Genomic DNA, 55,712 nt, shown 5'->3' with positions numbered 1-55,712 from the left:
CTCGTTCCTCTTTAAAATGTGTACGACAGCTCTTTTCGTCTGTGAAATGAACTCCAAAATCAAATATATTCATAATCAACTGTTTTAATATCAAGTGAATATACGATAATTATTTCATTTTAGGGCTGTTTGCGGATATACAATTTAAATAATTTACCAAATATTGATATTCTAAAATATTATCCACTCATATTGCTTTGTAAAGGTTAAAAATCTTTTTGACTATTGTTCAAATAAGTCTTTAAAAAACGAGTACCTCTTATTATCTTAAAACAGCATATTTTTAGAAAATAATGCTTTTCTCCAATAACATTCTCTTTTATTATTTAATAAAACTTTAAAGAAATTAATTAAAACGTGCCCTAACAAAGACGTGTATAATTAATTGCTTTGGCAAGTGCTTATTTGGAAAATTCCTTCGGAATTTTCTCGGGTTCGTATTTGTTTACTAAATTAGTTGCTTAACCACGCAACTTTTCATAGTGTGCCAAGAATCAACCACGGCAATAAAGGGTTGAATGCTGTAGATAAGATGATGGTAGGTCCATTAGAGTCGTTGTATAATCGATGGCTCTAAACCACCTAAAGGTGCTTTGATTAGTAGTCCTGGTATTGAGCGTTTAGGAGAATCTAGTCCTTGAGATTAGCAGGTACGAATAAACCTGCCTGCCGGCAGGCAGGGGAGTTGATCCGCCTGAGGCGGAGAACCATTGATGAGGTGTCGAGAAGTTGCTGCCTCCAGTCAAAAGCTACAGGGCGGAGCGTAAAGAAAATGTCCTGCGGACATTTTTAGCGAACGAGCCAGCTGGCGTGGGGCAGTACGGAGTTAAAAGTAATAGTAGCGATACTATTAATTACAGAGATAACCTATTTATTTTCTGTAAGGCTGGCGTCATTCAGGTGGCAAGAATTTTATTTGGGCTTATTTACGGAACTTGGGAAGCTGCATACGAATGTTAAGGGAAATGTACAATAGGCACAACCTAAAGGCAGAATACCAATGCTGTATGCAGTGGCAGACTCATTCGTAGTAGTGATGAAGTTTCTGTAATGGAAGTGGAGCGAAGGGATGGGCTAATTATATTTACGTTTTGCCAACTTGCAAAAGGATGAGCTTATATTTGTAAATTAAATTAGAAGAGCCGTGTGAGGGGAGACTTTCAAGCACGGTTCTGTGAGAGGCTTGGGGTGAAACTCCCCTTGTCTACTCGATTACCAAACGTTGTGCTTCATTATAATCAACCGCTAACCAATGATTAAATTCTTTAGAAAAATACGCTACGACCTTATGGAAAAAAATAAAACTGGAAAGTATTTAAAGTATGCTATTGGAGAAATTGTTCTAGTCGTTATTGGAATTTTGATTGCGTTGAGTTTAAATAATTGGAATGAATCAAGGAAAAATGAGATAGTTAAACAACAGTTAATTGAAGACTTAATTATAGAATTACAATCATCGAAGGTAATAATAATTGATGCTATTGCCCTTGGTGATTCTCTAATTGCAGACGGTCAATTGTATTTAAAACACATTGGATCTAAAGAATTAACAATTCAAATAGATTCACTGAAAAAACTCGGAGGTTTTATAACAAATGGTATTCCTTATGATCTCAATTTACCAATTTATGAAGATTCAAAATCGTCAGGCAAGCTTAGTATGATTAATAATAAGAAAGTACTAATACTTTACGCTGAGATAATGTCTGCCGACATTGGTGGAACCATTCACCGTAAAATTAGTAATGATATGTATTATAATGGTTCTGGATGGGAACTAAGAAAAGAAATAGGATTAAGCGAAGTTTTATCTACGCCTAATGAAATGCTACCTGAAAGATTTAGATTATCTGAAAAAGAATTTTGGGAAATCCTTTCACGCCCTTACACGTTTGCCACGTTAGATAATTCTTTACAGATGAAAGTTAATAGGATTAATTATATGAATAGAATAAGCAATGGAATGACAGAAGTTATTGCATTACTTAAAGATGAAAAAAATTAATCTTAAGTTATTAAAAATAACGAAGTCATACACAACACGTTGTGTGTAATGCGAAAATTCGTCTTCAAATAAAATTGTTTCCTAAATAAGAAACATTTATCTTTGTCAAAATAATAGAGTTGAATGAATCCGAAATTTAAGGTCGAATTACTGGAAGAAGTGAACGAATTTTTAAACGGACTCAACGAAAAGGCACGTGAGAAAATCATATACAATATGCTAAAAGCTCAAGTTGTCAGTGACAATGAACTTTTCAAAAAACTGAATAACAACGTTTGGGAATTCCGAACTCTTCACAACAAAACTAAATACCGCCTTTTTGCCTTTTGGGACAAGACAGATAAAACCGAAACTGTCGTCATATCAACTCACGGAATTGAAAAGAAAACAGCAAAGACACCTAAAAAGGAAATTGAAAAAACCGAACGGATAATGAAACAATATTTTGAGGCTAAAAAATAACGATATGGAAAAGAAAGGAATGAAAACTTACAGTTTAGACGAAGTGACCGACAAATACATCGGAAAAAAAGGAACGCCAAAAAGAGACGAATTCGAGAACGAACTTCGGCTCGACCTAATCGGAAACGCAATCAAACAAGCTCGAAAAGAACGAAACTTGACACAAGCCCAACTTGGAGAGTTGGTCGGTGTCCAGAAAGCACAGATTTCGAAACTCGAAAACCATTTGACTGACGCTCGATTTGAAACAATTTTGAAGGTTTTTAAGGCATTAAACGCAAAAATTAATTTTAATGTCGAATTACTAAACCAAAATCTGAACTTATCATAAAGTAGGAAAATCACTACACACTTAAGCCGTATATAAGCCATGGCTGGGTCTGTGATTATTTGGAAAATTTATGGACTTCCCAAAGTCAGTTTATATTTGGAGAGGTTCGTGCTAAAAAACGCCACAGCTCATTTACAATCACGTAGGCATTAATATAACAAAACCGAGGATCAGACTGAAAAACTATTGTTTTAGCTAATTTTGAAGGAAACTGATTTAAAACTAATAAAACTTATGCTAAAAAGCTAAAATCATTTTGAAAAAATTATGTATTTATATAACCTAAAAATATGAACACCAAAGAAAATCCTTTTCAGAAAATTTCTGATGACAGAATATTTATAATTAATTGCTATACCGAGATGTTATCTCGGATTGACGAACTAGAAATCATTTCACTATTAAATAATACTTCACAAGAGTTTACATTAGACGAAAATGACATTTCTACTGAAAAAATATTTCAGTCTTTTAGTATTTATTTTCAACTGATGACTTTGGTTGAAGAAAATGCAGCTACACAATACCGAAGAAAAATGGTAAACCAAAAAGATTTTACCTCAATTAGAGGGTCTTGGGCAGAAGCATTTAAAATATGGAAGGATGATTCTGTAAATGAAGATGATATGCTGAAAACTATTTCCAAAACCACCGTAATTCCAGTGCTTACAGCACATCCTACAGAAGCAAAAAGAGTAACCGTTATTGAAATTCATCGCGAATTGTATTTGCTTTTGGTGCAAAGGGAAAATACTTCTTTTAGCAAGCTGGAACAAAATGTTATTAAGGAAAAAATTATTAATCTGCTGGAAAGATGGTGGAGAACCGGAGAAATTTATTTAGAAAAACCAGACATTAGAGACGAAAGAGCCAATGCCATTCATTATTTGGGCAAAGTTTTTCCTACTGTATTAGAGAAAAGCGATCAGCAATTAAAAAGCTCTTGGGTAGAATTTGGATTAAATCCTGCCAAAATCAAAAATCCTGATTTATTCCCAAAAATCAATTTCGGAAGTTGGGTGGGTGGTGATAGAGACGGGCATCCATTTGTAACACCAACAGTTACACATGAAACTTTACTACTTCACCGAAAAACAGCACTTTCCCTCATTAAAGATCAGTTATTGCAATTGATAATCAAACTTTCGGTTTCAGCTATTACCAATCCTGTCCCCTTTTTACTGTCAGATGCTATTGAAAAAAAATCTAAGGCATTGGGAGAACCAGGACTAAAAGCAGTTCATAGAAATCCTTACGAACCTTGGAGACAATATGTAAGTTTACTATTGGTGCAACTAGAAAACACTAGATCTGAAAAATTTGCGGATTCTAACTCCTATTATAAATCGAGTACTATTTTAGAAGAAGATTTAAAATTATTGAGAGAAATCTTATTACAAAACGGTTTAAAAGGTCTTGCAGAAGATTTGCTTTTTCCAGTTGAAAGAACAGTAAAATGTTTCGGGTTTCATTTGGCAAAATTGGATATCAGACAAAATAGTGCTTTTCATGATAAAGCAATTTCTCAGATTTTGAAGACCATTGGTGAAAAAGAGTATGATTTTGAAAACTGGGACGAAGATAAGCGCGTAATTTTTTTGAATAAATTATTAGCTAGCAATTCACTAATCACAGATGTTACCGTTTCTTATGGCACAGAAGCGGATAATGTCTTGGATTGTTTCAGAGTAGTTCGTCAGCATATTAATCAATATGGTTCAGATGGAATAGGTTCATTCATTATTAGTATGACCAGAAATCTAAGTGATTTACTTGTAGTTTATCTGCTGATGAGAGAAACACGGTTGTTAAATACCAATATAAGAGTTGTACCACTATTAGAAACCATTCAAGACCTGCATAATGGTCCTGAAATTTTAAAAAAATTCTTGCAGCACCCTGTTACGAAAGAAAGAGCTGGAAAATTATCTCACAAGCAAGAAGTAATGTTAGGTTACAGCGATAGCAATAAAGACGGAGGAACTATCGCAAGTAAATGGAATGTGTATAAAGCAGAAAAAGAACTTACGGCTGTGGGAGAACAAAATAACACAGAAATCTACTTTTTCCACGGAACCGGTGGCACCATCAGCAGAGGTGGTGGTAAATATCACCGCTTTTTAGAAAGTATGCCAGAAAATACCGTCAGCGGAATCATTAAAATTACGGTGCAAGGAGAGTCTGTAGCACAGCTATTTGGAAATCCACTTACTGCTACTTATAATCTTAATGCACTTTCTTCGGGCGTTGCCAGGCAAACGATTAAAAAAACAGCAAATGCTCAAGAAACAGTTTTTCCCTTAGACACTATGGAGTTTTTAGCTCAAAAATCTTATGAGCATTACAAAAACTTTATAGAGACACCCGGTTTTATAAATTTTTACAGTAAAGCAACTTGTATTGATGTTTTAGAGAAAAGCAAAATAGGCTCAAGACCTTCAAGAAGAACCGGTGCCAGAACATTGAATGACTTAAGGGCTATACCTTGGGTGTTTAGTTGGAATCTTTCCAGAATAGCGATAACAGGATGGTATGGCCTTGGTGAAGCACTGAAAGCGTTAAAAACAGAAAGACCAGAAGAATACGAGAATTTAAAGAAATCAATACAGAATTGGAGTTTCTTAAAATTTTTAATAATACAAGTCGAAACCAACCTTATACTTTCTAATGTAGAGATTATGAAACACTATGTCGCTTTGGATGAGGACACAGAAGAAAGGGATATGTTTTTGAATAAAATACTTAGAGATCACCAAAATAGCTTTGTATTGATTGAAGGTCTTTTTGATGAACCGAAAACCGAAAGAAGAAATGGGCAATATGACAATCTAAAATGGCGTAATGATAAACTGAAAATCCTACATCAATTACACATCAATTATCTGAAACAGTGGAGAAGTATTAAAGATGAAAACAGTAGTGAAAAAGACAAGTTATTAACTAAGTTACTTGGATTAATAAACGCGTTATCAAGCGGGCTTAAAAGTACAGGATAAGCTATATTCTACTACTGCGTTAATTATTAAAATATCGTAGAAAACAAACGATTATCGGGCATAAAAATCGCTAATTAAAAATGACCAATAAAAAACACATCGTGCAACAGCACCTAAAATAAATTGGCGATTCAGTGGTTAAACCTGCCTGTCCGGCAGGTGAAGCTTTGTACTTCGTATCAAGTTTGATGCTGGCAGACAGTTTAGTGCTTCGAAATCGCCAACTTCTTTTAGCTGCAAACCATTGTGCTCCATTATCAGAACCCGCTAACCAATGATAAAATTCTTTAGAAAAATTAGACAAAAATTGCTGACTGAAAACAAGTTCAGTAAATATCTTCTTTATGCGATTGGAGAAATTGTACTTGTGGTTATTGGGATATTAATTGCCTTACAAATTGACAATAACCACAATTACAATGAACAACGAAGAGTAGAACAGGAATATCTCTTGTCGCTGTAAGCGGAATTTGAAACGAACTTGAATAAAATAAATGCCTCTATTCAAGAAAATGAGCAACGTATACAGGCACTTGATTATCTATTGACCTTATTTGATAGAAATGTACTTGACACGGTAAGTAATCAGAGAATTTCTCAAATGTTCACCGCTATTTTTGGCAGTGGATTAAGCTATTTGCCTTCAACAGGAGTTTTAAATGACATCATTAGCTCAGGTAAGCTCAATATTATTTTGAATAAAAGCTTGAGGCAAAACCTAGCCTCTTTCGAAAGTTCTTTAAATCTCTAAGACATTCAGTTAACAAACGCAGAATTCACCGATGAAAAATTACGCACACTTTTTTATAAGACGGGAAGCATACGAAATATTGTAATTGATATGGGAATTGTTGATTTTAAACACAAATCTATTTCCGAAAAGATAGATAACAAGATGGTATTCGAATCAGTTGAATTAGAAAATCATCTATTGGCTTGCAGCCTGTCTAAAGCAACGAATGGACCGCGCTTATATGGAGGAATAGGGACGGAAATAAAAACCATATTAAAGGGAATTGAGCAAGAACTGGATAAATAACGAAAGCACAACGTGTATAAAACATAGCTAATAAGTGCTAAAACAAAGGTTTGTGCTTACTTGCAAAGACCGCCATATTTTTTAATTTGGCTTTTTGAAAAAGTTAAGATAAAAAGAAAATTAAAAAATTCGGCTCTGTGTATAATCCGAAAGTTCAGCGCCTTTTTACACGCTACGTTTCATACACAAACCGTTGCCACACATTCCACACAAGAAAAACCTGTTAATTTCTTGAGATAACGAGGAAAATTTTTGGGTAGGAAAATTATAGTAAATTTGACGTTAGTCAGAATTTAAAACCAATAATATCATGACAAAATTATTTACCCAAATTTTTTTACTAATTCTATTTTCATTACAAATTAATGCTCAAACTGTTTTTACAGACTCGTTTGGTGGGGAACTTCCGAACTCAATTGAAATTGTAGGGAATAATATGTTCGTCTCTACATTCTCAACACAAAAATTATATAAGTTAAACCTTGATAATATAGATGATATTGAAACCGTGACCAATTTCAATGGTCCTTTATGGAAAATTAGGTTTGATTCTACAAACAATGACTATTACTGTATTGTACTTGATAATCCCAATTCTTTGTCTGTTGTTGATTTGGATTCAAACATTCCAATTACATCCAACATACTTGAAAATGTGACCAATTCAAACGGTATTACAATTAATAATGGAGTAGTATATGTTTCAGACAATAACAATCTTTACGGCTATGTCATTAATAGTGGCAATTATTCTTTAGTTTATCAAGAGTCTGATGGTAATATTCGTAATCCAACTGTTTATAATAATGAAATCTACTTTCAAGTTTATGATACGGATAGTAATGATATATATAAAATAGATATCTCTTCCCAAAATCCAACTAAAACATTGGTAAGCACAGATAATAATTTTGGCATTCTTCAAGCATCTTTAGTAGTAAACAACTACATTTATCTTGGTTTTGAAAGTCCAAATAAAATTGTAAGGATTAATTTGTCTGAACTTAATCTTCCAATTGAACCTACTACAATCTTTGAAAATCTTGGTGGTGGTGTCATCGGATTAACCAATAAAGAAGACCAAATATATTATACTACCGGACAACAAATAATATATGAATTCAGCGACCAAGTTTTAAATAATCAAGAGTTCGTCCTATCCCAAGAAAAATTATATCCAAATCCAGCAGAAAACTATATCACATATCAAAGCAACGTAAATTATGATTTATATGAGATTTACTCAATTACAGGAAGTTTGGTTGGAAATGGGAAATTCAATAACTCAATAAATATAGAAAAGCTGGTTGGAGGTTTATATTTTATCATCTTTAAAAATGAGCAAAAAACAAAAACCTTTAAATTCATTAAAGACTGAACAAAACGTGTTACAAGTCGCGTATAATTAATTGCTTGACCTGTTCTTCTTCCGAAAATCCTTGTGGATGCCCAAGTTCGTTTTTATTTGCTAATTTCGTGGCTTGAGACACGCAACTAATTATACTCAAACACGTTGTAAAACATTTGACAAAACTAATGAATACTGAATTAGAGAAAATAATACGATACGATTCCGAAGGTCCTAACTTAGATTATAAACAAGAAGAATATCCTTTAGGCAGAAATATCAAAAAAAACGAAATATTAAAGGATATATCTGCTTTTGCAAATCACCACTCTGATTCCGATAAATTTATTATAATTGGAGTTAAAGAAAAAAATGGAGTTGGAAAGGAGTTTTTCGAAATTGAGAACCTAACAGACGAAGCATCTTATTGAGTTAGGACTTGGTAAACATCTGAATATTGAAATAGCCTAAAATACAAAGTACTGTGGACAACTCCGGTAACCATTGCACAACCCCATAAATTCATAGAAACCGAACTCATTTAAGCCCTTTTTAAGGGCTTTTTGGTTTTTTAGTTAGGTGGTTTAACTGTATTCTGGATGGCTTAAATACAAGTTTATCAAGTTCTGGAACCCCCTTATTTTATTAAATAAAAAGGCTAGTGCCTTGGCACCACTTTTTGTCAGTTTCTGTCTGAACTTCAGGTACTCCTGCCTGTCCGGTAGGCCGGTTTTGAGATTGTAGGCCATGGCGGACAAGTGCATGACGATGTTTGCCTGAGCTATGCCGATCGTGTTTATCTTTCTCAGTCCCATGAATTTAGTGGGCGTGCCAAAAACTGGTTCAACAGTGCTTTGCCGCTGTCCTTTCATATTCCTGCCTTGAAGACTGTTGACCCGTTCAATATTGAGATCATACTCTGCTCTGAAGTAGGTCACCGAGAACTTCTTCTCCTTGGCGGTCTTGCCCAAACAACTCGCTTTCATAGCACAGTCCCTGCATTGGTATGTAGAACCGCGGTACTCCTTCTTTAGGGTTTCCGTTTGGGTGTCGCTGAATACTTTTTTGAAGGGGATGATCTCTCCCTTGGGACAGATATAATGGTCATGTGCTTCATTGTATTCAAAACCGTCCGGTCCACCTTTATAGGTGCCGCGGGGCGGAATAAAACTCTCCAAACCGAACTGTTCCAGAAACGCATAGTTCTCACCCTGCTATCAAATTATAAAATTATTCTACTGATAATACTTTATTCCATTAACTTTATCAACAGAGTTGTGCAACAGGGACAATGTATGAAAATAATCGGTTTTGGTGAGGGGTTCAATGTAAGTACCTTTAACAAAAGTCATTGCTCAACCGAAAATTTCAGCGTATAAATCCGCAATTATTCTTATACTAACCGCTAGCGACAAGGTAAGAACTCGAATACAAAGACAAATATGGAACAATGAAAGAAAGATTTTTAATCAAGAATACAACTATCGTAAATGAGGGAGAATCATTTATCGCAGACGTACTTTTGGCAGATGGACATATTCAGCAAATAGGGACTATTGATGTTGAACCAAATTATAAGGTAATTGACGGAACATGTAAACACCTGCTTCCAGGAATAATTGACGCACAAGTACATTTTAGAGACCCAGGACTTACTCATAAAGGGGATTTATATACCGAAAGTAGAGCTGCTATAGCAGGTGGAGTAACTTCCTTTATTGATATGCCGAATACGGTTCCGAATATCTTAACTGTTGAAAGCTTAAAAGAAAAATATGAAATTGCTTCAAAAAAATCTTTAGCCAACTATGCGTTCTTCCTTGGTGTAAATGGAGATAATATTGATGCCGTAATAAAAATGGATACAAGCCAATTTATAGGTGTTTCAGATGACGGTTTATATTTTACAAAAAAAGGAAATCTGTTGGCTGATAATCCTGAAACAATGGAGAAATTATTTGCAAATTGCAAATCCATTATCGCTATCCATTCAGAAAAAGAACAGATTGTAGAGGAAAACGAAAGGATTTTTCGAGAAAAATATGGAGAAGATATTCCTGCAAAGTTTCATCCAATTATAAGAAACACTGAAGGTTGCTATGAAGCTACAAAGCGTGCGATTAATTTAGCTAAGAAACATAACGCGCGACTGCATATTCTGCACTTAACAACAGAAGCAGAAACCCACTTATTTCAAAACGACATTCCCCTGCAAGAGAAAAAAATAACGACAGAAGTTTCTGTACACCATCTTTGGTTCTCAGATAAAGACTATGAACAATTAGGGATGCTTATTAAATGGAATCCAGCTATAAAAACACAACAAGACAAAGAAGGCTTGCTAGCCGCACTGCTTAATGATAGAATAGATATTATAACTACCGACCACGCACCACACACTTTAGAGGAAAAACAAAAAACCTATTTTCAATCCATGTCAGGAGCACCAATGGTACAGCACTCGCTTAATTGTATGTTGGAGTTTTATAAAGAAGACCGAATTTCCTTGGAAAAAATAGTGGAAAAAATGTGTCACAACCCAGCAATTCTATATGGTATGACAAAAAGAGGATTTATACGAGAAGGGTATTACGCTGACTTGACCTTGGTGGACCTGAATAGCAAATGGACAGTGGAGAAAGACAATCTGTTATACAAATGTGGTTGGTCTCCATTGGAAGGAACAACATTTCAAACGGAGATCAAGCAAACATTTGTGAACGGAAATCTAATTTATGACAATGGTGTATTTCAAGAAAATATATTTGGGATGCCGATAGTTTTTAATAACAAACAGTACTAACAATGACCATTATTTCGACCGACATTTCAAAAGCTATTGAACTCTTAAATAACGAGGATGTAGTAGCGATACCAACTGAAACCGTATATGGATTGGCAGGAAACATTTACAGCGAAAAAGCAATTCGCAAAATCTTTCAAGTAAAACAAAGACCATTCTTTAATCCTTTAATAGTTCATATTGACTCTATAGAAAAAATAGACGGAATTGTTAGCGAATTTCCTGAGCAAGCAAAAATGCTGGCTGCGGCTTTTTGGCCAGGTGCTTTAACTTTAGTACTAAAGAAAAAACCCAATATCCCAGATTTAATTACAGCAGGAAAAAATACCGTTGCCGTAAGAGTACCGAATCATCCTACAACCTTAAGCTTATTACAAAAATTATCCTTCCCATTGGCAGCACCTAGTGCTAATCCATTTGGAAGTATAAGCCCAACAAGTTCAGTACACGTTAACAATTATTTCAAGAATACCATACCAATGGTGCTTGAGGGAGGAGCATGTAAAAATGGAATAGAATCTACAATTATTGGATTTGAAAATAATGAAGCCGTACTCTATCGGCTAGGCTCTATTTCAATTGAAGAAATTGAAAATGTTATTGGCAAATTAAAAGTTAAAAACAAGAAAGAAATAGCACCAAATGCACCCGGTATGTTAGCGAGACACTATGCGCCCAAAACGGGAACATATCTAGTAAAGGATGCCGAAAAGTTCATAAAGGATTACACTGATAAAAAAATTGGAGTGCTTCGATTCTCTAATGAGATGAATTCTTTGAATTGTATGCATTTAGAAGTATTGTCAAGAAAAGGGGATTTAAAGGAGGCCGCATCAAATTTATATGCTGCCCTGCACAGATTGGATAATTTGAATTTGGATATGATAGTGGCGGAACTATTTCCAAATATAGGATTGGGAAAATCCATTAATGATAGATTAGTAAGGGCAACTAAAAACGAATAATTACCCATTAATTACAAACTAGATGCGTACAGAATTATTTAGAGACAGAAAGCTAGTTATAGCCACCAAGCACAGTAAAGAAAAAGTGATTGCACCGCTATTAGAGCAAGCTTTAGGTGTGTTTTGCTTTGTACAGGATGGTTTTGATACAGATACTCTTGGCACTTTTACAGGAGAGATTGAAAGAGAACTTGACCCAATATCTACGGCAAGACAAAAATGTTTGATGGCAATGGAAGCAAGTAACTGTGATTTAGGAATAGCAAGTGAAGGTTCTTTCGGCGCTCATCCTTCAATGTTCTTCGTAAGTGCTGATGATGAGTTTTTAATATTTATAGATAAGAAAAATAATTTAGAAATTATCGCCAGAGAACTTAGTGTGGAGACCAATTTTAACGGAAGTGAAATTAATAATGAACAAGAGCTTATGGACTTTGCCGACTTAATAAAGTTTCCATCTCACGGGTTAATACTTCGGAAATCAAAAACGGACAATAGCGACATAATCAAAGACATTACCAACTTACAAGACCTAAAAAAAGCATTTCATTTACTCATTGAAAAGTTTAGTCCTGTTTATGCAGAAACAGATATGCGGGCAATGTACAACCCAAGTCGAATGAATGTAATTGAAAATGCAACCAGGAAATTAGTTGACAAGATAAATTCTTGCTGTCCGCAATGTGATATTCCAGGTTTTGGAGTTACAGATGTAAAAAAAGGATTAGAATGTAATTTGTGTGGTTCGCCAACAAATTCCACTTTAAGTTATAGTTATGTTTGCCAGCATTGTCAATTCATAAAAGAGGACATGTATCCACATAAAAAAACAACCGAAGACCCTATGTATTGCGATTACTGTAATCCTTAAGTATTTTGTTGAAACTATAAAAAATACAGGTAAGAGAAAGAAACAAAGCCGCTAACAATTTATATAAAAATTAGGCGAAACAATAGTAAATCCAAGGCTTTAGACTCGTAGCACTCCCGATAGGAGCTATCGGGAGTGAGCAACCGAAAATTTAGTGCTCCGTAATCTCCTACTTTTTATGTACGAAACGTTGGTAACAATTAATGAACTGCGAACTGCTGGAAAAAAACCGATACAAAATTCAGTTGTGGTCGAACAAAAATAGAACAGGATTTATCAAGAATGGCTCGGGGATTCTAATCCAACTGGATCTTACAACGCAATCGATTAATTGACTACATTCGAAAAGGAAAAACATAGGATTTTGGAAAATTTTCGAATAGCCTTAAATTCTAAAAATATGAAACGAAAAGGATTCCTTACAGCACTTTTTGCTTTCGCGACAATGCCGTTGTGGGCGTTTACACCAATTCAAAAAATGATAAAAAGAAAAGACAAGGGATTTAAAATTAGTGCGGGAGAAGGTCGGTTTCACGGGCATTTAAATTTAAAAGGCGTGAATTCCAATGTTCTGGATGTCAAAATATCGGGTAAGGACACCAATGGGGACTTGGCGATATTTGAGCAGACCTCTCTTTCCCAAGGACGTGGAACACCACTACATATCCATAATTCACAGGGCGAAATATATTCTACATCATTGAAGGAGCATACTATTTTCAAGTTGGAGACGAAAAATATGAAATGAACGTTGGAGATAGCATATTTTTACCTCGCAAGATTCCACACGCTTGGACTCAAAAATCCGAAAAGGGTAAAATGACTGTGGTTCTGCAACCGGCAGGAAAACTCGAAGATTTTTTTGTAACAATGGCAGCATTAAACCACGAACCCACTCCAAAAGAAATCGAAAAAATTTTTACGGATAATGAAATGCAAGTGGTCGGACCAGCTTTGAAACTGGAATAATCCCAATTCAAAGACTTGTTTCCCAAATTGAACTGAAGAACTATGGATAAAATTAGAATATGTTAGGTAAAGAAAAACCTGTTGATTTCTTGAAATAACGAGTAATATGTTTGTGTAGGAAAATTATAGTAAATTTGACCTAAGCAGAATTTGAAGAAATGTAATGAGAGGATTTATAAATCTCATTTATTTTAAAGAATATCTATCTGAAGAGTAAAGGGTGCAGAAATTGAAAAACTAAGTGGTCAGGCATTCTGGAAAAGATTTATTAAAAATATGGATATTAAGAAAATAATTCTAGTCACTTTATCAATACTCTTTTTCATCATTGGTTTTATGATGAGCTCTGTGCCATCAAAACAGTTTGTGGAAACTGGATCCATTATTGCCGTTGGTATAATTTCCATGCCGGCATTTTACGGCATGTGGAAAATATATGGGAGACGAGGAATTGCTGCAATCATGGCCTTGGGTGTATTTGCCTTAATTATTGAATCCATTGGGATTCATACAGGATTCCCTTATTCACCTTTTGAATATACGATGCCGTTTGGTTATAAGCTACTGGGAACAACACCCTGGACCGTATTTATTGCTTGGAGTCCGCTAGTTTTTGGTGCCTGGTTATTGGCACAAACATGGTTTGAGCACCATTGGGCAAGATATCTGGCTTACCTTGGGATTCTTGTTGGTACAGATATGATCTTAGATCCTGGAGCCGTTGCACGCGGACTATGGGAATACACCAATGGTGGATTATGGTTTGACGTACCTCTACAAAATTTTATTGGCTGGATGATTTCAGGAACGATTGCATATCTTATTTTGAAATTGGTCTTGAAACCTGTCATTGTGAAAGGGAGCGTGGCGCTTTCAAAGCACCTCTGGATTGGCACTCTGTCCCTTCTAGTATCAATCTTCCTATGGACCGGAGTTGACGCAGGCTATGGATTATGGGCACCTATGATTGTCGGAATAATCATTGGGACTATCATAATAAAGGCATTATTTAAAACTTACGCTACAACTTCAAAAAACACCTAAATAGATTGAAGATTAACGATTAACGATTTTTGATTTCTGAAGTTTCGATTCTGCCTCGGTTTCAGATTCGATCTCGAGTTCAATTTCAAGTTCAAGTTCAAATTCAATTTCAGGTTCAAGGAGATAGGAGGAGATTGAAAATTAACGATTAACGATTTTTGATTTCTGAAGTTTTGATACTGCTTCGGTGTTTCAGATTCGATCTTGAGTTCAATTTTAAGTTCAAGTTCAAGTTCAAATTCAAGTTCAAGTTCAATTTCAGGTTCAAGTAGATAGGAGGAGATTGACGATTAACGATTAACTAGTTTTGATTTCTGAAGTTTTGATTCTGCTTCGGTGTTTCAGATTCGATCTTGAGTTCAAGTTCAATTTCAAGTTAAAATTCAAGTTCAAGTTCAATTTCAGGTTCAAGTAGATAGGAGGAGATTGAAAATTAACGATTAACGATTTTTGATTTCTGAAGTTTTGATACTGCTTCGGTGTTTCAGATTCGATCTTGAGTTCAAATTCAATTTCAAGTTCAAATTCAAATTCAAATTCAAATTCAATTTCAAATTCAAATTCAAATTCAATTTCAAATTCAAGTTCAAGTAGGTTTCAGATTCGATCTCGAGTTCAATTTCAATTTCAAGTTCAAATAGATAGGAGGAGATTGAAAATTAACGATCAACGATTTTTGATTTCTGAAGTTTTGATGCTGCTTCGGTGTTTCAGATTCGATCTTGAGTTCAAATTCAATTTCAAGTTCAAATTCAATTTCAAATTCAAGTTCAAGTAGGAGGAGATTGAAGATTAACGATTAACGATTTTTGATTTCTGAAGTTTTGATGCTGCCTCGGTTTCAGATTCGATCTTGAGTTCAATTTCAAGTTCAATTTCAAGTTCAAATTCAAGTAGATAGGAGGAGATTGAAAATTAACGATCAACGATTTTTGATTTCTGAAGTTTTGGTTCTGCCTCGGTTTCAAATTCAATTTCAAATTCAAGTTCAAGTTCAATTTCAAGTTCAATTTCAATTTCAATTTCAAGTACTAAACACAGCACCCTATATGATTAATTGCTGGTGATTTTTAACTTCCGAAAATCCTCCCATGCCAAATACGTGGCAAGTTAGATGTCCCAGTTCATTTTTATTTGCTAAATTCAAGGCTTAAACCTGCGATTCATAGACTTTGCGTTGGACGTACAAGAGAAGAGTCGAAAAATCGAGCACTAGCCTTAACCAAACCGCTTTGGCAAACAAATATTATATCATTAAAATAGAATCAAATACTTATGAAAACAAACTATACAATAGCAACAATTATCTTATCAATCACTATCAGCCTTTTGGCTTTCAATACTACCATCGAAGAAAAGCAAGCTTCTGCAGATCTTGTTATTTATGGAGGGACATCTGCAGGTATTTCAGCAGCAATCCAAACTGCCAGACTAGGTAAGTCTGTGATATTGATTGAACCAACTAATCGTCTGGGAGGTCTAACTACCGGTGGCCTTGGGCAGACTGATATAGGCAATAAACAGGTAATTGGGGGTATTTCACGTGAATTTTATCAAAATATAAAGAAATATTATGAAGTAGATGCAAATTGGGATTGGCAGAAAAGATCTGAATACAAAGACGGGGGACAAACTCAAACCAACAAAAACGAAGATGCCATGTGGACTTTTGAACCTTCAGCCGCACTCCAAGTGTACACTGATATGATGAAGGATTTGGACATTGAAATAGTTTACAACCAACGGCTCAACAGATCAACCGGCGTTGTGAAAAGCGATAATGCCATTACCGCCATCACTATGGAATCGGGTAATACGTACACCGGTAAAATATTTATTGACGCTACCTATGAAGGTGATCTGTTGGCCGCTGCCGGAGTTAGTTACACCGTTGGAAGAGAGTCCAATGCCCAATATGGGGAATCATTGAATGGCGTGCAGGCCAACGTAACAAGTCAAATGCTCAATGGGGGCTTGTCGTCAAATGCAAGGCACCACAACTTTGTGAAGGGGGTAGATCCATATAGAGTGTCAGGGGATGTCTCGTCGGGCTTGATTCCGGGAATTAATCCAACCATTGCAAAAGATGGAACAGGGGATAAGCATATTCAAGCTTACTGTTTTCGCATGTGCCTGACAGATCATCCTGAGAATCGGATTCCATTTGAAAAACCCAAAGATTACGATGAATCAGATTACGAACTGTTGTTTAGGAATTATGAAGCGGGTTATAACAGGGTACCATGGATAAACAGTCAGATGCCTAATAGAAAAACCGATTCAAACAACAGAGATGGTTTTTCTACTGATTTTATCGGACAAAATTATGATTATCCTGAAGCAAGCTATGCAGAAAGAGAACGGATAGTTCAAAGGCATCGCATACGGCAGCAAGGGCTAATGTGGACATTGGCAAACCATCCAAGGATTCCTGAAAAAATAAGGGAAGAGGTTTCCAGATGGGGGACTTCCAAAGATGAATTTGAGCGTGCCGATGGTTGGCAGCAACAACTCTACATAAGAGAGGCCAGAAGAATGATTAGTGATTTTGTGATGACCCAGAAACATTGTGAAAGCATTGAAGTAGTGCCCGATGGCATTGGAATGGCCGCTTATGGCATGGATTCCCACCATACGCAGCGTTACGTAAATTCTGAGGGTCATGTATCCAATGAGGGAAATGTGGAAGCCTATGTTCAAGGTCCGTACCCTATAAGCTATCGTTCCATTGTGCCCAAAAAAGAAGAATGTTCTAATTTGCTTGCGCCTATTTGCCTAAGCGCAACCCACATCGCTTTTGGATCTATCCGCATGGAACCTGTATTCATGGTTCTCGGACAAAGCGCATCTGTAATAGCCTGTATGGCCATAGAAAAAGACAAAGCAGTTCAGGACATACCTTATGCTGAACTGAAAACACAGCTGCTTGAGCTTGGACAGATTGTAGAATGAGACATAAATAGGCGCAAATCTGGTAGCTGATTTTGACTTTGGGGACAAACTGCCAAACCCTCTTTTTTTTTAAAAATCCAACATTAAATAAGTCTATTTGAAGGTGTTTTAATTGCACCTCCCAGAATAGTTGTAATCTAAAGCGCTTACTGGCGTTTGAGAAGGCTGTTTCCAATATGTAAAAGGCAACCAAAGCATCTCTGGCAGTTTTGGCATTTCCCATTAAACCCACAGCGGCATGATCATGGGATTTTTGCTGCTAATGCCTTGAGCAGCGGGAAGGCGATTTATATCGCGGCCCATTTTACCGCTGTGCCGATAGGAAAATTTAGCTTTATCGAGCCTTTTCGTCGAGATTCCTTTTTTGAAAAGTAAGGCTATTTTGGTGGGAGAGCTAACTAAAGTATTAACTGAAACCTATAAAATATAAAGCAATGCCTTTTCTGAAACATTTGTCCATACATCTAAAAGGAGGGTTTAAGCCACAAAGTAATCGGGATTCATCGTATTTACAGGGATTTTAGCAGCAGGCGGAAGATAAAATAAAACAATTTAGTGCTACTTAAAAGAAATGTTTTTACTTAATTGCACTATAACTTTTCGAATCTTTCAATTAAAAACCTATGTCATTCAAAACCAAACTTAAACCTAATCTCTTAGTCTATTTTTTAACTTTTACATGTATAATAAACGCTCAAACCCAATATGAAAAGGGATACTTTATAGACAATAATCAAAATAAGGTAGAATGTTTAATTGAAAATGTAGACTGGAAAAATAATCCAGAGGATATCACTTATAAATTTTCAGAAACAAGCGAGCAGAAAGTTGCTGACTTAAGCTCAATAAGCAAGTTTGAAATTTACGACATCGCAATATATACTAGAGAAGAAGTCGATTTGGATATAAATTCAACTAAGGCCAATAAATTAGATTATTCAGAAAAGTTGGATTTAAAAAAGCAGACTGTCTTTCTGAAATTTTTAGTTGGTGGAAAAGCAAATTTATACGTATATCAAGACGCCAATTTAAAACGCTTTTATTATCAAATCGATGATGGAGAGATTGCCATATTAATACAAAAAGAATACATTACTAGTTCTAATAAAGTTGCCGAAAACGAAAATTACAAAGGTCAACTATATTACGATTTAAAATGCAATTCATTGGATATGAGCACTATAAGAAGCACTGATTATGTGCAATCTGACTTAATGGCTCTTTTTGAAGCCTACAATTCATGTAAAAACCAAAGCTTATATACATTCAAAGAAAAAACACGAAAAAATCCGTTTCATCTAAAAATTCGTCCAGGCATAAATTTCGCATATGTGAAATATGATGCTCCTGGAGATAATTTTGTGATCCTAACAGATTTTGAATTCAACCAAGAAATGTCTTTTAGATTGGGAATTGAACTTGAATACATTTTACCGTTTAACAACGATAAATGGGCGATACTATTTGAACCTACCTATCAGTACTATAATACCGAAAAGACCTTTGACATCAGCCCAGATTCGCCCGTCGCACGTATTAAAACTGCAACCGTTGAATATTCATCTATAGAATTTCCCATTGGGTTTAGACATTATAGCCATCTTAACGATAATTCCAGACTGTTCTTTAATGTTTCATTTCTATTTGACAGGCCATTTAAGTCTAATATCAACTATTTTGATGAGGATTATGAAATTAATAGCGTGAGTAATTTAGCCTTTGGAGCAGGGTATAGCTATAAAAATACATACAGTATAGAAGCTCGACTATTTTCAACAAGAGAAATATTAAACACTGACGTAACAAATGCAGGATATAAAAACGTGTCTGTGATTTTTGGCTACACCATTTTACAAACCTGAACTTAGTTCAGCTCTCATCATATAAATACTGAAATTATCATGTTGAGCGAGTTAAAGGATCTCAAACGGGTAACAAGCGTTTTTCCTTGGGTTCATCACATTACTTACACAAAAACCTTAGCAGATTTTTGATGATCTACAACGTCCTTCATCAAGGAAATTATATGACAATTATGAGTTTGTATAAAAAGCCAACAGCAAAGCCGGATAAAATCAATTGCTAGATCGATTCTAATTTGGTATCCCAAACCTTTAGGACTTCCAGATTTTCTTTCCCTTTTCTATTCGCGAAATAAAATCCATCAGTTCACAACAACCAAAAAAAGGATTGTGAATTTGATGTAAACGAAAGTCAAATATCATTTTAGCCTAGCTTTTTAGCATAAGGTCAAATTTTCGAAACGGAAAAGCGCAAACGCGAATTGGAAAAAAAAATCATCTTCTGAAAAAAAAAAGTGATGTTTTATAAGGTTTGGAAACTGCTTGGGATCGTTTTTATTTTTTGCGCTAAGTTCAAAATCAATACGTGATCTGTGCTTCTTTTCTGCTCCTTTTAGCTTAGGAAAGGAGGGAAGCCAAAAAGGCTCAATAAATTTAGGGATTGTTGTTGTTGTTTTAGGAATTGCTAAGATCTAAAGATGTTTTTGATGAATGCTACAATTGCTACAAATTTGACGCAAATGAAGTTGCTATCAATCACAGCGCTGTCTTTTTTTGGCTGCGAAGTCTCGCGTGTTATTTAGATAATAAAGGATTTGAATTTGATTTCTTCAAAACCGCCAGTAGATCCACCAACGGCAGTTGAATGGAGTAAGTGCCTGTATAAGACGGACACATCACACAATCGCAAAATAAAATTCAAGGTAGGTATCGTTGAGCACGAAATTGTTCTTGCTTTCAAAAAAATCAGAGCTCGAGAGTTCCCAACAATCATAATAGAGCTCACCGGTTGCCATTTTTTTATTGATTTTACCATTTATGATATTCAATAATTCATCTTCCGAGCCTTGTGCAAAAAAGCTTTCATAGGTCATAAAAACACCGCTATTCAAATCAAAATTAAAGCAATCAAAGGAATAGCTGGGATGCATGGCTCCCGAATAAAAATTCTCCTTGTAAAAAAGTACACTTACCAATTGATCATTGAGACCGTAGATTTTATAATCTATAAACCGCTCTTCCCTAAACGTTTTTGCAGTGATGCTATCACAAAGTAATTTATTTTGTTCTATGTCTGATATGGTTTTGCTTACATTGACATAATAATCATTCATGAAGTTGTTGAAATTGACGTGAGTAGGCTTAAGGCTTTCATTTAAAAGCGGGTATTTGAAATTGATCGTGTAGTCTTTTTGATCTTTAAGGTAGCTTTTATCAAGAATCAAATTTTGAAATTGATCCCGCTCATCCTTTTTATCAATCAGTTTTTTCTGCTTGATTTCTATGGAAATCGACTTGTCCAAATCTGTATCAGTTCTCTCTAATACGGGAACAGTATCGGTTGCAAGTGACTTGGTTTGTTCGGTTTTTTCGTTCTCTTGAACATTATCTTGGCGCTTGTCATTTTTGCAATTGAAAAGCAAGAGTAGAAGCAGGGCTATATATGGGTATTTCATTTCATTTATTTTAAATAGATTATTTTTTATGTCACATCGATTGCTTCGGTTTTCAAAATAGGAACAGCTGCGATGTCAATACTGTGTGGCTGTGTTCTAAAACGCTAACCTGCTATAGACACAATTTATGCCGTATGCCATTTAGAAAACGTGCAAACATACAATTTGGGAAAGGTAAATGAAATGATAATTGTCATAAAGAATGAGATCAGAGTTGTTTTCTCACTAGCTTTTGTTCACATCCACCTTCAAATCTGGTATTTTAATGAGCTCAACCGTTGTAGATCCTAAAACCACCTTACCTTTGGTTTGTTCAAAAGCCTTAAGGATGCTCTCGTTTAACATGTTTTTTGTGGACCTTCGCCTTTTGTAATCTACGATATATCGCAAATTGAATTGGACCCAATTTTCCGTCAAAGTCACAGCGAGTGTTGGCTCAACTTCAGCAGCTTCAATATAATATTTGGCAACAATGCTTTCCCATTGCACCTTTGAGGCCCTGGTGTATTCAGAAAGTGTTTCTGAGGCAATGTTTATCACTATGGATTTAGCCAATTCCATATCAGATCCGTATCTAATTGGTAAGCTGAATTGATCCCAGATAAACGGAAAATCCTTTGAATAGTTGTAGATAGGCCCCTTAAACACAAAGGAATTGCTCAACTTGACAATGCGACCACTGTAATTGTCACTTTCCACCCATTGACCAATCTCCATCATGGTAGTGTAAATGCTATCCACGTCTATCACATCGCCCTTGATGCCATGGAGCTCTATACGGTCTCCTGGTGCATAAACCTTAACAATAAAAATGTACAAGGATCCAGCAACGCTCAATATCAACTCTTGCAAGGTAAACGCAACGCCTGCCGAAAATAGGCCTATGGCTATGGTAAAATCCTTGATATTCCCAGTAAAATAAGAGACAGATAAGATGATGATTATAAAATATCCCAAAATTTCAATCCCCTTTTGAGATTTGTACCTTACTGAAGTGTTTGGGATATTCCGCTTAAGCACTTTTCTTATAAAATGAATGCAAATAAGTACTGCAGCAACAATTAACAAGTACTTGATGATGCTGTATATCACAGGATTTTCGTTGAGCCAATCTTGAGCGCTTTTCATTTTTAATCAAAATTAATTGTACAATTAAATCGTTGTTCCCTCGCTTGCAGCTGTGAGGTTGATTTTAGGTTTTGATTGTTCAACGGCCAAATTTGGTCATTATCAGTTTTAAATTTAGAGACTTTGCCGTTCATTTTAAATGATATTTATCATATCAACATGCAGCTCCAAATTCACGGTGCAAAGATTTGATTGCGGCACAGCAGGGTTGTAATTTTAAATTTACCCGAATTCAGATTGAGAATTCTACCATTCACTAAATAGTTAGTAACTTCACGTTTCGTTTAACCCAACATGACCAATGATTCAAACCAAGGAGGATTTTTTACAAGTCTTGTCAAGTGCCATTTCTGAAGGGGTTGTGGTTGTGGATGAGCTTCAAATCGTCGTTTCAACAAATACCGCGGCCGATGCCATGTTTGGGTATGCTACTGGAGAATTGGTTGGCAAGCCCTTGAGCACTTTGATTCCTACCCGATACCATGAAAAGCATGACGCTTACTTTGAATCGTTTTACAAGAACAGTGAAACGCGAAGCATGGGGCATGGGCGTGAATTGTATGGTTTGCATAAAAACAACACGCAATTTCCGGTTGAGGTAGGATTGAATCCGTTTGAAATCTACGGAAAAGCATACGTGATGGCACTTGTTATTGACATTACTGAACGAAGGCACATTGAAAGAGATCTTATCCTAAAAAGTGAAGCCATACAAGCTACTGGTAATGGCATCGTGATAAGTGATGCCTTGCAAAAGGACCAACCGATCATTTTCTGTAATCCTGCATTTAAAGCTTTGACGGGATATTCTTCCGAAGAAATTTTGGGTAGAAATTGCAGATTCCTGCAAGCCAATGATAGAGCTCAAGACGGGATCGATAAGTTGCGTGACGCGATACATGCCGGTAAAAGCTACCAAACTGTTTTAAGAAACTATAAAAAAGACGGCACTTTATTTTGGAATGACCTGTATGTGAATCCCATAAAAAATAGTGAAGGCGTGGTAACCCATTATATTGGGATTCAAAATGACATTACCAAACGAAAAAATGCCGAGGAAGAACGCAGCTACCTAACCAAAATATTTGATAACTCACTCAATGAGATTTACGTTTTTGATTTCTATACCCTAAAGTTTTTGAATGTTAATTATGGCGCCCAAAAAAATCTGGGTTATACACTGGAAGAGCTCAAAGCACTTAGCGCTGTTGACCTAAAACCAGATTATTCTGAAAATGATTTTATAAAACTAACAGCGCCATTAGTCAATAAAAGCGAATCTAAAATAGAGTTTGAAGCCTTTCATGAGCGTAAGGATGGTACTCGCTATCCTGTGTTTGTTAATTTGGAACTATCAAAGTTGGGCGATAGAAAAGTGTATGTAGCTATTATTCTCGACATGACAGAACAAAAAAATTATACGCAAAAGCTCGAGAGAACGGTTGCCAAAAGAACCGAGGAACTTAATAGTGCGCTTGAGAAGGAAAAGGAACTCAATGAGTTGAAAACTAAATTTTTATCTTTGGTTTCACATGAGTTCAAAACACCTTTAAGTGGCATCCTTACCTCCTCAGTGCTCTTGGGCAAATATAAATTGGAGGATCAACAAGATAAAAGAGATAAACATATTAGAACCATAACCGATAAGGTACATTATCTCAACAGCATCGTGAATGATTTCCTTTCTATCGAAAAATTGGAAACCGGGCAAGTAAACTACAAATTCACCACCTTTAGATTGAGTAAAGTGGTTAATGAAATAGTTTATAATGCCAATATGTTATTGAAAGAAGGGCAGCAAATCATTTACCCAGAGCACATTGACGATATCTTTTTAACACAGGACGAAAAAACCATAGAGTTGGCCTTGTCCAACTTGGTGCATAATGCCATAAAATATTCATCAGAAAACACAGACGTTACCATAAGCATAACCCAAGACGATGCCGTGACCACTTTTAAAATTTCAGATTCAGGCATTGGCATCCCGGCAAAAGACCTCAAGAACATATTCAACCGCTATTTTAGGGCCGAGAACGTTTTAACGACCCAAGGCACCGGGATTGGACTTCATATTGCAAAATCACATATTGAGTATGTAGGTGGCACCATACACTGTAAGAGTAAAGAAAACGTGGGTTCAACCTTCATCATGACCATTCCAAACAAAGCACCATGACAAAAAAAGTATTATTGATAGAAGATGACGCTGTCTTGCGTGAAAACACGGCAGAATTACTCGAACTTTCCAATTATGAAGTCCTTGTTGCCGCAAACGGTAGGCTGGGTCTTGAAAAAGCAAGGCAACAAAAGCCCGATATCATTATATGCGATATCATGATGCCAGAGTTAGATGGCTACGCGGTCTTGGAGCTGCTGTCCAAAGAGGAGCATACCAAGTTCATCCCTTTTATCTTTTTATCGGCAAAAACAGAACGGAATGATGTGCGAAAAGGCATGGAGCTGGGGGCAGATGATTACATCACCAAACCATTCAGTGAAGCTGAGTTGATCAATGCCATCGAAAGTAGATTGGCAAAAATGGCAATTCTCAGAGAAGGCCTAACGCAATTTGAGACACCTAATGCTGAAACTGGTAGCGAAATAAGGACAATCAATGATTTGAAGAATTTTTTCATTCAAAATGGTGAGGCATTCAACCATAGGCAAGGCCAAATCATTTATCGCGAAGGCCAAAATTCAAATTATATTTATTTACTGAATAAAGGCGTTGTGAAATGCCATAAATTAGACGAGCAAGGTAAAGAATTGACCACTGCGTTGCACAAGGAGCAAGAGTTGTTTGGCTACACCTCATTTATTCAGAATATTCCCTACCAAGAGACATCAACCGCTATTGAAGCTGCGCAATTGGTTGGCATTTCAAAAGACCAACTCAAATTTGTTTTGGACCATAACCCAAAAATAACTCTGGAGTTAGTGCAGATGTTAACCGAAGATCTGCAAGGGGTTAAAAATCAATTGCTTCAAATGGCCTACAGTTCAGTGAAAAGAAAGACAGCTACCACCCTGTTGAAATTTGCTGAAAAGCTCAATCGTAAGCCCGAAGATCCCATCATTATTTCGCGCAATGATTTGGCCAGTGTGGCAGGGATTGCAACGGAAACACTGATTAGAACCATGTCTAACTTCAAAAAAGAGGGGCTTATTGAAATCGAAGGAAGAAACGTTAGAATCTTAGATCTTAAAAAACTGCAGGAAATCTATTGATTGGCAGCAAAACGTTTAAATATGACCAATATCATTTATTGAAGTGATCCATCCCCATACATTTGTATCACACTGCTGATGCATTAAATGGATTATAATGAAAACGATATTGTTACCTACAGATTTTTCTGAAAATTCTTGGAATGCGATTGTTTATGCTCTTGATTTTTTCAAGCAATCAACCTGCACCTTTTACTTATTGCACGTTAATTCCTTGAACTATTTAGATGCTAACGATTTACCGTATGACGATTCTAAGGACTTTGTTGAAAACACGTTTACAAAGCCTTCCAAAAAAAAATTAAGAACGCTCCTAAAACGCATTCTTACAGAATTCCCAGATCATAAAAACCACCATTTTTTCACACTTACAGATTATAATTTCTTCGTGGAATCTGTTCGCAATCACGTCGATGAAAAGAAAATCGATATGATTGTGATGGGCACAAAAGGCGCTACCGGCTTGCAAAAAGTGATCATTGGCACTAATGCTGCAGATGTTATCAAGAAAGTAAAGTGCACCACCTTGGTTGTGCCAGAGCATGCCACCTTTAGTGATTTGGATGAGATTGTATTTCCAACAGATTATTATTTGACTTACGGTGTTGATCTTCTCAAGCCTGTGTACACCATATTGCAAAACCACAAGGCGAGCTTGCAGGTACTGCATATCACAAATCAACCGGAAGCGTTGAACATGAGTCAGCAGGACAATAAGGACTTACTCATGGATTATTTTAGCAACTTTGAAACTAAATTCCATAATCTCACACATAGAAAGGTTGAAGATGCCATTGAGTTTTTTGTGAAGAGCAGAGACATCAAAATGGTTGCGATGGTTGCAAAAAACCTAAATTATTTTCAACGGGTTTTATTTCATTCCAAGGTTGAGGAAATTACCTATCACACCCGCGTTCCGTTTTTGGTTTTACATGATAAATAGGATTGGTGGTTTTGAAAAGAGTTGTGCGTCAGCAAAAAGCGTTTCTTCTGAATTAAAGAAATTAATAAATAATCTGTCATGAAATATTTAATAATTGCAATAATTCTAATTTTATCGATCAACGTCTCTGGTCAAAATGAAGTAGTAGATGCCAATATTTTTATTCGAATTTATAACTTACAAGGTAAAAAAATAGAAAAGGGTAAGATTAAGTCAATATCGAATACATCAATAGAATTATATTCAAAAGGAAAAACGATTGAAGTTCCTTTAAGTAAAATAGGAATAATAAAAACCAAACGTTCTGCTGGTAATAATGTTGCAAAAGGAGCTTTAATTGGAGGGGTTTCGCTTGCTGTATTGGGATATTCAGATGGAGATGACAATTCTGGACTAGCTTTATTTTCAGCAACTGATAAAGCAGCGTTCGGTTTAGTTGGTGGTGGTATTTTAGGTGCTGCTATTGGAGGTGTTACGAGTATTTTCAAAAAATCGAAACTTTACATCATTGACGGAAATGAAATGAAATTGAAAGATTTTAAAGAAGCGATGTTGTTAGAAAGGATGACAAAAGCTAAAAAGAACACGGAAATCTGAAATATAAGCCGGAAGCACAACACCGTATAAATTAATATATTCATTCTAACAGCACATTCATTGCGATACTTTCTGAAAGTCTGATTTTTATAATAAATGTAAAGATGTTGCGTGGCTCATGTTGTGGGAAGTAAAAAAGGGGGTTGTAGATCGAAAGTATGTATAACAAAAGCCTTTTAAAGACCAGTTTTAAGAGCCATCACTTAAACTTCAAACTCAAACTTCACGGAAACGAATGGTATAAAATTCCAAAGTCCACATATTCCCAATGCTGCGGGAATGATAAAATAATCAATATTGTCCGACAAAGACTTAAGATCGCTGCGCTGGAAGGCATAAGCCTTGATTCGTAAACATTTGAGAATTAAGCCCATCTGATTTTCATTTTTAACTTCAAAGCTTAAAATGTCTTTTAGAGCTTAAGCATGCGAAATTTGCCAAGGAACTCCGTGAAAATCAAGCTACTAGAGGCGTAAGGATCAAGGGCGTCAAAAACACAGATAGCATGACCGATAACCAAGTTAAAGCTTGGGTAAGGTATTTCTTTGATGCGGAAAAATAATTATTGGCAGCACAGCATTCAGTAAATACCCTAGAAACGGGTTTTGCCACTCATACTTCCACCCACAGGACCTAATCCCATGAAGTAAAGCGTAAGGCATTATTGGCGATTGGTTTGATTTGTATTGCTTTCATATAACTACAAAACCTCATTTTTACAATTGTAAAAATGAGGTTTGTAACTAATCAATCTCAAAAATAACATCGGGTATAAGAGTTATTTTTTTGAAGGATCTTTATCATTGCATTTCAGCTCGTATTGAGTTGATTCGTATGTTTTACACTTATCTACTAAGGCTTTAGGCGAGATGTTTCTAAAGTCATGAGTGTCTTTCGGGATTAGGTCAACCATCACATCAATCATTTCCTTAGGATCAAATTGATTGTCCAATAGCCCTTTGGAAGCCTTAATGATCTCTTTCCTTTTTGTGAAATATTGATCATCATTGTGCCACTGACTAAAACTCTCATACATTCTATCGTTAAATCCAGTTTTATAAGGACCAGGATTAATGGTGGCTACACTCACGTTATGCGGTACCAATTCATCCCTTAAAGATTGAACAATCGCCTCAAGGGCGTATTTGGAGGCGTTGTAAGCACCTAAGTAAGGCGAAGTCGTAAGACCAGCCAATGAAGACACAAACACGACTTTACCAGCCTTGCGATCTACCATTTGCTTTATAAAAGGTTGGGCAAACTCCAAAGCTGAAAACACATTGGTCTCCATCACTTCACGAATTAGTCCTACAGGCATTTCAGACACAGGTCCCGATTGCCCTATTCCTGCATTAGACACTAAGATATCGATGTCATACTCCCAGGCGTTGATGCAATCCATGACATCCAGGATGTCCAATTTAATGATTTCAATATTGTCGCTATACTCGTAGTCCTTTAATTCCTCTAAAAACCTTGACTTCTGTTCCCACTTGTGAACTCCAGCGATCACGGTATGCCCCGCCTTAGCCAAGCCTAAAGCTGCTCCTTTGCCCAGTCCTGATCCTGCACCTGTAATTAAAATTGTTTAATTTTTCATATGTTGTTTAATTTTTTGGTTTGTTGGTATATTACCCATTCTTAATCTAGCGCTTAAATGGGCTAGATATTACCTCAATACAAGTCCTTTTTAGCTCAAAGCCTATTTTTGATGTGTGAGTTTTTCATTAGCAGGCACCTCAGTGATCATCTAAATTTGGGGTAGTTCATTAATTTGTGTATCGGCGTTAATCCTAAGCATTAAAATTTCTTCAGGCAATCCCGGTTTTTGTTTGCCTTCGCCATAAACGGAACCAAAATATTCGAGGCTATAGTTGCGGAAGAAAAGCTTTTTTGGTCATTAATTGAATAATAACAGAGCGTCATGAGTGATTATTGACATTCGATACATCCAACAATTAGTACACATAGGGAATAATTATGACCTGCTTTTTTTAATCCCATGATCTAGACTCCAGTTCACGTCGTTCAAAAGTAGAGCGTGATGCGTTTGGGTTGAAGGCACTTTCTGAAATATGGATTTGAGTAGTCTTCAAATTTCGGCTGCTAAATGTTTTGAGCTAATATTTAAATGGTTTAAGAGCAATTTGAAAGGTTTCGATTCTTATATTTTGAGCAATATAAAAACCAAAACATTTAACATCATGAATAAATTCAGTAAAGTCTTAGCCTTTGTTGCTGTTAGTGCCGGCATAGCGTATTTAACAAGAAAATGGATGAGTAGATCGTATTCAAAATTAAAAGATTCCTCAGATGCGTCTGATGCAGGATATTCGGTAGAAACCAATCATCAGAATCTAAGGGATATCAATCACTCCAATAGGTCTTCAGATCCGACCGATAACTACGGTAGTAATGCCAGTGCACGAACTTCAGATTATTCTAATTCAAGAACCCAAAGAATGTATAAGGACTTGGGAATGACAAAGGCTCAAAGAAGACGTTATGAAGCCGACTATAGCGCCATTATGGATGGTTGGGAAAAAGACAATCCAGAACGGAAAATGGACGGCAAAACGAAAGTTGATCAACACAACGCCACTTTAAACGCGGTATTGAATGAGGCGCAGTATTCGATCTATAGGGAATGGTCTGAGAAAAACCCAAATTGAGGGAATAGTGTTTAGTAGAACAATAGAATGAACTTTAAGCGAATCAAGTAGGTTTTGCAGTAGGTGCGTACTGGGATTAGGCCGTGAAACAGAGATTGTTTTTAAAGTCAAAAAACAAATTTTTAGATCCAATTGGATGTGATCCAATCCACTAACTTTATAATCAATAGGTTCAAAAAAGAATAAAATCTCAAACAAGGCAAGAGATAACAATATGAAGAAGGCAGTTTACTAATGACAGCGAATAAGTCTAAAAGCTCATTTTTAAAGTCCACTAGTGCGCCTTCAAAATCTAAATAAAATTTGAGTGTTGGTTGAAAGAGACTTCAGAAAATCTTATGGATTTGATGAGGTCTTTTTAACACCAATTGCAATTTTACAACACAAACTGTTCACTAACAGTAAACCACTAAAATCAAGAAATCATGGCTGACGAAAAAAAAATTAAAAATAAAGACTTTGATCCCGGCAAGGATACTGATCTTGAAAAAGGACCTTTAAAATCTAAACATGAAAATGCTTTCGGTACTCGCGGTAAGGGCTCGGAAAAAAGAGATCTGTCCCAAGACATTCCTAAAAAGCCTGGCAAATCAGATACAGATGCCAAATCCTAAATGTTTCAGCAATCCTACTTTTTAGGTTTTAGCGTATATCTTTCGTAATAGTCAGTCCATCTAAGAATTATACTTATAATGAAGCATGTTAATTTTGCTTTTCCGATACATAAACGCAACTCAATCGATAATACCAATACGTTTAGAATGAGCAATGGCGCTTTTACTTTCAGTAAAATAAAGGGTTTCAGGCTTTAAGCTAGATATGTTTTGGAGTATCCCTGTAACGGCCTCCTTTTGATGCTTCCCGGTCTGCCTTATATAAACCGCTTTTATGTTTTCTGGAAACAGCTTGCAAATCTGCTCATACAAATAAGGATCTTTCTGAGAATCATCGCCTAGTAGAATGTATTGTGACAATGGGTAAAAGCTAATGATGTCCTTGATTTTATTGAATTTATGGTCATGATTTCCTCTGCCGGTAAACAGAAAATCGCCAATGCCTGTTTTTATTTTTTTTAATTTGATTACGGCTTTTGGTAACTGGTACTTGTTCGCAATGGCGATTATAAAGGGATAAAGATTCCACTCGCTGCTCGATACATAAAAAAAGGAATTCGACAATTGATGCCCATCTTGACCGGCGAGGCTCAAAGCTTGGTAATGTTCGGAAACATCTTCAAACACTTGACGTTTGTCGATATTCTGCATGAGCATGACATATAATTTTTTAAAAAAATTGGAGCTGTGCGATATCAAAAATGTATCATCAATGTCTGAAATTATACCATACATACCATCAAAAGGCTTCAATATTTCACCAGTGGTCACAATGTTGTACGTATTGGCTTTACAAATCACAGAACAGTTATGCCAGCCACTTTCCAACTTTTGGGTAAACGGGATTCGAAAACTAAAATACCCATCATCCAAGGATTTTGTTGTTGTTTTAATTCCTTGAAACTCCAAGCTTACCGGTATGTTCTTAAGCGGTTTGATGCTAAACATTTTGAAGATTGCAAAGGCATGTTTAAAGGCTCGCTTTTGAATGCTGTATTGACTTGGCGCCCAAGACTTAAACACATGACCTGAAAGCACTAGTTCTTTTTCGTTTACATAACCGCGATACACGCTAATGTCTATCTTCATATTTACATTTTGATTATCACAAGATTCTTTTAAAATTAACTAATTTTATTAACAAACTAAAGTTGAAATGTCAGCAAAATCAAATATTTTACTAGTTGTGAATCCGAAGGCTGGGAGTATGGATGTTGATTTGGTGCGCTCTAAAATGAGCGAGATTACTTCAAAACAAAAACTAAGCTTCGAGACTTTCGAAACCACAGGGAATAACGACAAGGAACAACTAAGCAAAAAGGTGGAGCATTCTCAGTTTTCTAGAGTGATAGCAGCTGGTGGCGATGGTACCATAAACTTGGTGGCATCGGTAATTGTGAATACTGAGGTCAGTCTAGGTATTTTGGCCTGCGGCTCTGCAAATGGCCTGGCTAGAAATTTAGACATTCCAAATGATTTGGAGCAGCAAATTCACAAGGCCATTGCGATCAACACCACAAAAATGGACGTACTAATGGTTAACGGCGTACTGTGCATGCACATTGCAGGTTTGGGTTTAAATGCTGAATTGATTCGAAATTACAGCAATTCTAAAATTCGAGGAAAACTTGGATATGCTCTTGGGTCGATTCCCACCCTATTGAAATCAGATTATCCTTATAATTTCGAAATCGTCATAAATGGAAAAAGTGAAAACCATCAAGGCGTTTTATTGGCAATTGCCAATGCAGCTGATTACGGGACAGGTGCCACTATCAATGCGAATGCCATATTGAACGACGGAAAATTTGAAGTGGTCCTATTCAAAGCATTCAATCTTTATCAAATTTTCAAAACCTTCAGCAGTAACCCCAAAATCGAATCGGAACATGCTGAAACTTATAGCGTAACCACAGTACAGATCAATTGTTCAAAAGCCATGGCCTTACAGGTGGATGGCGAATTTATAGGAGAAACCACAACGGTCAAAGCTCACATCCTGCATAGGGCTTTAAAATTGGCCTCCATGGATACGGCCTGATAATTTTTGCTAGGTCAGGGGATGGGCAAGGAAAAATCAGCTCTTACTGCCAATACCAGAAATTCAAGTCAAAAAGGAGGAAATGGCTGGACTATAGAATTAAAAGGAAAGTAATATATGAATCTTAGCTTTTGAGGTCTTCCTCAATTGGTGCTTTCAAACACACAAATAGTATGTATAAAGCACCTGTGAATGAAGTCTAAGCATTATTTTTAGAGCTTCAGTGTCGCTTAAAATAACCACATAAAAATAAATGAAATTATGGCGGAAATAAAAATTGAAAAGAAGAAACCTACATGGCCGTGGGTAGTATTAGTCCTCTTTATCTTGGCACTGATCGCATTTTTCGCTTTTAAAGATGAAATTAGCGACGAAATGACCGATGATTATAACGATGACCCCAAAACGGCACAATACGGCGATAGCGCTGGCACCTCCATGGGCAATGGCGCAACTCATGCGGATTATGATCTTGATAGTACCGCTACTGCTGAGGTCTCGGCTTATGATAGATCCATCGCAAACAGTCCTCGCAGTGCAAGCGACTCCACTTACTCCAACACCGCATTTGTGAACTTATCTCAGGCTGTGGCAAGAAAAGCAAAGACCCATGATTTACAAAGTTCAGAGGCACTCGAGCGTCTTGAAAGGTATGGGAACCAAACTAATGATTCTTCCGTAGCCACTAATTCAGTTGAAAAAGGAATTTTAAAGAATTTCAAATCCATTAGCGAAGATGTGACGGAAGTGTTGGAGGCCATTCAAACGAAAGCATATCCGTCTCTAAAAACGGAAATTTCAACATTGAAACAACACGCCTCCAAATTGGATACAAACAATGCATGGTCCAAACAGCCTAAACAGTTGCAATCCTTTTTGGAAAAGGCGAGAGCGATATTGAATAATATGAACCCATAAATTGAATACCATGACAAAAGAAGAAAAACATCTCTATAACATGAATGAGCTTTCCGATTATAAAATTTCGGATGGCTTCCCAGATGTGAGAGGCTGGGACGTAAAGGATAATGACAATCGAATCATTGGTAAAGTGGACCAGCTCTTGGTTAGTAAAGAGGCTGAACGCGTAGTGTATTTGGATGTCGAAGTAGATCAATCCATTATTGACGCCAAGCACGATCCCTACATGCGTTCAAGCAAAGGCAGTGTGCGTGAATTTTTGAACAAGGAGGGCGAAAACCACATCATAATCCCAATTGGTTTGGTGGATTTGGATTCAGATTCAAAATTTGTCCATACCAGCAGTATTGATCACAAAACCTTTGCGGAAACCAAACGTCATCGCCAAGGCGAGAATGTGGATCGAAATTACGAAACTCAGGTCCTGGAGTCTTACGTGAGAAAGAACGATAGGATAGAGGATCAACAGGAAGGCAGCTCAAAAAATGAATTGCTTGGTGACATGACCGAAGACAGATTAAGAAAAATTGTTAGGGACGAAATAAAGAAATACCATGAGAACCTTTCAAAAGAAGATAAGGTTATTCCGCAACGGCATTTTTCAGATGATGTGGATGATGTGGTCATGATGACCGATGAGGAAATGAGAGTAAATAAAAGCGAGCATCACAGCGATTGGGATGACGACGGGTTTTACGAGCGCCGGGAGTTTGATGATGATCGTTTTAGAAAGCGAAACTATAATTCTTGAACCCGTTCTTAGCGTTTAAAAAAGGAATGTACCAGTGTGGTAGGTTCCTTTTTTTTATTCACTAAGGTTATGGATTATAGTTTGACACATTACGGATTGCCTTATTTTGAGGCCTCATGTTTTTCCATTTAATTCTTAAGATTGAGCCACACTTTAGGTTTAGGGAAAAGCTTGTGCAGCCATGTTTTAAATGATATCCATTAGCTATGATTGGTTACAGAAATTCGCATTAAGAAGATATCCAAACAAATCTGCCATACAAAAAAATCATGTAATTTTGGGCTTTTCAATACGAGTTGATCTAAACTTATAAAAAGCTTATGAAAATCTGCAAGGTAAATTCCTTACCCTTAAAAGAAGTAATAGAAAGCTTAGCGGTCTATTTTGAGACCGAAGCTCAAGAAAAATGTGGTGAATACATCTTCAATATTCCCTCAGGTTTCGGCGAAGGCCAAATACGAGGTCTCAATTTTGACAACGGATTGGGCGTAATCATTTACAGCTGTAGATTTCACAATGATGTGAGAATCGATTTCACGGTAGATGATGTACATCCCGTCAAATATATCTATTCTGTTCAAGGCACAATAGAACATAGCTTTGCGAATGAAGATGAAATGCATCTTATTGAACAGTACCAATGCGCCATTATTGCCAGCAAAAGCAAAAGTGGTCACATCCTTTTTTTTAAAAAAGACACCAATATTGAAGTGGTTAGCCTTGAGATTGACCGAAAGACATTTTTAGTTCATACTGAATGTGAAGTTGAGGACCTAGCTGCTGAGCTTCAGGAATTGTATCAAGACACCACGGCTAAAAAAGAGTTTTATCATAAAGGCTTTTTTGGATTGGATTTCAAAAACCTTCTGGACAATATGTCTAAGTATAGCGACAAAATGTTGATTCGCAAATATTATTTGGAAAGCGTCGCTCTACAAATTTTTGTGAATCAATTGTTGCAATTTGAGGATGATCTTTTAAAGGATTCTGAAAGTTCCATTTTGAGAATAAATGAGTTGAAGCGTATTGAGGACATTTCCCAGTATATCAAAGACAATCTCACGGGGGACCTCTCAATAAATAGCATCTCTAAAAAAACAGGGTTGAACCCTAATAAATTGCAATTGGGTTTTAAGTACATTCATGGGTCTACAGTCAATGAATTTGTGACTGGAGCAAAGTTGGATAAAGCACTCCAGCTGTTGCAAGATCCTAATTTGAATGTTTCAGATGTGGTGCATCAGGTTGGTTTTGACAGTAAAAGCTATTTTTCCAAAATATTCAAAAAGAAATTTGAGTTGACCCCAAGTGTTTATCAGCAAATATGCTTAACGAAATAATGCCGATATGATTAAATCTAATTGCTATCGGGCTAAACGGTTCTAAGATTTTGAAGCACCTTTGGAGAGGATAGGCAACTGCACCAAATTGAGATTTGCTTTTTAAACCCATTTCTTAATGAACTACTTTCATACTGTAAACACCATATACTATGCTTGCTGAAGACTTAATTGGTATATTGGCCGGAGTATTTACTACACTAGCGGTGCTGCCGCAAATCATAAAAGCCCTGCAAACACGCAAAGTGGAAGATGTGAGTCCTTACATGTTCTTCATCCTATGCTTAGGCGTAGGCCTCTGGACGGTTTACGGTATATTTAAAATGGATTGGCCTATAATTTTAACCAATGGGATCTCCTTTATTCTTAATTCGTTGATGTTAGGGATTATCATCACTCAAAAACAACACGGAATTTGAGACCCTAATAGACGGTTTTATCAATGCTACGCTTCCTTTTTCATCTTCTCTTGTTCTTCAGCACTATTTTCGCTTGTGTCTTGGGTGGATATCAATTCGTGTTCTTTCCCAAGGCCTACGATGGCAATGATATTGGTAACGGCGTTGTATAATAAGAGGATGACGGTGATCATCATACCGCTAATTAATGAGCTGGCACCAAGGGTAATCCAATAGATGCTTACATACCAGGATGTTGGCACTTCATTGGACTCCATGATTGGAATATTGAAAAATTGAAATAAGATCAAGGCTGAAATAAAAAGGATGACATCAAACTTCGCAATATGCAACACTTGAAAATAATGTCTTTTTTTGAGAGAATTAGTAGAGCCAATGCTCACACTCAACAAAGTAAGCAATAGCGCCAAAATCGTAGCCGATGCCAACACAATTGTATTGCACAACATATTTAAACCAGATAAGCTTACCTCGAGTAGATTTTTTGCCTCATAACCCGAAACATTACCAACAAGAAATACGCCCAGACCCGTAAAACAAGTCGCTGCGATACCACCGTAAATAGCATTTCTATTATTTTTTATAAATCCCATGTGTTTAATTTTAAGTGGCGACATCTTTCAATAAGTCTGGAGAAATGCTTCTGTTTTCAGCATTATGAATCACAGATACATCGCCAGTGCTCTCAAAAATAACCGCCTTAACATCTTTGAAATCATGCACATTGGCCTCGCGTAACTTCGCGATCAAGTCATCCTCGCCAACATTGCAGGCCTTAAGTTTGTCATGAAGAATCTTACCTTGCCACATGATGATTTGTGGTTTGTTGGTAAATAGCTTTTTGAAACTGGGCACCTTGCGAACCAAAAATGAAAAAAGTGTTTGAAACGCAATAATTGTTGCCAAGGCCAATGTGCCTTTAAATAAGGAGTAGTCTTTGTTTAAAATAATCGAAGCCAGAATAGAGCCTATGGCAATTGTGGAGGCAAAGTCAAAACTAGACATTTTCGCAAATGTTCTCAATCCGAAAACTCTCGTGATCACGATGATGATGGTAAAAATCCCTATAACGGATAGAATTAAATACAATGCGTCCAAAAATGTCATGAGCTGTATGTTTTGAATTGTCAAAATTATCTCAAAGCCGTGATAAAATACTGCTCTAATCAATGAATTACTAGCTTTTTCAACACTGTCTTTTAGAGTAAGACCAGTTTCAGCACCGCTCCCGATTATTTTTTTTGAATCAGTTTCTCATGCAAAAGCGCTACAAACTTAGGCGAGCATTTGATAAGTTTGTATTTGAATCTAGTCTCATAAAAAAGTTGAAATAATGCCCGTTTATTCAGTTGTGCTTTGCATCCTTTTTCCGCCACTCGCGGTATATTTGAATAAGGGTTCGGGCCGGGCTCTTGTTTTCAGTATTGTTTTGACATTATTGCTCTGGTTTCCGGGCATGATACACGCGCTTATCACAACCGACAATTGAACAATCGATAGACCTCTCTGTGGTAAGTAGCGATTTAGATCAGCACTTTTTAGATCAGCCTCATAAAGCTGGGTTAGATCGTTCAGCTTCTTTGGAAACAGTTATGAAAAATGGCGATTGTTATCCTAAAATCTGCAAATATTCCTTAATTTTTACTCGTGATTGGCCTGGCTTCAGTTGAAAAGGATGAAACCAGTTGCTCCGCATTCAGAAACAAAAATTTTAAAAACCAATATCTTATGAAATCAGTATGGAACGGTAGTATCAGTTTTGGCCTTATCTCAATTCCCATTAAAATGTATTCGGCTACGGAAAGCAGGCGTTTGGATCTGGACATGCTAGATAAACACGACCATGCGAGGATTAGGTACAAAAGAGTGAACGAAGACACGGGAAAGGAAGTGGAGTGGAAGGATATCGTGAAAGGTTTCAAAAAGGATGAATCTTACGTGATCCTCGAAAAAGAGGATTTTGAAAATGCGAATAATAAAAAAAGCAAAACGATCGACATCGAAGAATTTGTTGAAGAAACGGAAGTTGCAGATATGTTATTCAAGAAGCCGTATTACCTCGAAGCTCAAAAAGAGGGTACCAAAGCCTATAACCTTTTGAGGGATGCCCTAAAAAAAACAGGCAAGTTGGGAGTCGCCACTTTCGTGATGCGTCAAAAGGAAAATTTAGCACTTATTGGGGTTTATAAAAATGTTATTGTTCTGCATGTGATTCGTTTTGCTGAAGAGATTCGTGACGCCAAGGAAATCAAACTGTCCAAGACAAAAACATCGGATAAGGAAATCAAAATGGCCGAAAGCCTTATCGAAAATTATACTGAAAAATTTGATTTCAAAAAGTATAAAGACATTTACAATAAACAGCTCATGAAGATCATTGAATCCAAATCTACGGGTAAAACAGTAAAAGTAAAACAGGAAAAAGCAGAACCTACCGCTGCCAAAGACTTAATGGCAAAACTGAAAGCCAGTCTCGAACAGCACAAAAAGAAAGCCTCTTAAAATGAGCTTAAGTGATTACCGCAGAAAACGAAATTTTGATGACACGCCAGAACCCAGAGACGAAGAAAGCACAGAGAATGGGTTCAGGTTTGTGATTCAACGGCATCGCGCCAGCCATTTGCACTACGATTTGAGATTGGAGTTGGAGGGCGTGCTTAAAAGTTGGGCCATCCCAAAAGGACCTTCCATGAATCCAAATGACAAACGATTGGCCATCCATACCGAAGATCATCCAGTCGCCTATCTGCATTTTGAGGGCGTGATCCCAAAAGGAAACTATGGAGCAGGAGTGATGCATATTTGGGATGAAGGCCACTACAAAAATCATAACGAGAAAGAACGGTTATCAAATGCTTATGCCGCTGGTAAATTGAAAATTACCTTAATCGGCTCAAAGCTAAGAGGTATTTTTACTTTAGTGCGCTCATCGTCAAAAAATAGAGAGAACCAATGGTTGCTCATAAAACACCAAGATGAATTTGCCACAGCGCTCCAATACGATGCAGAGAATTTCATTGATGAAACCTACTTAAAAAATAAAACTCAAGACGCTGCAAATTTGAGCCTTAACAGTTTGGTCAACCCCATGTTGGCGTCTCCAGGAAAGACCATTTTCAATGATAAAAATTGGATTTACGAATTGAAGTACGACGGCTACCGGGCGCTCGCCAATTTACAGCATTCAAAAATTACGCTTTACACCCGTAATGGCATCAGCCTCAATCAAAAATTCAAAAGCATTGCGACCGATTTGGCAACTATTGAGCACAACGCCATTTTAGACGGCGAAATTGTGCTTTTGAATAAAGCGGGCATTCCGCAATTTTCGGCTTTGCAAAATTACGATCCGCTTACTTCGGAAGGCAGCCTGGTTTATTACGTATTCGATCTGCTGCATCTCAACGGGCATGACACCATCACTTTGCCTTTGTTGGATCGTAAACAACTGCTGAAGGAACTGCTTCCAAAATCAAATCACGTCTTTTATTGTGAGCATGTGGAAGCCATGGGAACGGCCATTTATAAAAAAGCGGTTGATATGGGTATGGAAGGTATTATTGCCAAAAAGGGAAATTCAGAATATGATCTCAATAATCGCTCTCCCAACTGGTTGAAATTTAAAAAATTTGAAAGTACAGAGGCCATAATCTGTGGCTATACTTTATCCAAAAGCGCAGGCAGAGCTTTTGGAGCCTTAATTTTAGGCATGATCAATACAGATGGATTGGTTTATGTGGGCACCTGTGGCTCGGGTTTTTCTGAGGAACAACTTAAACACCTGCATAACAAATTTGAATTGCTGGTTCGGGATGAACCCGTATTCAAGATCGCCAAACATCTAAAAGGAAGAACGGCGGTTTGGTTGCGTCCGAAATTGCTCTGCGAAGTCAAATTTGCTGAATGGACCAGTGCAAATGTCATGCGGCATCCTGTCTTTTTAAGGTTACGTGAAGATAAGATGTTGGACGTGGACGCTCAAACTGAATCGGCATTGGACCAAATTTCAGATTCAAAAAAAGTAAGCTCTGAATTCACGCTGGATGTGGATGCCCGATCCCTAAACATAAGCCATGTGGACAAGTTGTATTGGCCATCCCTGCCCAAAACCAAATATGACCTTTTGGATTACTACATTAAAATGGCACCTTATATCCTTCCGTTTTTAAAAAACCGCCCTGAAAGTTTGCTGCGTCATCCCAATGGTGTCAGTCACGAGCCATTCTATCAAAAGGATGCCAGTGATTTTCCGTCGTGGATTGAAAAAACCCACATCATTTCCAAATCTGGGGAAAAGGGAATTGACTATGCGCTATGTCAGGATAAAGCCAGTTTACTATTTTTAAACAATTTGGGATGTATCGAAATGCATCCGTGGCACTCCACCATTTTTCAGTTGGATAAGCCCGATTATGCCATAATTGATTTAGATCCTTCAGAAGAAAACAGTTTTGAAGAAGTCATAGAAACCGCTTTAGTGGCGCATGACATTCTCAAATCGGCAAAAATCAAAAGTTTTTGCAAGACCTCAGGGGCATCTGGCTTGCATATTTATGTGCCCATGGGCGGACTTTATAATTACGAGCAGGCGCGGGATTTTATAAAATTGGTTTGCCTCTGTATCCAACAAAGATTGCCAACATTGACCACCATGGAACGGTCGCTTAAAAAACGGGGATCTAAGATCTATCTTGATTATTTGCAAAATCGCAAGGGGCAAACCATTATTGCGGCTTATAGTTTGAGAGCGAAACCATTGGCAACCGTCTCAACGCCGTTAAATTGGGAGGAAGTCAAAACGGGTTTAAAGGTTGAACAATTTACAATAGACAGCGTGCCGAAACGAATGCTTAAAAACAAGGACGTCTTTCTAGGAATTCTAGAAGAAGGCATTGCAATGGGCGAGGCGATTGATGCTTTAAATACTGGTTTTTGAATGCTTGTTGACTGTTAAGAATCGAGATTATGGTTATCGGCAGGCAGGCGCTGCGCTTTTAGAATCAATCCCGAAAAATTCTGGGAAAGCCTTAATTGTAAGGCCATGTAATGTACTAAACCAAATAAGGACTAACACGCCATAGTTTTCTTGAAGCAGACTGAAAGTCGATTGAACTCGAAAAATTCGTGGTAAAATTTTTAGAAGCTGAAGCGAGATGCACTAAATTACATAGTTTTAACGCTAATTGTAACCGATAAAATTTCACAGCATTTACAGATAACAAACTTCAAATTGAATATAAAAACCACCTAAAGATGATTCATTCCATTTTTTTTAGCAGCGACACCTCAAATCTATTGGATAAGTTGTTCGCAACAACATCAAAAACCCTAATTCTCATTGCGGTATCAACCTTGGGAATTTATAGTGTTATTATACTATACACACGACTATTTGGGAAGCGCAGCTTTTCAAAAATATCCAGTTTTGACTTTGCAATGACGGTTGCTGTGGGATCCATGACCGCCACCGTTATATTATCAGATTCGGTTAGTTTTTTGGAGGGGGCAACTGGTCTGGCTTCAATTTACGCCTTTCAACTTTTGGCTGCCATTATGCGGCGGTACAAATGGTTCAGAAAACTCATCGATAACCAACCCACCCTGTTGATGGATGGCAGGAACATATTAACGGAAAATATGAAAGCGGTAAGGGTTACGGAAGGTGATTTGAGATCGAAATTACGCGAGTCAAATGTTACCGCATTGTCTCAAGTGAAAGCGGTTATATTTGAAACAACCGGCAATATTGTAGTGCTCCATAACAGCGGTAATGACGAGATTGAAGATTGGCTGCTCAAAGATGTGCAACGGTAATTGTAGATGCATCACAAAATCACTTCTTTGAGCTATATTTCAATGCTTTAGAACAAAAATTCTGTTTTTTATTAGATTACTTTTAGGGAATCACGAATCAATAAATCAATAAATCATGGATAATCAAAATCAGAAGCATAAAGATCGTAAAGACCACAAGAAAAACAATCAAAAGCAGAACCAAGAGGCCAATCGCGATTTGGAAAGTCGTTGGAATGAAATTGAAAGTAATTATCGCCGACGTCATCCCAATGTGACCGATGAAGATGTGGACTATGAGAAAGGAGAATTTGACAGTATGACCAATCGTGTTGCCAAAAGTACCAACCGCAGTCGTGACCAAATAAATGAGGACATTGGCAACTGGCATTTAGAGAATGATAAAAACAACAACTATTGAGTTTTTGGTAGATTGATTATTTGTATAGTTCATGCATTGGGCTGAGCCACATCCAAAAAAAAACAGAGGAGTTCTTATGTGTTTGAATGCCTGAGATTTATTAGGGATCTTCAATTTAGCAACGGGTTTCAACAGTTTTGACCAACGCTCACAATTAGATACAAAAAAACCCGAACAGGTCGGGTTTTATTCATTTCATTTACTATCTAGAATCAATCTATGGCCTCACGGTTTAAGCGTTGTTCAGCCATTTTATTTAGCTTGTCGTCTGCTCCATATTCTTCATCCAAAGTTTTCTTCAGTTTTTTGGCAATTTCCTTGTGTCCCAATTCTTTGGCGTATCTAATGGCGGTGCCATAACCTGAAATTTCATAGTGCTCAATACGTTGAGCCTCGGCAATCAAACCCGCATTGGTAACATCGTCATCTTTCTTTTCCTTGATGAACCCCTCGGCTTCCTTGACCAAGCCTTCCATGGCTTTACAGGTTTCGCCTTTAGGATCGATGTCCAATGCTTTGCATACCTCTTCAAGTCGCGTTTTTTGCTGCTTTGTTTCCTCAAGATGGTCTTCAAAAGCTTTTTTCAATTTTGAATCTTTTGCATGTTTGACCATTTTAGGAATGGCTTCGATTAGTTGTGTCTCTGCACTATACAAATCCTTTAATTGGTGCTCAAATAAATCTTCTAAGGTTTTCATATCTATTTATTTAATGGTTTTAAATTGATTATAAATTTAACTGTTTACTAAATTTGAAAGGTGTGCAAAACGACTAAAATCGATTGCAAAAAAAAGGAGATTTCCAGGAGCTTTATAGTTTCGCCTCTGCATTCTGTTTTGGCTTTTTTGAAGACCTGCCGATGAGTTCCTAGATATGAGGAGCAACAGTTTTTAGGATTGTACTTTGCCATTTGCGATCGATTTTTTGCTAAGTACTCTTCTATCGCATTCGATACATAATTAATTGACATCTGAGGAAATAGCCAGGATGATTTCAAGAACAAGATCAAAACAGGGCAAGAATCAAAGCTACCGCCAAACCTAAAGTCATTACCTGCAGTTATAAAGGCTTAGAGATACTGAAACCTAAAATCGCACTCATTACAATTGGTGGTAGTGGTATCGGTAGGAGTGTGGCAGTCTTTTTTGTCAAGGAAGTGTGCAGCTGCTTTGACAGTCCATAATACGGCGGTTGAAAAAAATCAAACCACCCAATCTTTGGTAGAAAAATAAGGTTTAAAGTATTTGCTCATCAAAAGTTACCTTTTACATAAATCGAGTTTGAACACTGATTCTAACAAAGTCCTTAAACTAAAAGCGCAGCATAATCTAGTGATATCAATACTATTGCAAAACGGCATAGAGGTTTAAAGTGTTGAAGGCTAGAATCTAAAATGTTGCCTTTAGTAATCTAAAAATTAAGCAGTAACAGCCACCTTGATTTTTTGTTTGTAAGATTTTGGGGTGCATTTAAAATGCCTTTTGAAAATCTTACAAAAATAGCTTCGGCTGGTCCATCCAATGCTATACACGATTTCTGAGATATTGAGATCGGTGGTCTTGATCAATTCTTCAGCCTTAACCAAACGAATATAAGTGATGAAATTGGCAACGGTACGATTGTGCATGTCTTTGAAGCCCTGCTGCAATTTGGCTACCGTGAGGCCAGAGCTCATGCATAAGTCTTCTATGGTATATTGGTTTTCTGGGGCTTCAATGATTTGGTCGCTTAATTTTTGGATGTGCTGAAGCTCTTTCAAAGACAGCATGCTTACCACTTTTGGCTTTTTCAAAGCCTCCATATAATCACCAAGTTTTAAACTCATGACCATATAAATGTAGCTGGCCGCCATTAAATTATTGCTCAATGATTCTTTGTCCAATTTTAGGAGTTTCCTAATGTAGTCGCAAATCTGTAAATTGGCAGCGCCAATATACACAAAGCGCTGCTGCTTATTCAGTCCCTTAAACGATTGTTCCAATTGATGATAAAGTCCATTTTTTTCAGGATGTTTCGATTTGATCATTTTCAGAAGGCACAGATTATGAGCATCTCCAGACTGAAACTGAAGCCTGGCAGTTCTTGTGTTTTTATCATAAAGTACTGCGCTTTGAAACGGCTTTAGGCTGGACTTCTCGCCATTTTCAAACGAAATCAACAAACTGCTTTCAAGGTTGTAGACAAAATACATGCATTCCTGTCCTTGTTCATTCAATTTAAGTTCGCATTGTTCCTCGGCGTCAAAGCATAGTTCCATCAATACAATATTGTGCGAGATGTTATAGGACTGTACTTTAGATCTTACAGAATAATCAAAAGGGCTCATCTGTGACAAATTAGAATGTGAAAGAGGATGTTCCATGGTTGAGGGTTTTAGATGTTGGATTTCAAATGGTTGATCAAAATATTAAGCGCTAATACAATTCCAAATATGAGGAGTACGAGCTGTATTAAGAAGCCAATAAAAAAATCAAAGAATAAAATGATATAACTTGTAATGAACAGGCCTATGTATATAAAAACGGTATTGGCCTTGATTTTCATCCTACTGGGATTTGCTAAATTTGATGCCATAAATATGTGATATTATATATGTTAGGGTAAAACTAGCTTTTTTAATCAAGCGCCCATGGCGTTTTTGAATGGAGAATTGACGCATTTCGATAACAATAGCTTTTGTGTCGATTGCGTCAAAGCGATTTTTGGTTTTTGAGGGAGTGTTTTTATCTATGAAATGCGTATAAAGACCAAAGCTTGTCTATACAAGTCTAATAAATTGATGTGACCTACACCACTTGCCAATCCTTTCATGAGATTGCGAAAACCCAATGTTTAATATCGCTGTAGCTACAATTGCCACTATTATCAATGGCGCTGAGTCCTCCTTCAAATATTTTGAATTTTACAGCATATCGAAGTTGATGATGTGAAAATTCTAGAGTTGCCTTAGTGTGTTTATTGAAATTTCAGTGGTTTTTGAAATAGCGTAATCACATTGCTTTATTTTCACAATCATGATGGTTCTCTGTTATTTTTTTAAAACAACTATTTGATTCAATAGAACAAATGTGGATTTCAAAAAATGCTCAATTTTGACCTTGTAACCTTGGGCTATACAATCTTCGCTTAATTCAAAAGCCTAGCGGTTTAACCGTTACTAACAAAATACACAGCAATCATGAGTAAAACATCTAACGACAAGAACAAGAAAACTGCGGACCTCAAAAAGTTTGAAAAAGATTATGAGAACAAGACCCTTACCACCAATCAGGGCTTGAAAGTCAACGACACCAATAATTCTCTCAAGTCTGGCGAACGAGGTTCCACGCTCTTAGAGGACTTTTTACTGAGGGAAAAGATTAGCAGTTTTGATCATGAGCGCATTCCAGAGCGTATCGTGCACGCAAGGGGTAGCGGTGCACACGGTTATTTTGAGCTTTATGATAGTATTGAGCAATACAGCAAGGCAGGTATTTTTACAGATACCACAAGAAAAACACCAGTGTTTGCCCGGTTCTCAACCGTGGCAGGTTCTAAAGGCTCTACCGATCTTGCAAGGGACGTTCGAGGTTTTGCTGTAAAATTTTACACTGAAGAAGGTACTTGGGATTTGGTGGGCAATAATATGCCAATATTTTTCATTCAAGATGCCATCAAATTTCCAGATTTAATACATGCGGTCAAGCCTGAACCGAATAAGGAAATCCCGCAAGCAGCTTCTGCGCATGACACCTTTTACGATTTTGTTTCACGTACCACAGAAACAATGCACAATCAAATATGGTTGATGAGTGATCGGGCAATCCCGCGTAGTTTGAGAATGATGGAGGGTTTTGGAATCCATACCTTCAGACTCATAAATGACAAAGGCGAATCCCATTTTGTGAAATTTCATTGGAAACCAAAGTTGGGTGTGCATTCCGTGACTTGGGATGAAGCCGTCAAGATAAGTGGTGCCGATAGTGATTTTCACCGTCGCGACCTTTGGGATGCCATAGAAAGTGGGCAGTTTCCTGAATGGGAATTGGGCATTCAAATTGTGCCACAGGAAGACGAACATAAATTTGATTTCGATTTGCTGGATCCCACCAAGCTCATTCCTGAGGAAATGGTTCCTGTACAACTTATAGGCAAAATGACTTTAAATCGCAATCCTGAGAACTTTTTTGCGGAAACTGAGCAGGTGGCCTTTTTACCTGGACACATTGTACCAGGGATCGATTTTACCAACGATCCATTGCTTCAAGGCCGATTGTTTTCATATCGGGATACGCAATTGTCGCGATTGGGAAGCCCTAATTTTCATCAAATTCCCATAAATCGACCTGTTGTTGATGTGCATAACAATCAACGTGATGCTCAAATGCAAATGGAGATACCTAAAGGTCAGACCGCCTATTTCCCGAACAGTTTGGGTGGTGGCTGCCCGCATCTTGCCAAAATGGAAGAAGGTGCCTTCCACAGTTATGAAGAGCGCATCGACGCTAAAAAAATTAGGGGAAGAAGCGCCAGTTTTAGTGACCATTTTTCGCAACCGGCACTCTTTTATCAAAGTCTTGCCAAATGGGAACAGGAACACCTGAAAGAAGCCTACATCTTTGAATTGGGAAAATGCACACACCAACACATTCAAGAGCGCATGTTGTACATCATCGATAAGATCAATAAAGATCTTGCGAAAAAAGTTGCCAAAGGCTTGGGCATTGCTATTCCGAAATCCATCGAGGAGCCGCTCAATCAAGCCATTGGAGCAGATGCTGATGTGGCTAAATTTCAGCCATCAAAAAAGATTCACTATTTGGATGATGCTCCAACCTTGAGCCAGGCAAATACCAAATTTGATAGTATTGCCACACGTCAAATCGCAGTTTTGGTGGGCGATGGATTCTCAATGAGCGATTTCAAGAAAATGACCGCTGTTCTGAAAAATGAAGCAGCCGTGATAAAAATCATCGCGCCTCATGGTGGTCAAATCAAATGCGACGAAGGGATGGAGCACAAGGTTGATGCCTCAATCGCCACGACTGAAAGTGTGTTGTACGATGCTATTTATATTCCGGGTGGGAAGGCCTCCATTGATGCTTTAATGAAAGAGAAAAAGTTCATCAAGTTCATCAATGAAGCCTTTAAACATTGTAAGGCCATTGCGGTTGATCATGAAGCCAAACAGTTATTGGAAGAAACTTATGTGCTGGATTTCGAGGAGGACGAAGCCATTTTTATCGATGCAAAGCCTCAGGATTTCAAAAAGGCCATCGCTAAACATCGCAACTGGAATCGGATGGAAAATGCTAAAAAAATCCCTGTTTGATTCCATTTTCACCGTCTATCAATTTAGCACTTTATGCTTTAGTAGACATAGTTTCTTCTATCGCTCAAAATGCGAAGGAAGACATTGCATTGCAAAAAAAGAGAACAGTGATTTAAGCAAAGTATCCTCAGCAAATTGCAGCACCTGCAGCTTGGTGCATGGTTGTGATTGTACTCTCATTTAGTGATAGTACAAGGTTGGGAACTTGGATTGTTTGATGCAAATAGAAACCTTTTTCAAATAAGCCCCCAGTAAGTGCATGGCGGAATAATAGCTGACGGACTATGAAATTGCACTTTTGATCTTATTTAATAAATTATAAGAGTACAACACTACAGAATATTAAACAGTTATGAAAATTGAAAATGAGCAAGATATCGAAAAAGAATTTCGAGAATTTATAATTAAGCAAAAGCATCCATGCATTATGGCAAATACAGTTTTTAAACTGAAAAAATATCATTTGAAAATCTATGAGGATATAACTTCTAATGAGATTATTACACCCATCTTAAAGGATATTAGTGAGTATTTGGAACATTATGATTTCAACTCGAATGAATTTGAATCGTTGATGGTATGTTTTAAAACCAATAACTTTGACTGCGAAAAGGCGTTCGAAACTGCCTTATGGACATTTTTGCAAAAATTACATAATGCTGATGATGTGGGGTGGGATAACCGTGTAAGTAATGATTCTGGGAGTCCGCACTTTAGTTTCAGTTTAAAGGGCACTGCGTTTTATATTGTAGGAATGCATCCAAACAGTTCCAGAATAGCTAGAAGAGCCCCATATTGTACAATCGTTTTTAATATGCATTGGCAATTTGAAAAATTAAGAGAGATGGGTACTTACCAAACTGTGAAAAAACGAATTCGAAGTCGGGACAAAAAATTGCAAGGTAGCATCAATCCAGTGTTAAGGGATTTTGGATCAGATTCTGAAGCGAGACAGTATAGCGGCAGAACTATTGAAGCAGACTGGAGCTGCCCTTTTCATCTTAAAAATTAAGGTTTATGAGTACGGCAAAAATAATAGAGCCTCAAACGGGAGCAGCATTCAAAATGAATAAGGGTGACATCCTTACAGTAATAGATCCTATGGGTCAGCAAGTAAGCGATATGGTTCTTTTTAACAGTGATGATCAAAGGGAAAAGATTTCAGCAGGGAAAACCATGGATTTTGAGGAATGCATTCTGTTGACAGAAGGTAATTTTTTGTGGAGTAATAGATCCCACAAAATGATGGAAATTATAGAAGATACCAACGGAAGAAATGATATTCTTTTGGCACCATGCAGTGCAGAAACTTTCAGAATAATGTACAAGAATCCAGAGGAACACCCTAGCTGCCTAACGAATTTGCATCAAAACCTAGAAAGCTACGGAATTGATATGGATGCCATTCCCACGGCATTCAACATTTTTATGAATGTTCAATTCAGTGCATTGGGAAAATTGAAGGTTTTGCCTCCAACTTCTAAAGCTGGTGACTTGGTTCGATTCAAAGCTCATATGGACTTGATTGTGGGCTTGACAGCATGCTCGGCGGAAGACAGCAACGCTGGTACGTTTAAACCGATTCATTTTTTAGTGACTAAGGAACAGGCAACTACAACTCGCTAACAATTATCAATTTAAACACATTTTATGAAACGAATTTTAATGGTAATGACCTCGCACCAAGATTTGATGAATACAGACAGCAAAACCGGCTTATGGATTGGTGAATTTGCAGATCCCTATTATGAGTTTATAGATCAAGGCTACGAGATTGTGCTCGCCAGCCCTTTAGGTGGGAAACCTCCCATTGATCCTTTGAGTAAGTTGACCGAGAATATCACAGCCTCAAACAGGCGATTTACTGAAGATGAAGTTGCCAAAAAAGCATTGAGCGAGACACGATTGCTAGAGGAGGTTGAAGCATCAGAGTTTGATGCGGTATTCTTTCCTGGTGGTCATGGCCCCCTATTTGATTTGGCCAATAGTGATATCTGTGGTCAGTTAATTTTGGATTTTTATAAACAGAAAAAACCCATTGCGGCGGTTTGCCATGGACCAGCCGCGTTGATTAAGGCTGTAGAATTGGAGCCTGCGATATTGAAAGGTAAACGTGTTACAGGATTTTCAGATGCTGAGGAGAAATTGGTTTTTAGAGAAAACAACATCCCATTTACCGTTGAAAACAGACTGGTTTGGCTGGGTGGTGACTATCATAATGCCGTAATTCCTTTTTCATCCCATGTAGAACAAGATGGATTGCTAATCACAGGTCAAAACCCGCTTTCGGCTGTGCCTGCAGCAAAAACGCTGATAGAACTGTTGGAAGCACGAACGGATTCTTGATTAAAAAAAAATGAAATGACCTTGATTACTTTTTTAGTGGCATGGTTTATCGCTACTGTGGGCATGACACTTTTTAGCGCTGTTTGGAGCCGCATGAGCAAAAATCAATTTAGAGAACCAGCATTGCTTTCGCTAATTATTGCTTCAAATTCAAATAACGACTCAATAGCTGTAAACGCCTACAAAATAGGTTGGTTGTCCCATATTCTTTTAGGTGCAGTCTTTTTGGGAGTTTATGAAATACTATGGCTTTTTACTGGTTTAGAGCGAAACTTTTTGTGGGCTTTCTTATTTGGCTCTGGTTTGGGAGTTCTAGGCATTGTTGGTTGGATGTTTATGTTCAAAACCATTCGTGATGAATTTGAGTTCAACTATCTTCATTATTATGTGCATTTGTATTTTGCCCATCTGGTTTTCAGTTTTTTGGCCTTGCTGTCTTACTTTTGGTTTCAATAGCAGCATGAAAAAGACCCCTTCAAATTACTTTCAGACGTTTTTCGTGTCAGCAGGATTTTACTGATATATTAAATTTTCATCCGCATTGGAGTTCATAATTTCATGGACTTTTGATTATCAATTCATCATTTTTGAGATTTCGGGCAAGGTAACAATGTATTTCCTTTACTTCAGCCTCTATTTGTTGCCCGTTAAGCTTTCTTGGTTTGATGGCTGTAATCCTTTATTAATCATGTCACACCCATAAAATGTGAAATAGTTAAGGCATGAAACGTTTAAATCCTAAGCTTTTTTTTTGCCTTCATCCTTAAAAATTACTTTAGGTCAAAAAACCTTTATGCTATGCTTAGAAAATACAATCCATAGCATCGCTTACTAAACCAGAAGAGGTAGTTACGCAAATTACAGTAATTAGGCAATAATGGATATTAATTATTGGTTCAGAGCATAAGAGCCGTCCTTAGGAAGTCACCATTTTATTCCTGTTTAACGGGTTTAGGGATGCAATTTTCAGCAATAAGAACACTCAGTCGCTAAAGCAGAATTAATTTGTACAGGCTGTTAGCCAATGAGCAGAGGCATTAAGCAATGTTACGTAGATATCAAACCTTATCGACTACGACTTTATAACTAGGGTCTTCCAAAACATTGACGTCAATGATTTTATCGGCATTTCTCAGTAAATTTTTACAATCAGAACTTAGATGTCTCAAGTGCACTTTTTTGTTCAGTTTAGAGTAGCGTTCGGTTAGTTTATTCAGTGCTTCAATAGCCGACATATCAACAACCCGGCTTTCTTTAAAATCAATGATGATTTCTTCAGGGTCGTTAAGCACATCAAATTTTTCATTGAACAGCGTAACCGAACCAAAAAACAGTGGTCCATATATTTCATAATGCTTTATGCCTTGGTCATCAATTGATTTTCTTGCACGAATACGTTTTGCGTTATCCCAGGCAAAAACCAATGCAGCTATAATGACCCCAACAATGACAGCCAAAGCCAAATTGTGTAGCACAACAGTTACCAGAGTTACAACAACCATCACGAAAATGTCTGATTTAGGCATTTTGTTAAACGTTTTCAAACTAGCCCATTCAAACGTTCCAACAGCAACCATAATCATCAAGCCCGTAAGTGCAGCCATTGGCAATTGTTCAATGAGACCAGCACCAAACATCACAAATAATAGTAATGCCACAGATGCAACTATACCAGAAAGTCGCGCCCTCGCCCCATTGGAAACATTGATAAGACTTTGACCTAACATGGCACAGCCACCCATTCCAGAAAATACACCAGACAACATATTGGCAACACCTTGAGCTACGGCTTCCTTGTTTCCTCTACCTCGGGTCTCTGTGATTTCGTCAATTATGTTTAGGGTTAACAAACTCTCAATCAATCCCACACCAGCCATAATCGCTGCGTAAGGAAATATCAAAGCCAGAGTTTCAAAATTGAACGGCACATTTGGTATATGGAATGGTGGAAAACCTCCTTGTATGGAGGCGATATCGCCAACCGTTTTAGTGTCAATCCCAAACCCGACCACAATTGCGAAAATTGCTAAAATTGCAACCAGTGAAGAGGGTATGGCTTTTGTAAGCTTCGGCAATCCCCAAATGATGAGCATTGTTAAAAGTACCAAACCAAGCAGTATGTATAGCGATTGACCTGTTAACCAACTACCTGAAGCATCTTTGAACTGGTCAAGTTGCGACATAAAAATGATGATTGCCAAACCATTCACAAAGCCAAAAATCACAGGATGCGGCACCAAGCGCATCAGCTTTCCTAATCTCAACACACCGGCTAAAATTTGAATGATACCTGCCAATATTACAGTGGCAAATATATATTCAGGACCGTGAGAAATTGCCAAGGCAACAATGACTACGGCAACGGCGCCGGTAGCACCAGAAATCATTCCGGGGCGTCCACCAAAAATTGAGGTAATCAATCCCATAACAAACGCTGCATAAAGCCCTGTTAATGGAGATAAACCTGCTATTAATGCGAATGCTACTGCCTCAGGAATTAAAGCTAAAGCCACAGTTAGGCCAGATAAAACTTCTGTCTTATAATTTACTTTTTGTTTAAAATCGAATAAGTTCAAATATTTTTTCATAATAATAGCATTTCAAATGGATTGCCATTTGATAAAATAGGTTTTAATAAATTGATGAGTAAGCTTCCTATAAAAGGTAAGCATGAGCGCGCAGTAGATTTCAGGGCGGAGTAAGCGCAGGGAGATTGAAACTGTATGTTGTGATTGTATTCGCCATTTTGAGAAGTTGCAAAAGTAACACAATTTCTGAATAAAAAAGCCAGTGGTTGGTAACGTCGATGAAAACACATTGGTGGAAGTGCTCAAACAAGATGAGATTTGATCATCTATGATCAGTTAAAAAACTGAAAGTCAGCTCTTGCAATTGCGATGCTTTTCATAAAGTAGACCGATGTAGAATTAGAATCCAGCTTTCTGCTTCCAAAACGCTAATGTTGTTTGGAGCGTCGCATAGCATTCAATACGATCCTGTCGATAGGCTTTCACAACTCATGCTTCATCTTCGCTTTTTATCTTAACGGATGTCAATAGATTCTGGAAAAGCTGTAAGGTGGCAATTTTATTCTCTCGAAACCCATAGAGTGCACAAACAATGGTGTTTTTTTGTTCAGGGATTTTCAGCTCATAAATTGAGCATACAGAATCTCTGTTTGAAAAAATTTTAAGCAAATGGTAAGTTCTATAACTGGTTTTAAGAATATCAATATAATTTGAACCGCCTTTTTCTATACCCAGTAAGCTCTGATATAAAAAATTGGGATGTAAACTTCTCTTGGCTGCTTTAAAATTACGGTCGTTTAAGGCATCTTGAAAAAACAAGACTTTCTCTTCTAAGTCATTTATAGTTTTCATAGTCCTTATAATTAATTTGGGCAAGCCTGCTGCTTTGACGTTTCGTATTGAGTCATTAAGCAACATAGATTGGCTTTAGTTGCAACAACAATGTTTTTATCCCTTTTAAGCATATACGGTTTTCTTTGCGAAAAGTTTTCCATACCACTTGTTTAGTGATTGTGGCATTCTAAGCCCAAGTTAATGAAGAACCTAAGCGTCTCTTAACGCTAAGCTTATTATTTTTTGCTTTAAACGAATTATTAAAAACCCAATCATCAAGACTTCAAAAATTGGCGTTATTTCCAACTAAGGCATGCACTTTAAAGCTGTGATTCGCAAAAACCAATTTGAGCTGTGTAGAGTGCACTGATAATTTATAAGGATAATATTAAATTTTTTTGAGTCATGCATTCCATATACCGCTGCGTATATTATTTGGTACAATTAAACCAATAACTATTAACTTAAAATCAATTTTATGAAAAACGTCTCTACACATTTAAACTACGCCAAAAACAGAATCTCAAGGATTTCTTGGGGAGGTGTTTTGGCAGGTGCCTTGACGGCGATCACCATTTCTTTTCTACTCAATTTACTGGGATTGGGCCTAGGGCTTAATTCCATTGATCCATTGACCGAGGCACAGCCTTTTTCAGGCTTGGGCATTGGCACCATCGTATGGTGGGTCTTATCCAACTTAGCTGCATTGTTTGTTGGTGGTTTAATAGCGGCAAGAGCGGCTGGATTGCCAAGCGGAGCCGATGGTGGCATCCACGGTTTCCTGGCCTGGGGAGCTTATCTGTTGGTATCCATTTTTATTGTGACTTCAATCACTGGAAGTATTTTTAGTGGCATGGGCTCACTGGTATCTTCGGTTTTTGGCGGCGATAGTGCCAAAGAGGTGGTCGTAAATATGAAGAAAGCGCAAGATGCAACCCAATCAGGAACCGACACTACCATTCAAGGTGTGAAGGATGAAATCTACCAAATTTTGGAAACTGCTCAAGAATATAACCTTATTCCTGAAGGCAGCAAATCTGAAGTGAAAGCGGAATACAACGAAGCCAAAGCCGAAACTCAAAAAGCGATCAAAGAGCTGGATTTGAAAGACGCGCTAACTGATTTTGTCAATGATGTCTCAGTGAATCTTGATAGAAACGGGGATTTGGATATTTCTGTGGAAGGCAATCAAGAATATATTGACAAGGAAACATTGAAAGATTATTTGACTGAAAACACCGCGCTTTCAGATGAAGAAATCAACGGTGTGATCACTAAGTGGGAAACCAAGATTGATAAGGCGATCACCGAAATTGAAGAGACCTATGCAGAAGCCAAAGAGCAAGCATTGAAAGCTAGCGAAGAGGTGTCTGATGCTCTAGGCACTGCCAGTATTTATCTATTTTTCATGCTATTATTGGGTGCACTCGCTGCCTTTTTTGGAGGAGCCACCGGAGCGCCAAAATTGGGCGTCATCGAAGAGCGCAACCAAGATTTGCAGGATGAGCAACACATGTAAATTCAATTTTTAATTATTAACTATAATAAAATTTAAACTATGTCAATACTAACAATAATTCTCAGTATTTTATTACCACCTTTAGCAGTCTTCATGAAAAAAGGATTGGGTGGTGCATTTTTTCTAAATATCTTATTAACCTTGATAGGCTGGATACCGGGGGTGATTCACGCGTTCATCGTTAATGATTGATTTAGGCTAACAATCCATTTTTATAATATTCGACGTAGACAGTCAAGAAAGACTGTTTACGTCGATTTTTTTTGTGAATACATTTGAGGTTTTCAAACGCTGAATTTTGGGTCTTGAAAAATTTGGAAATTTGTTTGTTCAAGGCTTTGGGGAAACAAATCTGCGAAGATCTGCGCAATCCGCGGGAAACAAACCGAAACGCATGGGAAATAGTTCCCGCAGATATCACAGATTGACGCAGAAAAGTACACCTGCTTATTTTATCAGAAAGCAAAAATTTGCGAAGATCTGCGTAATCCGAGGGATATAAACCGAAACGCATGGGAAATAGCTCCCGCAGATGTCGCAGATTGACGCAGAAAAAACACCTACTTATCCTGCTTATCATTATAATGGATAAAAAACGGCGCTAGATGCTGCGCTAAAAAGGCATGAAAGCTGTTGAGACGACACGCAATTGAGCTATTCAATTGTACATTCGTGATGTGTCAGAAAGAACAAATCTGCGAAGATCTGCGCAATCCGAGGGACATAAACCGAAACGTATGGGAAATAGTTCCCGCAGATATCGCAGATTGGCGCAGAAAAGTACACCTGCTTATTTTATCAGAAAGCAAAAATCTGCGAAGATCTGCGCAATCTAAGGGAAACCAACTGAAGCGCATGAATAATGCTCCCGCAGATATCGCAGATTGACGCAGAAAAAACACCTACTTATCCTGCTTATCATTATAAGGGATAAAAAACGGCGCTAGATGCTGCGCTAAAAAGGCATGAAAGCTGTTGAGACGACACGCAATTGAGCTATTCAATTGTACATTCGTGATGTGTCAGAAAGAACAAATCTG

The 55,712-nt window shown here is 37.2% G+C and carries 52 protein-coding genes; 40 read left to right on the top strand and 12 right to left on the bottom strand.

The genetic code is table 11. The annotated features are described in order from the left end of the window. Nucleotides 1-1,288 precede the first annotated feature (1,288 nt). From ESY88_RS17710 to ESY88_RS17670, 9 genes are all read left to right on the top strand, one after another. Nucleotides 1,289-2,005, top strand: a complete 717-nt coding sequence (locus tag ESY88_RS17710; RefSeq protein WP_147085902.1) for a DUF6090 family protein — start codon at nucleotides 1,289-1,291, stop codon at nucleotides 2,003-2,005. A 123-nt stretch (nucleotides 2,006-2,128) separates the two neighbouring features. Further along, the gene (locus ESY88_RS17705; protein WP_147085901.1) at nucleotides 2,129-2,467 is read left to right on the top strand and encodes a type II toxin-antitoxin system RelE/ParE family toxin; all 339 of its coding nucleotides are present in this window, start codon (nucleotides 2,129-2,131) and stop codon (nucleotides 2,465-2,467) included. A gap of 19 nt (nucleotides 2,468-2,486) precedes the next feature. Then, nucleotides 2,487-2,798: a helix-turn-helix transcriptional regulator gene (locus ESY88_RS17700; protein WP_040556273.1), complete on the top strand. Its 312-nt coding sequence runs from the start codon at nucleotides 2,487-2,489 to the stop codon at nucleotides 2,796-2,798. A 290-nt stretch (nucleotides 2,799-3,088) separates the two neighbouring features. Then, the gene (locus tag ESY88_RS17695) at nucleotides 3,089-5,794 is read left to right on the top strand and encodes a phosphoenolpyruvate carboxylase (RefSeq protein ID WP_147085900.1); all 2,706 of its coding nucleotides are present in this window, start codon (nucleotides 3,089-3,091) and stop codon (nucleotides 5,792-5,794) included. A 274-nt stretch (nucleotides 5,795-6,068) separates the two neighbouring features. Next, nucleotides 6,069-6,257, top strand: a complete 189-nt coding sequence (locus tag ESY88_RS17690; RefSeq protein WP_147085899.1) for a hypothetical protein — start codon at nucleotides 6,069-6,071, stop codon at nucleotides 6,255-6,257. 18 nt (nucleotides 6,258-6,275) lie between these two features. Further along, nucleotides 6,276-6,545 (top strand): hypothetical protein, encoded by a 270-nt coding sequence (locus ESY88_RS17685; RefSeq protein ID WP_147085898.1) that lies wholly within the window; start codon nucleotides 6,276-6,278, stop codon nucleotides 6,543-6,545. A gap of 90 nt (nucleotides 6,546-6,635) precedes the next feature. After that, a complete protein-coding gene (locus ESY88_RS17680; protein WP_147085897.1) occupies nucleotides 6,636-6,833 on the top strand; it encodes a hypothetical protein in 198 nt (65 codons plus the stop codon). Nucleotides 6,834-7,143: 310 nt separating this feature from the next. Beyond that, complete coding sequence (locus ESY88_RS17675) at nucleotides 7,144-8,211, top strand: T9SS type A sorting domain-containing protein (RefSeq protein WP_147085896.1); 1,068 nt, start codon at nucleotides 7,144-7,146, stop codon at nucleotides 8,209-8,211. Between the two features lie 158 nt (nucleotides 8,212-8,369). Then, complete coding sequence (locus ESY88_RS17670; protein WP_147085895.1) at nucleotides 8,370-8,612, top strand: hypothetical protein; 243 nt, start codon at nucleotides 8,370-8,372, stop codon at nucleotides 8,610-8,612. Nucleotides 8,613-8,765: 153 nt separating this feature from the next. Here ESY88_RS17670 and ESY88_RS17665 read toward each other — a convergent pair whose 3' ends face one another. Then, the gene (locus ESY88_RS17665; protein WP_223270877.1) at nucleotides 8,766-9,359 is read right to left on the bottom strand and encodes a transposase; all 594 of its coding nucleotides are present in this window, start codon (nucleotides 9,357-9,359) and stop codon (nucleotides 8,766-8,768) included. A gap of 272 nt (nucleotides 9,360-9,631) precedes the next feature. Between ESY88_RS17665 and ESY88_RS17660 the strand changes: the two genes are divergently transcribed. The 8 genes from ESY88_RS17660 to ESY88_RS17630 all read left to right on the top strand — a co-directional run bounded on the left by ESY88_RS17660 (nucleotide 9,632) and on the right by ESY88_RS17630 (nucleotide 19,647). Next, nucleotides 9,632-10,984 (top strand): dihydroorotase, encoded by a 1,353-nt coding sequence (locus ESY88_RS17660; protein WP_147085894.1) that lies wholly within the window; start codon nucleotides 9,632-9,634, stop codon nucleotides 10,982-10,984. A 2-nt stretch (nucleotides 10,985-10,986) separates the two neighbouring features. Then, on the top strand, nucleotides 10,987-11,949 hold the full coding sequence (locus ESY88_RS17655; RefSeq protein WP_147085893.1) for an L-threonylcarbamoyladenylate synthase: 963 nt from the start codon (nucleotides 10,987-10,989) through the stop codon (nucleotides 11,947-11,949). Between the two features lie 22 nt (nucleotides 11,950-11,971). Next, complete coding sequence (locus tag ESY88_RS17650; RefSeq protein WP_147085892.1) at nucleotides 11,972-12,820, top strand: DUF6671 family protein; 849 nt, start codon at nucleotides 11,972-11,974, stop codon at nucleotides 12,818-12,820. Nucleotides 12,821-13,220: 400 nt separating this feature from the next. Beyond that, nucleotides 13,221-13,568: a cupin domain-containing protein gene (locus ESY88_RS21540; protein WP_223270876.1), complete on the top strand. Its 348-nt coding sequence runs from the start codon at nucleotides 13,221-13,223 to the stop codon at nucleotides 13,566-13,568. Continuing rightward, nucleotides 13,565-13,789 (top strand): cupin domain-containing protein, encoded by a 225-nt coding sequence (locus tag ESY88_RS21535; RefSeq protein WP_262713090.1) that lies wholly within the window; start codon nucleotides 13,565-13,567, stop codon nucleotides 13,787-13,789. Before ESY88_RS21540 ends, ESY88_RS21535 begins: the two co-directional genes overlap by 4 nt. A 276-nt stretch (nucleotides 13,790-14,065) precedes the next feature. Beyond that, complete coding sequence (locus ESY88_RS17640) at nucleotides 14,066-14,833, top strand: carotenoid biosynthesis protein (protein WP_147085891.1); 768 nt, start codon at nucleotides 14,066-14,068, stop codon at nucleotides 14,831-14,833. Between the two features lie 1,275 nt (nucleotides 14,834-16,108). Then, nucleotides 16,109-17,785, top strand: coding sequence for an FAD-dependent oxidoreductase (locus ESY88_RS17635; protein WP_147085890.1), 1,677 nt, complete (start codon nucleotides 16,109-16,111; stop codon nucleotides 17,783-17,785). 623 nt (nucleotides 17,786-18,408) lie between these two features. Continuing rightward, nucleotides 18,409-19,647, top strand: a complete 1,239-nt coding sequence (locus ESY88_RS17630; RefSeq protein WP_147085889.1) for a porin family protein — start codon at nucleotides 18,409-18,411, stop codon at nucleotides 19,645-19,647. Nucleotides 19,648-20,483: 836 nt separating this feature from the next. Here the strand turns inward: ESY88_RS17630 and ESY88_RS17625 are convergent. Together ESY88_RS17625 and ESY88_RS17620 are read right to left on the bottom strand one after the other, a co-directional pair. Next, a complete protein-coding gene (locus ESY88_RS17625; RefSeq protein WP_147085888.1) occupies nucleotides 20,484-21,263 on the bottom strand; it encodes a hypothetical protein in 780 nt (259 codons plus the stop codon). A gap of 225 nt (nucleotides 21,264-21,488) precedes the next feature. Beyond that, on the bottom strand, nucleotides 21,489-22,391 hold the full coding sequence (locus tag ESY88_RS17620; RefSeq protein ID WP_147085887.1) for a mechanosensitive ion channel family protein: 903 nt from the start codon (nucleotides 22,389-22,391) through the stop codon (nucleotides 21,489-21,491). Nucleotides 22,392-22,692: 301 nt separating this feature from the next. Between ESY88_RS17620 and ESY88_RS17615 the strand changes: the two genes are divergently transcribed. The 4 genes from ESY88_RS17615 to ESY88_RS17600 all read left to right on the top strand — a co-directional run bounded on the left by ESY88_RS17615 (nucleotide 22,693) and on the right by ESY88_RS17600 (nucleotide 27,162). Continuing rightward, complete coding sequence (locus ESY88_RS17615; RefSeq protein ID WP_147085886.1) at nucleotides 22,693-24,570, top strand: PAS domain-containing sensor histidine kinase; 1,878 nt, start codon at nucleotides 22,693-22,695, stop codon at nucleotides 24,568-24,570. After that, nucleotides 24,567-25,622 (top strand): response regulator, encoded by a 1,056-nt coding sequence (locus ESY88_RS17610; protein WP_147085885.1) that lies wholly within the window; start codon nucleotides 24,567-24,569, stop codon nucleotides 25,620-25,622. The genes ESY88_RS17615 and ESY88_RS17610 overlap by 4 nt, the downstream gene beginning before the upstream one ends. 97 nt (nucleotides 25,623-25,719) lie before the next feature. Then, nucleotides 25,720-26,565, top strand: a complete 846-nt coding sequence (locus tag ESY88_RS17605; RefSeq protein ID WP_147085884.1) for a universal stress protein — start codon at nucleotides 25,720-25,722, stop codon at nucleotides 26,563-26,565. A gap of 78 nt (nucleotides 26,566-26,643) precedes the next feature. Continuing rightward, nucleotides 26,644-27,162, top strand: a complete 519-nt coding sequence (locus ESY88_RS17600) for a hypothetical protein (RefSeq protein ID WP_147085883.1) — start codon at nucleotides 26,644-26,646, stop codon at nucleotides 27,160-27,162. Nucleotides 27,163-27,940: 778 nt separating this feature from the next. On the opposite strand, the gene ESY88_RS17595 is transcribed toward ESY88_RS17600, so the two are convergent. Continuing rightward, entirely contained in the window at nucleotides 27,941-28,741 is an 801-nt protein-coding gene (locus ESY88_RS17595; RefSeq protein WP_223270878.1) for an SDR family oxidoreductase, read from the bottom strand. 625 nt (nucleotides 28,742-29,366) lie between these two features. Between ESY88_RS17595 and ESY88_RS17590 the strand changes: the two genes are divergently transcribed. Both ESY88_RS17590 and ESY88_RS17585 read left to right on the top strand, forming a co-directional pair. Further along, complete coding sequence (locus ESY88_RS17590; protein WP_147085882.1) at nucleotides 29,367-29,834, top strand: hypothetical protein; 468 nt, start codon at nucleotides 29,367-29,369, stop codon at nucleotides 29,832-29,834. Between the two features lie 425 nt (nucleotides 29,835-30,259). Next, on the top strand, nucleotides 30,260-30,448 hold the full coding sequence (locus ESY88_RS17585) for a hypothetical protein (RefSeq protein WP_147085881.1): 189 nt from the start codon (nucleotides 30,260-30,262) through the stop codon (nucleotides 30,446-30,448). 120 nt (nucleotides 30,449-30,568) lie between these two features. On the opposite strand, the gene ESY88_RS17580 is transcribed toward ESY88_RS17585, so the two are convergent. Further along, entirely contained in the window at nucleotides 30,569-31,537 is a 969-nt protein-coding gene (locus ESY88_RS17580; protein WP_147085880.1) for an App1 family protein, read from the bottom strand. 67 nt (nucleotides 31,538-31,604) lie between these two features. Here ESY88_RS17580 and ESY88_RS17575 point away from each other — a divergent pair, with 67 nt between their 5' ends. The 5 genes from ESY88_RS17575 (at nucleotide 31,605) to ESY88_RS17555 (ending at nucleotide 35,920) form a co-directional block, all read left to right on the top strand. Next, nucleotides 31,605-32,489 (top strand): diacylglycerol/lipid kinase family protein, encoded by an 885-nt coding sequence (locus ESY88_RS17575; RefSeq protein ID WP_147085879.1) that lies wholly within the window; start codon nucleotides 31,605-31,607, stop codon nucleotides 32,487-32,489. A gap of 261 nt (nucleotides 32,490-32,750) precedes the next feature. After that, complete coding sequence (locus ESY88_RS17570) at nucleotides 32,751-33,407, top strand: hypothetical protein (RefSeq protein ID WP_147085878.1); 657 nt, start codon at nucleotides 32,751-32,753, stop codon at nucleotides 33,405-33,407. Between the two features lie 10 nt (nucleotides 33,408-33,417). After that, nucleotides 33,418-34,161 carry a PRC-barrel domain-containing protein gene (locus ESY88_RS17565; RefSeq protein WP_147085877.1) on the top strand — a complete coding sequence of 248 codons (744 nt, stop codon included), beginning with the start codon at nucleotides 33,418-33,420 and terminating at the stop codon, nucleotides 34,159-34,161. 320 nt (nucleotides 34,162-34,481) lie between these two features. Beyond that, the gene (locus ESY88_RS17560) at nucleotides 34,482-35,501 is read left to right on the top strand and encodes a helix-turn-helix transcriptional regulator (protein ID WP_147085876.1); all 1,020 of its coding nucleotides are present in this window, start codon (nucleotides 34,482-34,484) and stop codon (nucleotides 35,499-35,501) included. A 152-nt stretch (nucleotides 35,502-35,653) separates the two neighbouring features. Then, entirely contained in the window at nucleotides 35,654-35,920 is a 267-nt protein-coding gene (locus ESY88_RS17555; RefSeq protein WP_147085875.1) for a SemiSWEET family sugar transporter, read from the top strand. Nucleotides 35,921-35,946: 26 nt separating this feature from the next. Here the strand turns inward: ESY88_RS17555 and ESY88_RS17550 are convergent, their stop codons facing one another. Continuing rightward, entirely contained in the window at nucleotides 35,947-36,513 is a 567-nt protein-coding gene (locus ESY88_RS17550) for a hypothetical protein (RefSeq protein WP_147085874.1), read from the bottom strand. 10 nt (nucleotides 36,514-36,523) lie between these two features. Next, entirely contained in the window at nucleotides 36,524-37,027 is a 504-nt protein-coding gene (locus tag ESY88_RS17545; protein ID WP_147085873.1) for a DUF421 domain-containing protein, read from the bottom strand. Nucleotides 37,028-37,253: 226 nt separating this feature from the next. Between ESY88_RS17545 and ESY88_RS17540 the strand changes: the two genes are divergently transcribed. The 5 genes from ESY88_RS17540 to ESY88_RS17520 all read left to right on the top strand — a co-directional run bounded on the left by ESY88_RS17540 (nucleotide 37,254) and on the right by ESY88_RS17520 (nucleotide 42,134). After that, nucleotides 37,254-37,409 (top strand): YqaE/Pmp3 family membrane protein, encoded by a 156-nt coding sequence (locus tag ESY88_RS17540; protein ID WP_147085872.1) that lies wholly within the window; start codon nucleotides 37,254-37,256, stop codon nucleotides 37,407-37,409. Between the two features lie 239 nt (nucleotides 37,410-37,648). Beyond that, on the top strand, nucleotides 37,649-38,422 hold the full coding sequence (gene ku / locus ESY88_RS17535; protein ID WP_147085871.1) for a non-homologous end joining protein Ku: 774 nt from the start codon (nucleotides 37,649-37,651) through the stop codon (nucleotides 38,420-38,422). A gap of 1 nt (nucleotide 38,423) precedes the next feature. Continuing rightward, entirely contained in the window at nucleotides 38,424-40,856 is a 2,433-nt protein-coding gene (ligD, locus tag ESY88_RS17530; protein WP_147085870.1) for a DNA ligase D, read from the top strand. Nucleotides 40,857-41,173: 317 nt separating this feature from the next. Continuing rightward, the gene (locus ESY88_RS17525) at nucleotides 41,174-41,734 is read left to right on the top strand and encodes a DUF421 domain-containing protein (protein ID WP_147085869.1); all 561 of its coding nucleotides are present in this window, start codon (nucleotides 41,174-41,176) and stop codon (nucleotides 41,732-41,734) included. A 115-nt stretch (nucleotides 41,735-41,849) separates the two neighbouring features. After that, the gene (locus tag ESY88_RS17520; protein ID WP_147085868.1) at nucleotides 41,850-42,134 is read left to right on the top strand and encodes a hypothetical protein; all 285 of its coding nucleotides are present in this window, start codon (nucleotides 41,850-41,852) and stop codon (nucleotides 42,132-42,134) included. 212 nt (nucleotides 42,135-42,346) lie between these two features. Here ESY88_RS17520 and ESY88_RS17515 read toward each other — a convergent pair whose 3' ends face one another. The 3 genes from ESY88_RS17515 to ESY88_RS17505 all read right to left on the bottom strand — a co-directional run bounded on the left by ESY88_RS17515 (nucleotide 42,347) and on the right by ESY88_RS17505 (nucleotide 44,708). Further along, nucleotides 42,347-42,832: a YciE/YciF ferroxidase family protein gene (locus tag ESY88_RS17515; protein WP_147085867.1), complete on the bottom strand. Its 486-nt coding sequence runs from the start codon at nucleotides 42,830-42,832 to the stop codon at nucleotides 42,347-42,349. Nucleotides 42,833-43,551: 719 nt separating this feature from the next. Beyond that, complete coding sequence (locus ESY88_RS17510; RefSeq protein ID WP_147085866.1) at nucleotides 43,552-44,496, bottom strand: helix-turn-helix domain-containing protein; 945 nt, start codon at nucleotides 44,494-44,496, stop codon at nucleotides 43,552-43,554. An 11-nt stretch (nucleotides 44,497-44,507) separates the two neighbouring features. After that, nucleotides 44,508-44,708, bottom strand: a complete 201-nt coding sequence (locus ESY88_RS17505; RefSeq protein ID WP_147085865.1) for a hypothetical protein — start codon at nucleotides 44,706-44,708, stop codon at nucleotides 44,508-44,510. Between the two features lie 604 nt (nucleotides 44,709-45,312). Here ESY88_RS17505 and ESY88_RS17500 point away from each other — a divergent pair. The 5 genes from ESY88_RS17500 (at nucleotide 45,313) to ESY88_RS17480 (ending at nucleotide 50,247) form a co-directional block, all read left to right on the top strand. Further along, nucleotides 45,313-47,445 carry a catalase gene (locus ESY88_RS17500; protein ID WP_147085864.1) on the top strand — a complete coding sequence of 711 codons (2,133 nt, stop codon included), beginning with the start codon at nucleotides 45,313-45,315 and terminating at the stop codon, nucleotides 47,443-47,445. A 352-nt stretch (nucleotides 47,446-47,797) separates the two neighbouring features. Beyond that, nucleotides 47,798-48,457, top strand: coding sequence for a guanitoxin biosynthesis heme-dependent pre-guanitoxin N-hydroxylase GntA (gene gntA, locus ESY88_RS17495; RefSeq protein WP_147085863.1), 660 nt, complete (start codon nucleotides 47,798-47,800; stop codon nucleotides 48,455-48,457). 5 nt (nucleotides 48,458-48,462) lie between these two features. Next, a complete protein-coding gene (locus ESY88_RS17490) occupies nucleotides 48,463-49,071 on the top strand; it encodes a DUF1989 domain-containing protein (RefSeq protein WP_147085862.1) in 609 nt (202 codons plus the stop codon). Between the two features lie 24 nt (nucleotides 49,072-49,095). After that, complete coding sequence (locus tag ESY88_RS17485; protein ID WP_223270875.1) at nucleotides 49,096-49,791, top strand: type 1 glutamine amidotransferase domain-containing protein; 696 nt, start codon at nucleotides 49,096-49,098, stop codon at nucleotides 49,789-49,791. 15 nt (nucleotides 49,792-49,806) lie between these two features. Next, a complete protein-coding gene (locus ESY88_RS17480) occupies nucleotides 49,807-50,247 on the top strand; it encodes a hypothetical protein (protein ID WP_147085861.1) in 441 nt (146 codons plus the stop codon). Nucleotides 50,248-50,849: 602 nt separating this feature from the next. On the opposite strand, the gene ESY88_RS17475 is transcribed toward ESY88_RS17480, so the two are convergent. Then, nucleotides 50,850-52,379 carry a SulP family inorganic anion transporter gene (locus tag ESY88_RS17475; protein WP_147085860.1) on the bottom strand — a complete coding sequence of 510 codons (1,530 nt, stop codon included), beginning with the start codon at nucleotides 52,377-52,379 and terminating at the stop codon, nucleotides 50,850-50,852. A gap of 429 nt (nucleotides 52,380-52,808) precedes the next feature. Then, nucleotides 52,809-53,171 (bottom strand): hypothetical protein, encoded by a 363-nt coding sequence (locus tag ESY88_RS17470; protein ID WP_147085859.1) that lies wholly within the window; start codon nucleotides 53,169-53,171, stop codon nucleotides 52,809-52,811. Nucleotides 53,172-53,631: 460 nt separating this feature from the next. Here ESY88_RS17470 and ESY88_RS17465 point away from each other — a divergent pair, with 460 nt between their 5' ends. Together ESY88_RS17465 and ESY88_RS17460 are read left to right on the top strand one after the other, a co-directional pair. Continuing rightward, nucleotides 53,632-54,672, top strand: coding sequence for a hypothetical protein (locus ESY88_RS17465; RefSeq protein WP_147085858.1), 1,041 nt, complete (start codon nucleotides 53,632-53,634; stop codon nucleotides 54,670-54,672). 39 nt (nucleotides 54,673-54,711) lie between these two features. Then, nucleotides 54,712-54,864 carry a YqaE/Pmp3 family membrane protein gene (locus tag ESY88_RS17460; protein ID WP_147085857.1) on the top strand — a complete coding sequence of 51 codons (153 nt, stop codon included), beginning with the start codon at nucleotides 54,712-54,714 and terminating at the stop codon, nucleotides 54,862-54,864. The last annotated feature ends 848 nt before the right edge of the window (nucleotides 54,865-55,712 follow it).

The organism is Subsaximicrobium wynnwilliamsii (assembly GCF_007997225.1).
GTDB lineage: Bacteria > Bacteroidota > Bacteroidia > Flavobacteriales > Flavobacteriaceae > Psychroserpens > Psychroserpens wynnwilliamsii.
Note: the sequence above shows the minus strand (reverse complement) of the source record. Positions and strands in the feature narration are given on the sequence as shown.

Excerpts from the sequence above, each read along its gene's own strand:
- ESY88_RS17710 (WP_147085902.1), top strand. The coding sequence starts at position 1,289 with ATGGAAAAAAATAAAACTGGAAAGTATTTAAAGTATGCTATTGGAGAA.
- ESY88_RS17705 (WP_147085901.1), top strand. The coding sequence starts at position 2,129 with ATGAATCCGAAATTTAAGGTCGAATTACTGGAAGAAGTGAACGAATTT.
- ESY88_RS17700 (WP_040556273.1), top strand. The coding sequence starts at position 2,487 with ATGAAAACTTACAGTTTAGACGAAGTGACCGACAAATACATCGGAAAA.
- ESY88_RS17695 (WP_147085900.1), top strand. The coding sequence starts at position 3,089 with ATGAACACCAAAGAAAATCCTTTTCAGAAAATTTCTGATGACAGAATA.
- ESY88_RS17690 (WP_147085899.1), top strand. The coding sequence starts at position 6,069 with ATGATAAAATTCTTTAGAAAAATTAGACAAAAATTGCTGACTGAAAAC.
- ESY88_RS17680 (WP_147085897.1), top strand. The coding sequence starts at position 6,636 with ATGGGAATTGTTGATTTTAAACACAAATCTATTTCCGAAAAGATAGAT.
- ESY88_RS17675 (WP_147085896.1), top strand. The coding sequence starts at position 7,144 with ATGACAAAATTATTTACCCAAATTTTTTTACTAATTCTATTTTCATTA.
- ESY88_RS17670 (WP_147085895.1), top strand. The coding sequence starts at position 8,370 with ATGAATACTGAATTAGAGAAAATAATACGATACGATTCCGAAGGTCCT.
- ESY88_RS17660 (WP_147085894.1), top strand. The coding sequence starts at position 9,632 with ATGAAAGAAAGATTTTTAATCAAGAATACAACTATCGTAAATGAGGGA.
- ESY88_RS17655 (WP_147085893.1), top strand. The coding sequence starts at position 10,987 with ATGACCATTATTTCGACCGACATTTCAAAAGCTATTGAACTCTTAAAT.
- ESY88_RS17650 (WP_147085892.1), top strand. The coding sequence starts at position 11,972 with ATGCGTACAGAATTATTTAGAGACAGAAAGCTAGTTATAGCCACCAAG.
- ESY88_RS21540 (WP_223270876.1), top strand. The coding sequence starts at position 13,221 with ATGAAACGAAAAGGATTCCTTACAGCACTTTTTGCTTTCGCGACAATG.
- ESY88_RS21535 (WP_262713090.1), top strand. The coding sequence starts at position 13,565 with ATGAACGTTGGAGATAGCATATTTTTACCTCGCAAGATTCCACACGCT.
- ESY88_RS17640 (WP_147085891.1), top strand. The coding sequence starts at position 14,066 with ATGGATATTAAGAAAATAATTCTAGTCACTTTATCAATACTCTTTTTC.
- ESY88_RS17635 (WP_147085890.1), top strand. The coding sequence starts at position 16,109 with ATGAAAACAAACTATACAATAGCAACAATTATCTTATCAATCACTATC.
- ESY88_RS17630 (WP_147085889.1), top strand. The coding sequence starts at position 18,409 with ATGTCATTCAAAACCAAACTTAAACCTAATCTCTTAGTCTATTTTTTA.
- ESY88_RS17625 (WP_147085888.1), bottom strand. The coding sequence starts at position 21,263 with ATGAAATACCCATATATAGCCCTGCTTCTACTCTTGCTTTTCAATTGC.
- ESY88_RS17620 (WP_147085887.1), bottom strand. The coding sequence starts at position 22,391 with ATGAAAAGCGCTCAAGATTGGCTCAACGAAAATCCTGTGATATACAGC.
- ESY88_RS17615 (WP_147085886.1), top strand. The coding sequence starts at position 22,693 with ATGATTCAAACCAAGGAGGATTTTTTACAAGTCTTGTCAAGTGCCATT.
- ESY88_RS17610 (WP_147085885.1), top strand. The coding sequence starts at position 24,567 with ATGACAAAAAAAGTATTATTGATAGAAGATGACGCTGTCTTGCGTGAA.
- ESY88_RS17605 (WP_147085884.1), top strand. The coding sequence starts at position 25,720 with ATGAAAACGATATTGTTACCTACAGATTTTTCTGAAAATTCTTGGAAT.
- ESY88_RS17600 (WP_147085883.1), top strand. The coding sequence starts at position 26,644 with ATGAAATATTTAATAATTGCAATAATTCTAATTTTATCGATCAACGTC.
- ESY88_RS17590 (WP_147085882.1), top strand. The coding sequence starts at position 29,367 with ATGAATAAATTCAGTAAAGTCTTAGCCTTTGTTGCTGTTAGTGCCGGC.
- ESY88_RS17585 (WP_147085881.1), top strand. The coding sequence starts at position 30,260 with ATGGCTGACGAAAAAAAAATTAAAAATAAAGACTTTGATCCCGGCAAG.
- ESY88_RS17580 (WP_147085880.1), bottom strand. The coding sequence starts at position 31,537 with ATGAAGATAGACATTAGCGTGTATCGCGGTTATGTAAACGAAAAAGAA.
- ESY88_RS17575 (WP_147085879.1), top strand. The coding sequence starts at position 31,605 with ATGTCAGCAAAATCAAATATTTTACTAGTTGTGAATCCGAAGGCTGGG.
- ESY88_RS17570 (WP_147085878.1), top strand. The coding sequence starts at position 32,751 with ATGGCGGAAATAAAAATTGAAAAGAAGAAACCTACATGGCCGTGGGTA.
- ESY88_RS17565 (WP_147085877.1), top strand. The coding sequence starts at position 33,418 with ATGACAAAAGAAGAAAAACATCTCTATAACATGAATGAGCTTTCCGAT.
- ESY88_RS17560 (WP_147085876.1), top strand. The coding sequence starts at position 34,482 with ATGAAAATCTGCAAGGTAAATTCCTTACCCTTAAAAGAAGTAATAGAA.
- ESY88_RS17555 (WP_147085875.1), top strand. The coding sequence starts at position 35,654 with ATGCTTGCTGAAGACTTAATTGGTATATTGGCCGGAGTATTTACTACA.
- ESY88_RS17550 (WP_147085874.1), bottom strand. The coding sequence starts at position 36,513 with ATGGGATTTATAAAAAATAATAGAAATGCTATTTACGGTGGTATCGCA.
- ESY88_RS17545 (WP_147085873.1), bottom strand. The coding sequence starts at position 37,027 with ATGACATTTTTGGACGCATTGTATTTAATTCTATCCGTTATAGGGATT.
- ESY88_RS17540 (WP_147085872.1), top strand. The coding sequence starts at position 37,254 with ATGCCCGTTTATTCAGTTGTGCTTTGCATCCTTTTTCCGCCACTCGCG.
- ku (WP_147085871.1), top strand. The coding sequence starts at position 37,649 with ATGAAATCAGTATGGAACGGTAGTATCAGTTTTGGCCTTATCTCAATT.
- ligD (WP_147085870.1), top strand. The coding sequence starts at position 38,424 with ATGAGCTTAAGTGATTACCGCAGAAAACGAAATTTTGATGACACGCCA.
- ESY88_RS17525 (WP_147085869.1), top strand. The coding sequence starts at position 41,174 with ATGATTCATTCCATTTTTTTTAGCAGCGACACCTCAAATCTATTGGAT.
- ESY88_RS17520 (WP_147085868.1), top strand. The coding sequence starts at position 41,850 with ATGGATAATCAAAATCAGAAGCATAAAGATCGTAAAGACCACAAGAAA.
- ESY88_RS17515 (WP_147085867.1), bottom strand. The coding sequence starts at position 42,832 with ATGAAAACCTTAGAAGATTTATTTGAGCACCAATTAAAGGATTTGTAT.
- ESY88_RS17510 (WP_147085866.1), bottom strand. The coding sequence starts at position 44,496 with ATGGAACATCCTCTTTCACATTCTAATTTGTCACAGATGAGCCCTTTT.
- ESY88_RS17505 (WP_147085865.1), bottom strand. The coding sequence starts at position 44,708 with ATGGCATCAAATTTAGCAAATCCCAGTAGGATGAAAATCAAGGCCAAT.
- ESY88_RS17500 (WP_147085864.1), top strand. The coding sequence starts at position 45,313 with ATGAGTAAAACATCTAACGACAAGAACAAGAAAACTGCGGACCTCAAA.
- gntA (WP_147085863.1), top strand. The coding sequence starts at position 47,798 with ATGAAAATTGAAAATGAGCAAGATATCGAAAAAGAATTTCGAGAATTT.
- ESY88_RS17490 (WP_147085862.1), top strand. The coding sequence starts at position 48,463 with ATGAGTACGGCAAAAATAATAGAGCCTCAAACGGGAGCAGCATTCAAA.
- ESY88_RS17485 (WP_223270875.1), top strand. The coding sequence starts at position 49,096 with ATGAAACGAATTTTAATGGTAATGACCTCGCACCAAGATTTGATGAAT.
- ESY88_RS17480 (WP_147085861.1), top strand. The coding sequence starts at position 49,807 with ATGACCTTGATTACTTTTTTAGTGGCATGGTTTATCGCTACTGTGGGC.
- ESY88_RS17475 (WP_147085860.1), bottom strand. The coding sequence starts at position 52,379 with ATGAAAAAATATTTGAACTTATTCGATTTTAAACAAAAAGTAAATTAT.
- ESY88_RS17470 (WP_147085859.1), bottom strand. The coding sequence starts at position 53,171 with ATGAAAACTATAAATGACTTAGAAGAGAAAGTCTTGTTTTTTCAAGAT.
- ESY88_RS17465 (WP_147085858.1), top strand. The coding sequence starts at position 53,632 with ATGAAAAACGTCTCTACACATTTAAACTACGCCAAAAACAGAATCTCA.
- ESY88_RS17460 (WP_147085857.1), top strand. The coding sequence starts at position 54,712 with ATGTCAATACTAACAATAATTCTCAGTATTTTATTACCACCTTTAGCA.